This is a genomic window from Streptomyces sp. NPDC051576, assembly GCF_040681835.1.
Lineage (GTDB): Bacteria > Actinomycetota > Actinomycetes > Streptomycetales > Streptomycetaceae > Streptomyces.
In genome coordinates, this window is record NZ_JBFAZO010000018.1 from 56,149 (window position 1) to 111,461 (window position 55,313).

Genomic DNA, 55,313 nt, shown 5'->3' on the forward strand with positions numbered 1-55,313 from the left:
AGGTAGCCGCCGCCGTGCGCGGCCACCAGCTTCAGGCGGGGGAAGCGGTCGAGGACGCCGGTGAAGACGAGATGCGAGAGCGCGACCGCCGTCTCCACCGGCTGACCGACCGTGTTGCCCAGGTAGTTGGTCGCCAGCCGCTCGCCGAGGGAGCAGCCCCAGGGGTGCACGAAGACGACCGCGCCCAACTCCTCCGCCCGCTGCCACACAGTGTCGTGCGCGGGATCGGCCAGTTCGCGGCCGTCGACCGTCGTGGAGACGCTGATGCCGTACAGGCCATGGTCGTTGACCGCCTGGTCCAGCAACGCGACCGCGAGGTCCGGGTGTTGGAGCGGGACCGTGCCGAGGCCGTACAACCGGTCGGGTGCCACGGCGCAGTGGGCGGCCACAGCCGCGTTGACGGTACGGGCGAGTCGGATCGCGAGGTCCGGGTCCGCCCAGTAATGGTGCATCGGCATCGGGCCGACCACCTGGATGTCGACGCCCATCGCGTCGAGGTCCGCGAGGCGGATGGTGACGTCCGTCAACTTGGGTGCCAGGCGCTGAAGTTGGTCGCGGTTGACAGCAAGGGACGCGGGGGAGTGGGCGCGTTGCTCGGCCGCGAGTTCGGCGGCGAGCCCCGCGGTGCCCGCGACCAGGGCGTCGGCGGCGGGGACGGCGAGGTGGCCGTGGAAGTCGACCACGGGTGAGCCGGTCATGCGGCGGCCGTCAGGTTGTCCAGCGTCTCCGACATGATCCGGGCCGGGTCGGCGCCGGGCGTCCCGGGATGGATCTCCCAGTCGGCGAGCTGGAGGGAGTTCTCCAGGACCATCCGCACCCGGGGCAACCGGCGGGCCATGAACACGTCCAGCGCCTTCTCGGTCGGCTCGTCCCCCGTCACCAGCTCCGCCAGCAGCACCGCGTCCTCCATGCACATCGCCGCGCCCTGCGCGATCAGCGGCGGACAGGCGTGCGCGGCGTCGCCGATGACCATCGCGCGGCCCCGGTGCCAGGGTTCTTCGACGAGGATCGCCTCGATCCAGCGGTAGTCGACCGCCGTGTCGTCGGGCAGCGAGGCGAGGATCTTCCCCCAGGTGCCGCCGTACCCGGCGCCGCGCTCGCGCAGCAGGTCGAGCGGGGCACGGGGGCCGATCAGGGAGGTGTCGAGGTTCTCGTCGAGGAGGTAGGCGTAGCACTGGTCAGCGGAGATGGGGCTGTAGCCGGCCTTGAAGCGGGGGCCGCCGTAGTACACCTCGGCGCAGTCCATCTCCGCCGGGCGGTCCGCGACGACCCGGAAGATCGACATGCCGACCGGGCGGGGCCCGGCATCGATGCCGATCAGCGCGCGCATCGCCGAGTTGATGCCGTCGGCGCCCACGACCAGGTCGTAGCGGCCGGTCGAGCCGTCCGTGAAGGCGACGTCCACGTGGTCGGGCGACTGGTCGAGCCGGTCCACGCTCAGCCCGAGGCGGACCCGCACCCCCTGCGCGTGCACCGCGTCGCACAGCGCGTCCTGCAGATCCGAGCGCAACGCGCCCGCTGTGGACGGCAGTTCGGGCCCGCCGGTGTGCGGGGTGTTCAACTCGGTGATCAGCCCGCCGTCGGCGTGGCGCAGCCGCATGATGTCGAAGGGCACCGCCCGGGCCAGCACCCGGTCCAGAACGCCCACGGAGCGCAGCGCCTTGAGCGCGTTGCCCTGGACGGTGATGCCATGGCCCACACCGAACCACCGCGGAGAGATCTCGACGAGCTCCACCTCGGCGCCCCGCTGGGCGAGCGCGAGACACAGCACGCTTCCGGTGATGCCGCCGCCGACGACGAGCACCTTTTGTACGGGCATGGGCGATCCTTGCGAACGTAGAAGAAAGGTATGGGGGGCACCCGTCACCCTGAGAAGCGCGGTCCGAGCTCATGGAAGTGCTCGACGACCGGCGGTTCGGCGAAGAACGGTCCGACCAGGGCCCGCCAGCGCGTGAAGGCCTCGGACTCCCGGAAGCCGACCATGTGGGCCTCGACCGAGTCCCAGCCGACCAGCAGCAGGAAGGCCGCCGGCCGCTCCGCACCGCGCAGCAGCTCGGCCCAGCGGAACCCGTCGGCCTCTGCCAGCACCTCACGGGCCTTGCCGAACACCTCCGCGAACTCCCGCTCACGACCCGCCTCGACGGTCAGCTCGGCATGCTCGACTATCACGTTCTTCTCCTCGGGAAAGTGGGTGCTCCGAGCCTGCGTGGGCGGTCGATCCACGGTCAACGGATCGAGGCATCGGCAAGGGGGACGGCATGCATCCCGTACGGCGATGGAGCCGCCACGCGGCGGAGCCGCACACCGCTGCGGTGAGGGCCCGCGCGGCCGGTGATGGCAGGCATCGCGGATCGCCATTTCCGCCGGGTCCCCGGGCTCCCTAGCGTCGAGGGCGAGCCCCCACCCGTACGAGGAGAGCGCCGTGCCCGATCCACTGCCCACCCACGCCGGACCCTTCGCACTCGGCACGTTCGCCTCCGGTGCTTCCGGGGAGGCGGTCTTCCCGGGACTGGTCACCGGCGCCCGCGTGCGTGACCTCTCCGATCTCGTGCCGTCCGTCCGGGCACTCGTCGAGGACTGGGACGGCTGGCTGCCCCGGCTCGGTGACCTCGCCCGGTCCTCCGACGGCACCTGGCACGACCTGGCCGCGCTGCGCGTCCTGACGCCCGTCGAGCCCGGCCAGATCCTGCAGAGCGGCGCCAACTACCGCAAGCACGTGGTCGATCTGGTCGCCGCCGAGAAGGAGAGCGTGCACGGCGCCACTCCCGAAGAGGCCCGCGCCGACGCCGAGTTGATGATGGACGAACGCGCCCGCAACGGAGTGCCGTACGTCTTCCTCGGCTCCCCGCGCGCGATGAGCGGTCCCTTCGACGACATCGTGCTCCCCGCGCTCGGCGAACAGCACGACTGGGAACTCGAACTCGCCCTCGTCATAGGGAAGTCGGGCAAGAACATCCCGGCCGAGAAGGCGATGGAGCACGTCGCCGGATACACGATCTCGAACGACCTCACCACCCGCGACCGCCTCTACCGGCCCGACCTGAAGGCGATCGGGACCGACTGGTTCACGGCCAAGAACGCCGACACCTTCCTGCCCACCGGCCCCTTCCTCGTACCGGCGGCCTTCGTCGGTGACCCCGGCGACCTGCGGATCACCTTGCGCCACAACGGAGTTGTGCGGCAGGACGAGTCGACGAAGGACATGATCTTCGACATCCCGACGCTCATCGCCTACGTCTCCACGACCACCACCCTGCGCCCCGGCGACCTGCTGCTCACCGGCTCCCCGGCCGGCAACGGCGCGCACTGGGGCGTCTTCCTGAAGCCCGGTGACGTCGTCGAGTCGGAGATCACCGGCCTCGGCCACCAGCGAAACACCGTCAGGAGCGGACAGTGACCTTTCAGCCCATCACCCACTTGCGCCATGTCGACCTGGCCGTACCGGACTTCGCCCGGCAGCGCGCCTTCTACGGCACCACCTGGGGTCTGACCGAGGTCGCGAACGACAGCGGGGTCGCCTTCTTCGCCGCCGAGGGCAGCCCCGAGCAGTACGTCGTCCGCATCCGCGAGGACGAGCGGAAGCGGATGGACCTGATCGCCTTCGGGGCCGTGTCGCCGACCGCCGTGGACGAGCTGCATGTACGGCTCGGTCGCGCGGGCATCCAACTCCTGGGCGAGCCCGGCACGTTGGACACCCCGGGCGGAGGCTACGGTTTCCGTTTCTTCGATCCCGACGGGCGGGTCGTCGAGGTCTCCGCGGAGGTCGCCACCCGCATCCACCGCAGGATCGAGGAGCGGGAGGCGATCCCGGTCAGGCTCTCGCACTGTGTGGTCAACTCCCAGGACCCGGAAGGACTTCGGGACTTCTACGTCGAGCACCTCGGGTTCCGGCTCACCGACACCCTGTACTCGACGCACATGGGCGACCTCATGTACTTCCTGCGGTGCAGCCCGCTGCACCACTCCTTCGCCATCGCCCGCGGACCCCATGTCTCCCTGCACCACGCCTCGTTCGAGATGCGGGGCGTCGAGGAGTACATGCGCGGCACCGGGCGGGCGCTGCGCGCCGGGACGCGGCTGACGTGGGGCCCCGGCCGGCATCTCGCGGGCGACAACACCTTCTCGTACTTCCACGACCCGCACGGCAACACCGTCGAGTACACGACCGAACTCGCCGTCCTCGAAGAGGACGTGTGGCATCCGGGGCGCCATGACGTCGACGACCCGATCACCCAGGACCAGTGGGGCACCGCGGACCCGATGAGCGAGTCGGTCGCCAAGGAGCAGTTCAACGACCCCGACGTGCTGTTCGTGGCGCCACCTGTCTGATCGCCCCCCTCCTGATCAACCACCCGCAGAAAGGCCGCAGTTGTGGCAACGATCCTGAAGCATGCCGTGCCCGGGGCGGAGGTCGCCGCCTCCCTCGACCGGGTGCGCGAGACCGTGACCGGTGTCATCGCGGACATCCGTGAGCGCGGTGACGCCGCCGTGCGCGCCTACTCCGAGAAGTTCGACAGGTGGAGCCCCGACTCCTTCCGGCTGACCGACGAGGAGGTCGAGAAGATCGTCGCGTCGGTACCGCAGCAGGTCATCGACGACATCCGCTTCGTCCAGGACCAGGTGCGCGGCTTCGCCCGCCATCAGCTGGACTCCCTGCGGGAGTTCGAGGTGGAGACGCTTCCGGGTGTGCGCCTCGGTCAGAAGCACATCCCCGTGCAGGCGGCGGGCGCGTACATCCCGGGCGGGCGCTACCCGCTCACCGCCTCCGCCCACATGACCATCGTCACCGCCAAGGTCGCCGGCGTACCGCGCGTGGTCGCCTGTACGCCGCCCATCCACGGCGAGATCCCGGCCGCCACCGTCGCCGCCATGCATCTCGCGGGCGCTGACGAGATCTGGCTGCTCGGCGGAGTGCAGGCGGTGGCCGCCATGTCCGTCGGCACCGACTCGATGCGGCCCGTCAACCTGATCGCCGGGCCCGGCAACGCCTATGTCGCGGAGGCCAAACGGCAGCTCTTCGGCGAGGTCGGCATCGACCTGTTCGCCGGGCCGACCGAGATCCTCGTCCTCGCCGACGAGCAGGCCGACCCGTTCGTGTGCGCCGTCGACCTGCTCTCCCAGGCCGAGCACGGTCCCGACTCCCCGGCCGTCCTCATCACCACCTCCCGCGAGGTCGCCGAGAAGACCATCGCCGAGGTGGAACGCCTGCTGCCCACCATGCCCACCCGGGACTTCGCCGAGCCCGCCTGGCGCGACCACGGCCAGGTCCACGTCGTCGACACCCTCGACGAGCTGTACGCCCTCGCCGACGAGTTCGCCTTCGAACACGTCGAGGTGCTGACCGCCGAACCCCGCCTCGCGCTGGAGCGCATGACCCAGTACGGCGCCCTGTTCCTCGGCGAGGGCACCTGTGTGTCGTTCGGCGACAAGGTCATCGGCACAAACCATGTGCTGCCCACACGTGGTGCCGCGCGCTACACCGGCGGCCTGTGGGTGGGGAAGTACCTCAAGACGGTGACCTATCAGGAGGTGACCGACACCGACTCCCAGGCGCTGCTCGGTCGGCTGTGCGGGCGGGCGGCCCGAGTCGAGCTGTTCGAGGGGCATGCGCGCTCCGGTGACGTACGGGCGGCGAAGGCCGCGGGCGACGAGCTGCCCTGGAACACCCCATGACCCTGGACGGCCGCACGGCGATCGTCACGGGCGGCGGCGGACCACTGGGGCGCGCCTTCGCGCTGGCCCTCGCGGACGCCGGCGCCCGGGTGATCCTGGTCGGGCGCAACGAGGCGGCGCTCGCGGACGCGGCCGCATGTGTCGCCAAGGGCGGCGGGCAGGCCCGTACGGCCTCCTGTGACGTCTGCGACCCTGCGGCCGTCGGCGCCCTGGCCGCCGAACTCGCGGACGAGGAGGTGTCGTTGCTCGTCAACAACGCTGGAGTCGCGGGGCCTGTCCGCCCCCTCGTCGACATCGAGCCCGACGAGTGGGACGACGTGTTCGCCGCCAACGTCCGGGGCGTCTATCTGATGTGCCGGGCGTTCCTGCCGCCGATGATCGCGGCCGGACGGGGCGACATCGTCAACGTGGCCTCCGTCAGCGGCAAGCGTCCGCTGCTCAACCGCACCCCGTACACCGCCTCCAAGATGGCGCTGCTCGGCCTGACCCGGACCCTTGCCGGGGAGGTCGGACCACATGGGATCGCGGTCAACTCCCTTTCCCCGGGCCCGGTTCGGGGCCCGCGCATGGACCGCAACTTCCGGCTCACCGCCGAACTGACCGGCTGCACCGTCGCCGAGGCCGAACGCGACTTCGCGTCCCGGGCCGCCCTCGGCCGGCTCGTCGAGGACCACGAGGTCGCGCGGGCCCTGGTGGCGATGCTCGCGATGCCCGGCCTGTGCGGGGCCGACATCGACCTGTCGGCGGGGATGATCGCCCCGGCGTAGCGGACAAGTCGGGTACGAGAACGGTGAGGTGGACGGCCGACCGGCCGCCCGCCTCACCGTCGTGTCCGAGCCCGGCCACCCGCTATGGCGACTCTGTGTGACCGCCATGAAATGGTCGGCGTGATCCGAGGCATCGGACTCCCATATGTGTGTGCCACCCGCCTATTGCCTTGTTCGCATGGCTGCTTCACTCCCTCGTGCGCACCTTCGGTGCCTCCGCCGGGCCGTCCGCATCCCGCGTTCGACGGCCGGCCGGTCACACTGCGCGACGGCGCATCGATCCCTGGGAAGGCAAGCAATGACGCTGATCACCCGACGCTCGGTCCTGATCGCCGGTACCGCCACGGCCGGAGCCGTACTGGTGCCGGCGGCCTCCGCCACCGCCGCGCCTACGGCCGAGAAGGCTTCGGGCACGCGGATCTCGGTCGGATCCGGTGAGACGTACGAGGTCTCCGCGACGACCCGCGTGAGCGAGCTGTCCATCGCTTCCGGCGGGAAGATGGTCGTCCCGGACGGCTTCAGCCTTTCCCTGACCGTGGACGGCGTGGAGACCGGCCAACTGCTCACCGCCACCGGCGCCACGGCCACCCTGATCCAGGCCGGCACCTACCGGGGCGATGTCGTCCTGACCGTCGCGGCGGCCAACGAGGTGACGTACGAGACGCTCACCTTCCCCTTCCGGCAGGCGGTGTACGTGGACGGCGACGGCGTGGTCAAGGACAAGTCCGTCCTCGCGGCCGTCCTCGGCGGCAAGCTGACGGATGCTTACGCCCGGAACGTGTCGGTCACCTCGACCGGCGAGTGCTTCGACGGCGTGTACGTCCAGGACGCCACCTACACACTCGACCGGCCCGCCATCTCCCTTACCGGCAACGGCCGTTGCGACTTCGCGGGTTACGGCGCCGCGGTCGTCGGCGACGGCTCGGCCACCACGCTCGTCGTGGACGGCGCCCGGATCGACACCAAGGGAGTCGTCCGCACCGCCGTCATCTCCGACGACGGCGCCAACGTCATCGTCAAGGACTCCGTCCTGCGCACCCGCAACGGCGTACTGCCCGCCGACTACCAGGCCACCGTCGAGACGCCGTACATGGAGTCCGTGCCCTGGATGCTCGGCCTCGACGGCAACGTCCGCGCCACCAACCTGATCGGCAAGAACAGCAAGGCCACCTACCTCAACTCGACCATCTTCTCCGAGACTTGGGGTGCCCTGTCGGTGGAGGGCGGCAGCGGACTCAAACTGACCGCGATCAACAGCCACTTCGGGAACACGGGGGAGTACGGCTACGGCACCTACGCCATCGGCGACGCGACCGTGCGCGTGCTCGGCTCCCGGCTCGACGTCGGCAGCTACGCCACCATCATCGCGGGCCCGGCCGCGGTCGTGCACTACGGCGACAGCACCGGGGCAGCCGTCTCCGCGCTCAACACCGAGCTGGAACTCGGCCTGTCCGAGGCCGAATTGGTGTCGATCCCGGTGCGTGAGACCGTCGTGAACTCCGGCCACTTCGGCTACATGTTCTTCGGTACCGGCCAACTCACTCTCGACGGCGGCACGCAGATCAACTCCGAGCGGGCGACATTCCTCAACAAGGGCCAGCAGACCACGATCAGCGTCGACGGCTCCCAGGGCGCACGGCTCAACCCGCGCGACGGGATCATCCTCCAGATGATCGAGCTGGACGACCCGGGCCCGGTCAATGTGAACGGCAAGATGATGAACATCGGCGTCTACACCGAGCCCACCGGCGACCCGGCCAAGGACGCCACCTTCGACCCGACCGCCGTCCACACCACCGACGGAGCCGCCACCTTCAACTCCATCGCTCTCGAAGGCGACTTCTACAACGGCATGCGCACCGGCAAGAACATGGTCCTCACCTTCGAGAACTCCCACGTCGAGGGCGTCATCTCCGCGTCGAAGGCCGAGCACCGGGTGTCCAGCATCGACGCGTCGACCTTCTACGAGCTGGGCATCGTCACCAACACCGCGCGGGCCGCCGTCAACAACGGCGCGATCGTGCGGCTCGACAGCGGTTCGACGTGGACGGTCACCGGCACCTCGTACCTGACCCGGCTCGCCCTGGCCGCCGACGCGACCGTCAAGGCGCCCCGCGGCAAGAAGGTCACGCTGACGGTCGACGGGACGGTCACGGCCATCACGTCCGGCCAGACCTACACGGGAGCTCTGGTCCTGACCGTCGCATGAGGGTGGGGGCGGAGGCGGGGGGGGCTCACCTTCGGGCTTCACACGAGCCGCGCCTCCGCCTCCTTGGCGATCTGCTCGAACTGCGCCGCCATGGCCTCCTGGAGAGCCTGGGCGCCGGACAGGGGGCGGACCATGACCATCAGGTCGTCGATCAGGCCCTCCTCGTTGACGTGGATGAAGTCGCAGCCGGTCAGCTCACGGTCGCCGACCCGCGCGCTGAACACCAGCGCGTGGTCGGCGCCGTCGGGGTCGCCGATCTCCCGCAGGTACCGGAAGTCCTCGAAGACCCGCGCTACGGCGTGCAGGATCGCCGCGGTGATCGCCTTGCCGGGGTACGGCTTGAACACGACCGGGCTGGTGAAGACCACGTCCTCGGCCAGCAGCGCCTCGACGGCGTGCATGTCCTGCGCCTCGACCGCCTCACGGAACGCGCGCATCGGCTCACCTCATAGTCAATTAGTTGAGTAGGTGTGGATAAGACTAATTAACGGCTGTTAGCGTGTCCACATGTCCCTCAAGTACGCGGTCCTCGCGGCCCTCCTGGAAGGGGAGGCCTCCGGCTACGAGCTGGCCAAGGTGTTCGACGTGTCACTGGCGAACTTCTGGCCGGCGACACCGCAGCAGCTCTACCGCGAGCTGGAGCGCCTGGCGCAGGACGGGCTGATCGAGGCACGGGTCGTCCAGCAGGAACGCAGGCCGAACAAAAGGATGTTCACGCTCACCGAGGCCGGCCGCCGCGACCTCGACACCTTCGCCGCCGAGCCGCCGCGACGCCCCACCGCCATCCGGGACGAACTCCTCATCAAGATCCAGGCCATGGACGGGACGGACCCCGCCGCGACCCGCGAGCTGATCGAGGAGCGCCGGTCGTGGGCGCGCGGCAAGCTCGACCGCTACGAGCGGGTGCGCGACCGGCTCCTCGACGGCCGTGCCGAGGACGAGTACCTCCGGGACGCCGACCGGATCGGGCCGTACCTCACCCTGATGGCCGGGATCGCCTTCGAGGAGGATAACCTGCGCTGGTGCGACCGCGTTCTCGCGATCCTGAAGCAGCGGGTTGCCCTAGGCTGACCCGGATGTTCAGCCCCGAAGGTCCCAGTCTGCGCGAACTCGCCGTCCAGGCACTGTCGTCCGTCGAGCACGGCTACGACCTCCTCGCGCCCAAGTTCGACCACACTCCCTTCCGGACGCCTGCTCCGCTGCTCGACGCGGTCGCCGCCACGCTGCGCCGCATCGGCCCCTTCGACGACGGACTCGATCTGTGCTGCGGTACGGGCGCGGGCGCCGAGGTGCTGACGAAGGTGTGTCGGGAGAGTGTCACCGGCGTCGACTTCAGCGCGGGCATGCTCGCGGTCGCGCAGGGGCGGGTGAACAGTGCCGAACCGCGTGTCGCGTGGGTGCGCGGTGACGCCCGGGCCCTGCCGTTCGCGGCCGCCTTCGACCTGGTGGTCAGCTTCGGGGCGTTCGGCCACTTCCTGCCCGGCGAACTGCCGGGCCTGTTCGGCCAGGTCCACTCCGTGCTGCGGCCCGGCGGCAGCTTCGCGTTCCCTCTCATCGCACCGCCGCGCCCCACCACCCCCGCGTACTGGATGCTGTCCGGCTTCGACGCGGTGATGAAGATCCGCAACGCCGTCTGGCGACCGCCCTTCGTGATGTACTACCGGGACTTCCAACTCGGTTTCGTGCGACGAGAGTTGGAGAAGGCCGGCTTCGACGTCGATCTCTACGCCCTGCCCGAGTTCGGGGAGCGCGGCGACGGCAGCCCCCGGGTCCGGATGGTCGCGGCGCGACGGCGGCCGTAGTGGTGCCGTTGTCGCGGCATGGGTGATCTCCTACGCTGAGCGGCGTGTGGTCAAGCACGCTGTCCGGGAACGGAGTTGTGCATGCTCAGCAAGGGTGAAGCCGCCGAGGCCGTCCGGCAGGCCAAGGTGAAGACCGGTGTCACATGGGCCCAGTTGGCGGAGGCGGTGGGCCGCCCGCTTGCCTGGACCACCGCGGCCCTGTTGGGTCAGCACCCGATGGACAAGGGCGAGGCGGCTACGGCCGCCGCCCTCCTCGAACTCGGTGAGGCCGCCGCCCTCGCCTTCCAACTCCAGCCGACCCGCGGCGCCTTGGACGCGGCGGTCCCAGTGGACCCCACGATCTACCGGCTCTACGAAGTCGTCCAGGTCTACGGCCCCACCATCAAGGAACTCATCCACGAGCAGTGCGGCGACGGCATCATGAGCGCCATCAACTTCCGCCTCGACGTCCGTCGCGTGCCCGACCCCGCCGGTGACCGCGTGGTCATCACCCTCGACGGCAAGTACCTCCCGTATCAGTGGGAGTGACGGAGAATTGCGAGGGTGCGGGTCAACGTGCCTGAGTCCGGCGGGAGTTGAGCCGGGCCGCCTGGCGGGTCAGATGGTCGCGTTCGGCGAGGTTCGGGGCCTTGTGCGCCGCCTCGGCGTACAGCCGTGCCGCTGTCGTCAGGTCGCCGTCGCGCTCATGCAGATAGGCCGCCACCGCCGTGTGGCGGGGCAGTGAGTCGTCCAGCGCGGCCAGTGCCGCCAGACCGGCGCGCGGTCCGTCGGCCTCGCCGACCGCCACCGCGCGGTTGAGGCGTACCACCGGGTTGTCGGTCAGACCGACGAGTTCGTCGTACCACTCGACGATCTGCACCCAGTCCGTCTCCTCGGCAGTGGGCGCGTCCGCGTGCAGCGCCGCGATGGCGGCCTGGGCCTGGAACTCGCCCAACCGGTCGCGGGCGAGGGCGACTTGGAGGATCGTGACGCCCTCGGCGATCAACGTGGTGTCCCACTGGCCGCGGTCCTGTTCGGCGAGCGGCACCAGGGTGCCGTCGGGTGTGGTCCGGGCGGCGCGCCGGGCGTGGTGGAGCAGCATGAGCGCGAGCAGCCCCGCGACCTCGGGGTGGTCGATCGCGCCCGCGACCTGCCGGGTGAGCCGGATGGCCTCGGCGGCGAGGTCGACGTCACCGGAGTAGCCCTCGTTGAAGACCAGATAGAGGACGCGCAGCACAGTGGCCACATCGCCGGGCTGGTCGAAGCGCACGCCGGAGACCGTGCGCTTGGCCCTGCTGATGCGCTGCGCCATGGTCGCCTCGGGCACCAGATAGGCCTGGGCGATCTGCCGGGTGGTGAGCCCGCCGACGGCGCGCAGCGTGAGCGCGACCGCCGACGACGGGGTCAACGAGGGGTGGGCGCACAGGAAATAGAGCTGGAGCGTGTCGTCCGTCGCGGACGCGGGCCCGGGAACCGGCTCCTCGTCGACCAGATCCTCCCGCCTGCGGCGTGCGGTGTCCGCTCGCGTCGCGTCGAGGAAGCGCCTCCAGGCCACCGTGACCAGCCAGCCCTTCGGGTCGCGCGGCGGATCCGCCGGCCAGACCCGGACCGCCTCCACCAACGCGTCCTGTACGGCGTCCTCGGCCGCCGCGAAGTCCGCTCCGCGACGGACGAGGATGCCGAGCACGCTCGGCGTGAGGCTTCTCAGCAGGACCTCGTTCACTTCAGGGTGCACTCCGTGACGGTGGGGTGCGCGCCGAGGAACGGGCGCAGCTCCAGCCACTCGTGGATCGGCCTGCCACCCGCTCCGGGAGCGGCCGACAGCTCACCGGCAAGCTCCACGGCGCGCTCGTAGCTGTCGACGTCGATCACCATCCAGCCGGCGATGACGTCCTTGGTCTCGGCGAACGGGCCGTCGGTGATCGGCGGGCGGCCCTCGCCGTCGTAGCGGACGAACGTCCCCTCGGGGGAGAGGGCCTTGCTGTCGACGAACTCGCCGGTCTTCTCCAGCCGGGCCGCGAAGTCGTTCATGTACTGCACGTGGGCCGTGATCTCCTCGGGGGTCCACTGCTCCATGGGGACGTCGTTCACGGCGGCGGGGGCGCCGCGGTAGTACTTCAGCAGCAGGTACTTGGCCATGGTCGTTCTCCTCGGTGCTGGTGCGACCCATTGTGGACGCGTTCACCTCGGGGACGGAGCCGGGCACGGGATCTCGACATCGTCGGTGGGTTTTTCCCGGCGAGTTTCGCGAGACCCGCGGGGAGGGCGGAAAGGGAGGAGTGCTCACTCCTCTTCCCTTCTTAACGTATAGCGCACCGGGGGGCTTGCGGCAAGGCCCCCGTCGTGCCGCAGAATGTCCGGCCTGAGGGCATGACCTGCGGAAACGGGAGTCGCGGAATGCGTGTGTTGTTGTCGACGTGGGGTTCGCGCGGGGATGTCGAACCGCTCGCGGGCCTCGCGGCGCGCCTGCTGGAACTCGGCGCGGAGGTACGGGTCTGCGCGCCGCCCGACGAGGAGTTCATCGAGCTGCTGGCCCGGATCGGGGTGCCGCTGGTGCCGCTCGGTCCGTCGGTGCGGTCGGTGGTCAATGCCGCGCGGCCGCCGAAGCCGGGGGCCGCGTTCCAGCTCGCGCCCGAGCTGGTCGCCGCCCGCTACAAGACGTTGATGGCCGCGGCCGAGGACTGTGACGTGCTGCTGGCGACCGGCCTGATGCCGGCCGGCGCCCGCTCGGTGGCCGAGAAACTGGGCATCCGCTACGTCTTCGCGTGCTTCCACACGGTCGGCCTGCCGTCGCGGCACCGCCGTCCACCGGCGCGGCCGGGCACGCCGTCCCCGCCGGAGGAGACCGACAACAAGGTGCTGTGGGCGCAGGACGCCGAGCGCGTGAACGCCCTGTACGGCGAGGCGGAGAACAGGCATCGGGCGGCGATCGGCCTGCCGCCGGTGGACAACGTCCGGGACCACGTCTTCACCGACCGGCCGTGGCTCGCGGCGGAACCGGCCCTCGTCCCGTGGCAGGACCTGACGGACCTCGACGTCGTGACGACCGGGCCGTGGATCCTGCCCGACGAGCGCCCGCTCCCGGACGACCTGGAGGCGTTCCTGAAGGCCGGCGAGCCGCCGGTGCACGTCGGCTTCGGGAGCATGGCCCTGAGCACCTCGCCGGACTTCGCCCGCACCGCCATCGAGGCGATCCGCGCGCAGGGCCGCCGAGTCCTCCTCGCCCGGGGCTGGGCGGACCTGGCCCCGATCGACGACCGGGACGACTGTTTCGTCGTGGGAGAGGTCAACCATCAGGCGCTCTTCGGGCGCGTCGCCGCCGTCGTGCACCACGGCGGCGCGGGCACCACGCAGACCGCCTCCCTGGCCGGCGTGCCGCAGGTGGTCGTACCGCAGATCGTGGACCAGCCATACTGGGCCGCAGGGGTGGCCGAACTGGGCATCGGCGTGGCACACGACGGGCCGACACCGACCTACGACTCCCTGTCGGCCGCACTCACCACCGTCCTGGTGCCTGAAATGGGGGCCCGGGCGAAGGCCGTGGCCGCCACGCTCCACACCGACGGGACGACGGCGGCCGCGAAGATGCTCCTCGACCCGGCCGGCGGAGAGCGGCCGTCCGTGCCGTCCGTGCCCGCGTGAACGAGCAGGAACACGAGAACCCGTACGCACCGGTCCACACGCCCTGCCGCCCGCACGGCCGGGAGCGGACCCCAGATCGGAATTGATGCCGTGAACCCCCTGACCACCAGCGCCTTCGACCTCCCCGACCGGCTCTCCGCCAAAGCCGACCCGACGCTGATCGCCGCCGACGAGCAGCACTTCGCGGCCATCGCGGAATGCCTCGACCAGTCGATCGCGGACCTGACCGAGCAGCTCGACGCCGAGCGCAGGGCGCCCGGAGGCATCGGCCGGGCGGCGATGGACCGGGACACGGAGATCCACCGGCTGACCACACGGCTGCGCACCCTACGGCGCTTCGGCCTGGACCTGTGTCTGGGCCACATGGTCGGCACCGACACATCCGAACCCGTGTACATCGGGCGGCTCGGTCTCACCGACAGCACGGGCCGCCGGCTGCTGCTCGACTGGCGCTCGCCAGCCGCCGAGCCGTTCTTCGGGGCCACCCACGCCAACCCGATGGGTCTGGCGAGCCGTCGCAGGTACCGATGGACCCGCGGGCGGATCAGTGACTACTGGGACGAGGTGTTCACGGCGGACGGGTTCGTCGGCCATGCCGCCCTCGACGACCAGTCCGCCTTCATCGCCAGCCTCGGCGGCGACCGGTCGGGCCGCATGCGCGATGTCCTCGGCACCATCCAGGCAGACCAGGACGCGATCATCCGCGCGGGATCACGCGGCGCCCTCGTCGTCGACGGCGGCCCGGGCACCGGCAAGACCGTCGTCGCCCTGCACCGCTCCGCCTACCTCCTCTACTCCGACCCGCGTCTCGGGCACCGCAGGGGCGGCGTGCTGTTCGTCGGTCCGCACCGGCCCTACCTGGACTACGTCGCCGACGTCCTGCCCAGCCTCGGCGAGGAGGGTGTGCAGACCTGCATCCTGCGGGACCTCGTCACCGAGGGAGCCGCCGCGGCCGTGGAGGCCGACCCCGAGGTGGCCCGTCTCAAATCGTCCGTGGAGCTGGTGCGGGCGATCGAGCCGGCCGTGCGGTTCTACGAGGAGCCGCCCACCAAGGGCATGAACGTCACCACGCACTGGTCCGACATCCGGCTGAGCGCCGAGGACTGGGCCGTGGCGTTCGAGGCGGCCGAACCGGGCACCCCGCACAACGAGGGACGCGAGCAGGTCTGGCAGGAACTGCTCACCATCCTCGTCGACAAGCACGAGGACACCACCAACGCCCAGGACGGCGCGGTCACACCCGCCCTGCTCCGCAAGTCGCTGCGCCAGAACCGCGAACTGCTCACCGCCTTCAACCGCGCGTGGCCGCTGCTCGAAGCGGCCGACCTCGTCGGAGACCTGTGGACGGTACCGGCCTATCTGCGCAAGTGCGCCCCCTCGCTGAGCCGCGACGAGGTCCAGCGCTTGCAGCGGGCGGACGCCCAGGCCTGGACGGTGTCCGACCTGCCGCTGCTCGACGCGGCGCGCCAGCGACTCGGCGATCCGGAAGCGGCACGGCGCAAACGCCGGCAGGAGGCCGCCGTCGCCGCCGAACACGCCCGCAGGACCGATGTCATCGACAGTCTGCTCCAGAACGTCGAGATCGACGAGAGCGAGGGCGCGATGGGCATGCTGCACGGGCAGGACCTGCGCGACGCCCTCATCGACGAAGCCGCCCAGCCCGGCATCGAACCCGACCTGCTCGCCGGTCCGTTCGCGCACATCGTGGTGGACGAGGCCCAGGAACTGACCGACGCGGAATGGCAGATGCTGCTCCAACGCTGCCCGTCCCGCAGCTTCACCATCGTCGGTGACCGCGCCCAGGCCCGGCACGGGTTCACCGAGTCGTGGCAGGAACGGCTGAAGCGGATCGGGCTCGACCGCATCAACCTGGCCTCCCTGACCGTGAATTACCGCACCCCGGAAGAGATCATGACGGAGGCCGAACCGGTCATCCGTGCCATGCTTCCGGACGCCAACGTGCCGACGTCCATCCGGAGCAGCGGTATCCCTGTCGTCCACGGAGCCGCTTCGGACCTGGAATCGGTGCTCGACACCTGGCTCGCCGCGCACGCCGACGGGATCGCCTGTGTCATCGGTGATCCGACGTTCCGGGCGACGCCCCGTGTCCGGTCGCTGACTCCCGAGCTGTCCAAGGGACTTGAGTTCGACCTGGTCGTCCTCGTCGACCCCGAGTCGTTCGGAGAGGGCATCGAAGGAGCGGTCGACCACTATGTGGCGATGACCCGGGCGACGCAGCAGCTCGTCGTTCTCACGAGCGCGTAACGCCGGTCGGCGCGCGGCGGGTTCGGCATCGAGGCCGCCGCGCGCCACCGCCAGGGCCGGGTTCAGCCCGCCGAGGGCACTGTGAACTCGTAGATCAGGGCGTCCTGTTGGGCCTCCACGACCAGATCGGTGATCTCCAGCGGGCGGGCGTACTGGTCGTGCACGCGACGGGTCACCCGCACCGAGGGAGCGTTCGCGACCTGGGTGATGGCGTCCCGGTGGTGCAGCGTCAGGCCTGCTCGGCGCATCCAGTCGTAGGTGCGCCGGAGTTGGGCGGAGGCGGAGCCGTCGGCCCGGTCGCGGTAGCGGGCGAGTTCCTCCACCTCGGCCAGCGCCACCGCCGAGAAGGACGTGACGGCCGTACGCAGTCCGCTGCCGTCCGCCGCCGCGGACGCGTACCGGTGCACCAGCGTCGGGCGGTCCGGCGCGATGCCCAGGGCCTCGGCGTGCTCGGGCGGGGGAGCCTCCCAGGCCACGGAGGTCCGGTCGAAGCCGGTCGGGTCCGTGCTCCGGGCGCCGACCGGGAAGGTGAGGGACGAGGGTGTCTCCACCGGCAGGCCGGTCAGCGTGGCGTGGCTGCCGCGCCGGTCGGTGGCGACCAGGCCGTCCCTGCGCAGCACCTCCAGCGCCTGCCTTACGGTCTCCCGGCTGACCCGGAAGTGTTCGGCCAACTGCCGTTCGCCGGGCAGGCGTTCACCGGGCGGGATGGTGCCGTCGTGGAGTTCGGCGAGGAGTCGGGTGGCGATCTTCCCGTAGAGGGGCTGGTCGTCGGCGGTCGGGTGGTCGTGGGGGGTGGTGCGGGCCATGCCGCGCCTCCTGTTGGTGACAAGACTGAGGGCAGAACGGTGACGAAACGTAGCCGTGCGGGCTCGTTGCGCGACCAGATCTAGCATTGGTCTAAACCACCAGGGAAGAGCGGCAGGGCAGTTAGGCCGAAACCGGCCCGCGCCGATCACTCCTCACAGGGCGCCGTACAGGGCGTCGATCAACGCCATCTTCCGTGGGTCGTTGGCGATATGAGGCCCCATCCGGTTCATCACATAGCCCAGTGACACACCCGCGTCCGGGTCGGCCAGACCGCAGGAGCCGCCGAAGCCGTCGTGTCCGAAAGCCCTCGGGTCGGGACCGTACGAGCCGTTCGGGCCACTGAGCCACAGGCCCAGCGCGACCTCCGTCTCGTGCGCGAGGCCCGGCCCGAGTACCAGGTCGCGGCAGCTTCCCTGGCCTTCGCGCACCCGCTCGGCCGCCTTGGGGGAGAGGACACGGTGGCCGTCGTACGCACCCCGTCCGGCGAACACGCCGTAGAGCGCGGCGATCGCGCGTGCCGTGCCGTGGCCGTTCGCGGCCGGGATCTCCGCGGCGCGCCACCCGGCGCTGTTGGCCTCGGCCGCGCCCGCGAGCGGGTTGGTCAGCGCGGCGATGGCGGCGGGCGCCAACTGGCTGAAGATCGCGGCCTGTTCACTGCTCGACACGGCAGGCGGATGCACCAGCTCGGCCGCCCGGTCGGCGTCCTTCTCCGGCAGCCCGACGGTGAAGTCGATCCCGAGCGGGCCGGTGACCTCCCGCTCCAGGAAGGCTCCCGGCAGCAACCCCGAGACGCGGCGCACCACTTCGCCGACGAGGAAACCGTAAGTGAGCGCGTGGTACCCGGACCGCGTCCCGGGCTCCCACCAGGGCTCCATGGCCGCGAGTCGCTGAGTCGTCAACTCCCAGTCGTAGAGCTGCGCGAGGGAGTGCGGCTCGCGCAGACCGGCCAGTCCGGCGCGGTGCGACAGCAGGTGTCGTACGAGCACGTTCTCCTTGCCGGCGGCGGCGAACTCCGGCCAGTACGCGGCCACCGGGGCGTCGAGGTCGAGCAGGCCGCGGTCGGCGAGAATGTGGGCGCACAGGGCTACCGGGCCTTTGGTGGTGGACCACACGTTGACCAGTGTGTCCCGCTCCCAGGGGCGGGTCCGTGCCGCGTCGGCCCAGCCGCCCCACAGGTCGACCACGGTCTCGCCGTCCACCGTGACGGTCACTGCGGCGCCCAGTTCGTCCCGGTCCCGGAAGTTCTCCTCGAACGCCGTGCGGACCGCCGTGAAGCGCGGGTCGCAGTGGCCGTCGATGGCTGGCTGGTGCTCGGACATGGTGCCTCCGTGGTCCGCCGTGGGCCCGGGCCGCGACGCTGCGACCCCGGACCCACTGAACATACCGACTGGTCGGACTGGGTGGAAGGTGTCGTACGTTCAGTCGAGGAACAGCGTGCCCGAGGGCTCCCGGTGACCCGGTTCCGTGTGCCAGTAGTCGCGGGTCTCCACGGCCAGCCCCGCCTCGTCGAAGCGCACGAAGACACAGCCGGCGAGCGTGGACGGCTCACCGCCCTCCTCGGCCAGCACCCTGAACTCCACTACCGCCACCCGGTGTTGGCCGACGACCGGCGCCGAGAACCGGACGTCGACAACTCGCTCCGCCGCGAACGACCAGCGCAGATAAGCGGCCAACTCGGCCCGCCCACGGTGCGGTTCACGGAACGGCATCGAGCGGTGGACGCAGTCCTCGGCGTACAGCTCCAGCAGCGCCTCCACGTCGTGCGCCGCCCAGCCCCGCGCCCACACCCGCACGAACCGCTCGGCGGCCTCACCCGTGTCCATACGACACCCCTCAGACGTACGACCGCAGCCAGTCCAGCTTGGTCGCCTCCTGGTAAGGGCCGCCGCCCTCATGGTCGTTGAAGTCGTAGACCTCGATCTTCTTGTCGTCGTGCGCCCAGGCGTTGAACACGGCGAACACTGTGGAGGGCGGGCAGGTCTGATCCTCCAGGGCCGTCGAGAAGAGGGCGGGCGCGCGGCCCCGGGACGCGAAGTGGACGGCGTCGAAGTACGAGAGCGTCCGCAGGACGTCCTCGGCGCGCCCGCGATGGGTCTTGAGATAGCTGCCGATCTCGCGGTACGGGTGGCGGTCCGTGAGGGTCGCGGCGCGCGGGTAGTCGCACAGGAACGGCACGTCCGGCGCGATCCCGGCCAGGTCGCCGAGCAGCCCGCCCACGGCGATCGTGATGCCGCCGCCCTGGCTCGCGCCGACCGCCACCGTGCGCGCCGGATCCACCAGCGGGTGCGAACGGGCCGCCTCGACGGCGCGCACCCCGTCCGTGAACACCCGGCGGTAGTAGTAGTTCTCGGGGGCGTCGATGCCCCGGGTCATGAAGCCGGGGTACGCGGGCGCGCCGCCCACCGGGTCCGGGGTGCCGCCGCCACCGCCCCACGCGCTGCCCTGCCCGCGCGTGTCCATGACGAAGTGGGCGCGGCCCGTCGACGCCCACAGCAGGTTTTCGTGCGGGAGACCCCGCCCGCCGCCGTAGCCGACGAACTCCACTACCAGCGGCAGCGGTTGCTCGGCACCGGCCGGCAACCGCAGCCAGCCCTTCACCGGGTGGCCGCCGAACCCGGCGAATGTCACGTCGTACACCTCGACCGTGGACAGTCCCGTGTCGACCGGTTCGAAGCGGGCGTCCAGATCGTGCTCGCGCGTCTCCTGGAGGGTCTTGGACCAGAAGGCGTCGAAGTCCTCGGGCTCGACGGACTCGCTGCGGTACGCGCGGAGTTCGTCGAGCGGAAGGTCGAACAGGGCCATTGATGACCGCCTTTGTGAAGTGTGAGTGCGGATGATCACACCGTACGTGTGACATCGGAGGACTCGCCAGGCCTTTGCGGCGCCCCGCGCCTACGATGGCCGCATGCCGTCTGCCGTGGATCTGCTGGTCAAGGACGCCGAACTGCTCGTCGTGGACGGTGAGCGGGAGATCCCGGGCGGCTGGGTCGCCGTCACGGGTGGTCGGGTCACCGCCGTCGGCGCGGGAGGGACCGAACCCGAGGCCACCACGACCGTCTCCGCGGCCGGCCGGCTCGTCACCCCAGGCCTGATCAACACGCACCACCACATCTACCAGAACCTCACCCGCTCCTACGCGCCCGCCGTCAACGGCACCCTCTTCGACTGGCTGACCACGCTCTACCCGCTGTGGGCCAGGCTCGACGAGGAGGCCGCCTATGTGTCGGCGTACGTCGGTATGGCGGAACTCCTCATGGGCGGCTGCACCACATCCTCCGACCACCTCTATGTGCACCCGCGCCCCAACCTCGTCGACGCGGAGATCCGCGCCGCCCGCGACATCGGCTTCCGCTTCCACGCGACGCGCGGTTCGATGACCCGCTCCGTCGAGGACGGGGGATTGCCGCCGAGGAGCGTCACCCAGACCACCGACGAGGTGCTCGCCGACAGCGAGCGGCTGATCAAGGCCCACCACGACCCGGAGCCGGGTGCCCTGATCCGCGTCGCGCTCGCACCCTGCTCACCGTTCTCGGTCACCAAGGACGTCATGACGGCGACCGCGGAACTCGCCGAACGCCACGACGTACGGCTGCACACCCACCTCGCCGAGGATCGCGACGAGGACACCTACTGCCTGGAGACCTACGGCTGCCGGCCCGTCGAGTACTTCGAGGACACCGGGTGGATGAGCGACCGCACCTGGGTCGCGCACTGCATCTATCCGAACGACGACGAGCTGCACCGGCTCGCGGGGGCCGGCGTGGGTGTGGCGCACTGCCCCAGCTCCAACATGCTGATCGGCGGCGGCACGGCCCGGGTCAAGGAGATGCGTGAACTCGGCCTGCCCGTCGGCATCGGCTGCGACGGCTCCGCCTCCACCGACCACGCCTCGTTGTGGATGGAGACCCGTGGTGCCCTGCTGCTCGGCCGCTACCGGGGAGGGCCCGGTGCGATGACGGCACGCGACGCCCTCGACATCGCGACCCGAGGCTCAGCACGCTGCCTGGGCCGCGCCGACGAACTGGGACACCTGCGGCCGGGCGCGTGTGCCGACTTGGTGGTGTGGGACCTGCACGAGGTCGCGCTGGCGGGGGCGCTCAGCGATCCTGTCGAGTCGTGGCTGCGGTGTGGGCCCGCGCGGGCGTGGGTGACGGTTGTCGGCGGGCGGATCCTCGTCGATCGGGGCGAGCCGGTGCTGTCTGCGTTGGGGGATGTGTTGCGGGACCATGGGCGGGTTGCTCGGGGGATGCAGCGGGGGGTGTGACGGGGGTCGGTCACACGGTGTTCGGGGTGGGGCGTGAGGGGGTCGGATTGGTGAGGGAGTGTTCGGGGCGGGGTGTGTGGCGGGCGCGGATGGGCGTGGGGATGTTCCGGGTGGCGGCGTGAGCGGCGCGGATCGGTGAGATGGCGTTCGCGGCGGGCTCGTGGCAGGCCCGGATCGGTGACGCGGCGCTCGCGGCGGCGGATGCGCGGCCGGGGTGCCATGGGCCGAGGTGTGTGAGCGGCGCGGATCGGCGTCGCGGTGTTCCGGGTGGGGGCGTGACCGCCGCGGATCGGCGTGGCGACGTTCGCGGCGAGCGCGTGAGGGGCCCGGATTCGTGACGCGGGGTTCGCGGTTGCGGTTGTGGCGCCGAGGTGCCATGGGCCGGGGGGTTCCCGAGCGCGGCTCGTTCAAGCCCCCTGCGGTGGCGGGGTGTCGAGGCGGTCACGTCCCCCGCTGCGTCCACTCCGGTTCCGTGAGTGCCCAGTCCCGTTCCCACTCTGCCAACCGGTGCCGCAGCGCGACCCGTCGGGTCACCGCGGACGCGAGCAGGGCCACGGCGACCACACCACCCGCCGTCCACACGCCGATCGTCAACGTGTGCTGCCAGACGGCCACTTCACCCGCGGGCGGAGCGACACCGTGCCCCTTGGCGTCGATCCATACGTCCACCATGGCACCGCGCACCGTGCCCAGCGGGACCTCGGCCGTGGCCGTGCGCGGCCCCTTGCCCGGGTCGGTCCAGCGCACCTCGACCGGGAAGGTCTGCGCGCGGGTGCCTTCCACCGACGTCAGTTGGGAGGGCGGGTTTCCGATCACCTGCGCGGGCACGCGATGGCGGTCGGCCCGCTGGGTCGCGGCGATCGTCCGGGCCTGGTCGTGGGCCCAGAGGCCCGCGGCGGCACCGGCCACGGGCGCGACGACGAACAGCAGGACCGTGACGACCAGCGCCGTCCACGCTTCCACGACGTCCGACCGGCGCCGCAGCGGATTGTTCCGTCGGCCTCCACCCCGTACCTGAGTCCGCATGTCGGTCTCCTCGCCGTCACCGGAGCCGAGGAACCGGTGGACCGGAAGCCCCGTGAGGCCGGTCCGCCGCTACCCCGACACCGCGCACGCATGCGAGCGTCCATACAGTAGTCGTACCCCGTCCGAGGCGTTTCCCTCAACCGGAGCGAGCCTCAGTCGGGAGCGCCTCCCACCCGGTTCACGTCTCAGCCGAAGCGTTCGATGCGGATGCGATCCACGGGCTGGCCCGCCCCGACCAGCAGCCGCGAGGCATGTTCGGCGAACCCGTTGGAGCCGCACACATAGGCCTCCCACCCACCAGCAGGCTGCTCGGCCAGGAGCGGCGCCACATGTGCGGCGGCCATACGTCCCACCGGCACCCCCTCCGGTGCACTGCGCGTGAACACGGCCGTGGTCTCGGCGCCGTACTCCCGCGCGTAGATCAACTCCTCGGGACCTCGTGCCGACACCACCAGCCGCAGCGGCACCGACAGGTTCCGCGCCCGGTGCTGCCGGAGCATCGACATCAGCGGTACGACCCCGGAACCGGCGCCCAGCAGCAGCGCGGGCCGGTCGCCGGGCCAGGCGAAGAAGCCGCTCAGCGGACCGCGCACCTCGACCTCGTCACCGGGCTCGGCCACCGTGTGGAACCAGCCGGACACCTCGCCGCCCTCGACATGGTCCAGGGTCAGCTCCACATACCCGGCATCGTCCGGGGGAGAGGCGATCGAGTAGTGGCGCTGCGCCACATAGCCGTCCTCGGCCCGCAGCCGCAGCATCAGATGCTGGCCCGGGAGATGGCCCGCCCAGCCGGGCACCGCGAACCGGAACGTCGAGGCGCGCGGGGTCTCCCGGCGGATCTCGGTGAGCGTGGCGGTCTGCCACATGGCGGCGGCCCGGTCGTTCACGGCGATCCGCCCCGGTACCGCGAACCGGGTGGCGGGCGCGAAGGTCTCAGTCACCGGAGTACCGCTGTTCCTCCCAGGGGTTGCCCCGGGCGTGATAGCCGTTCTGCTCCCAGAAGCCCGCCTCGTCGTGGTCGAGGAGCCGCAGGCCCGCGATCCACTTGGCGCTCTTCCAGAAGTACAGGTGCGGCACCAGCAGCCGGGCGGGGCCACCGTGCTCGGCGGGCAGCGGCCTGCCGTCGTACTCCCACGCGATCCAGGCCCGCCCGCCGGTCACATCGGAGAGCGGGAGGTTCGTGGTGTACCCGGTGTGCGAGTACGCGACCACATGTGTGGCGGACACATGGGGCCGGACCACAGTGAAGAACGCGTCCAGCGATACGCCCCCGAACCGCACCCCGAACTTCGACCAGCTCGTCACACAGTGGATGTCACCCTCGTAGGCGGACGTCGGCAGCTCGTGTGCCTGCGACCAGTTCCAGGTGCGTGGCTCGGCCACCAGTCCGTCGACGCGGAAGGTCCAGTCGGCCGGTGCCAGGTCGGGGGTGACCTCGGCGGACAGGACGGGCCAGTCGTCGCCCGCGTCGTACTGTCCGGGCGGCAGGCCGGCGTCGGGGACGCGGGGGCGTCCGGTGAAGCCTCGGGTGACGTGCATACGGGTGGAGCCTCCAGGCCGTTGCGGCGCGGGTCCGCTGGGCGGGCGTGATCAGTGGGTTCTCGTTTCAACGGTACGAGTCCACGAGATATGCCCAGGTCCGAGGGGCACCGACGATCATTGCGGCCGTATGAACTCTCCCCGCTCCGGGGAATAGCCGTCCACTGATCGACCTTGGTCTTCAGTGCGGCCTGAGTGGTGACGGCGAAGGAGAGTGAGGAAGCGGATGCCGAAGGCGTATGTCTTCACGCGTTACGGGGGACCCGAGACCGAGGCGCTCGTCGAGGTGGACCGGCCCCGTCCCGGTCCCGGTGAGCTCCTCCTCGCGGTACGCGCGGCCGGGGTGAACCCCGTCGACTGGAAGTTGCGCAACGGCTTCCGACGGCCCGGCGAGACGGACGCACCCGCCTTCCCCTTGGTCTTCGGCAACGAGGCCGCCGGGGTCGTGGCGGAACTCGGCGCCGGAGTCGACGGGTTCGCCGTCGGCGACGAGGTGTTCGGCAACACAGTGGCGGGCGGCTACGCCGAGTACGCCCTGCTGCCCGCGACGGTCACCGCGCACAAGCCCGCCGAGCTGTCCTTCCGGGACGCGGCCACGCTGCCGGTCGCCGCGGCGACCGCGTACGACGGCGTCCGCCAGCTCGACCTGCCGGCCGGCGCGACCGTGCTGGTCACCGGCGCGGGCGGCGGGGTCGGCTCCGCGGCGGTCCAGATCGCCCGCGCCTTCGGACTGCACGCCGTGGGCGTGGCGAGCGAGGGCAAGAAGGACTTCGTGGAATCGCTGGGCGCGGTCCACATCCCCTCCGGACCGGACCTGGCCGCACGGGTACGGGCGGTCGCCTCGGACGGCATCGACGGTGTCTACGACCTCGTCGGCGGCGAAGTACTCGCCGAGGCCGCGACCCTCCTCACCGACCGCACGAAGCTGGTCACCGCCGGCGCCCCCGCCCCCGTGGTCGAGAAGCTCGGCGGCAACCGCGTCGAGCGCGCCCGCGACGCCACCGTCCTCGACGCCGTCGCCCAACTCGTGGTGAGCGGCCGACTGGACCCCCATGTGACACAGACCTTCCCACTCGACCGGGCAGGCGAGGCTTTGCGCAGGGTCGAGGACGGCCACGCCCGCGGCAAGATCGTGATCGAGGTGGCCGCATGAGCCCCGTCGACGAGCACGTCCTCGACCACCCCGCCCGGGCCGCCCTCACCGGCCCGCACGCGCACTTCGCCGAGCGGCGCGGGCGGGTCCTGCGCTACCCGGTCGACGTGACCCCATGGGTGGCGTTGCCCGACGAGCCCGACGCCGACGACTGGGCGGACGTGGCCGCCCTCTCCGGGCCCGGCACCGATATCCCGCTGCTCGGCTTCCGGGGCCGGGTTCCGGACGACTGGGAGGTCACCTTCCACCTCGACGGCGTGCAGATGGTCGACGAGGGGATGTCCGCCGCACCGGACCCGGAGGCGGTCCGTCTCGGTCCGGCCGACGTGCCCGAGATGCTCGACCTGGTGGAACGGACCAAGCCGGGCCCCTTCCTGCCCCGCACCGTCGAACTCGGCACCTACCTGGGCATCCGTCGGAACGGTGCCCTCGTCGCCATGGCCGGTGAACGACTCCGTCCGCCCGGCTGGACCGAGGTCAGCGCCGTCTGCACCGATCCCTCCGCCCGTGGTGAGGGTCTCGCCGGCCGCCTGATCCGTGCCGTGGCCCACGGCATCCGTGAGCGCGGCGAGACGCCGTTCCTGCACACCGGCGCGACCAACACCAACGCGATACGGCTGTACGAGTCCCTCGGCTTCCGCCTCCGCCTCCGTACCGCGTTCCTCGCGGCACGGGCGCCGGAGCACCTGACCCAGACACAGGCCGTCGGGGTCTCGTAGGACCGGACCTCTCCCTCAGCCCTCCTCGGCGGGGCCCTCGCCGGACCACGCGTTGTAGCGCTCCAGATAGCCGGCGAACCGCGCCAGGTCCTCCTCCGGCCAGCCCGCCAGCCGCTCCCGGAAGGCGGCCTGGCGGTTCTCGGTGACCTGGGCGAGGATCCGCCGGCCGGCGTCGGTCAGATGCAGCACCTGGACGCGGTGGTCCTCGGGATCGAGGCGGCGCTCGACGAGACCGGCGCGCAGCAGGGCGGCGACCTGACGGCTGACCGTGGACTTGTCCAGGGCGTAGTGCGCGGCGAGGTCCGTGGCCCGGCAGCCGTCGCGCTCCTCCAGATGTCCGAGCAGGGTGTATGACACCAGGGACAGCTCGGGGTGCAGGCGCCCCGCCGACGCGCGGGCGCGGCGGGCGAAGATCGTCATCTCGCGCTGGATGGTCTCCACGGCCTGGTCCGCTCGCACCGGAACCTCCCTAGTTCTCCTGGTTGCATAGTACAACTCGATGGAGGGGGGGGCGGCCTCTCGCGGCCCGGGGTTCGGGTACTGTTTCCCATCGGTCGCGGACGGTCCCGGCCCCGCACACCTGGGAGGTGAGACCCATTACCGCTGTGTCAGGCCGGGTGCTCTCACCTCAGGACAGCTCGGATCACCGGTAGCAGGTGACCGCGAGAGCACCCTTCGGCAAGCTCCCGAAAGGCTCTCGGCTTTCATGCCCCCTCTTGACCCCGCCTCCGTCGTCGCCGCGCTCCGTGCCGCGGGCTGTGTCTTCGCCGAGGACGAGGCGCGACTGATCCTCTCCGCCGCCCGCACCCCGGACGAACTCGCCGCCATGGTGGACCGCCGGGTGGACGGACTGCCCCTCGAACTCGTCGTCGGCTGGGCCGAGTTCCGCGGACTGCGCATCGCCGTGGAACCCGGCGTGTTCGTGCCCCGCCGCCGTACCGAGTTCCTCGTCGAACAGGCCCTCGCGCACGCCCCGGACGCCTCCGTCGTCGTGGACCTGTGCTGCGGTTCCGGCGCGCTCGGCGCGGCCCTGGCCGCCGCTCTCGGCCGGGTCGAACTGCACGCCGCCGACATAGACCCCGCCGCCACGCACTGCGCCCGCCGCAATGTCGCCGCCTTCGGCGGGCGCGTCCACACGGGCGACCTGTTCGCCGCGCTGCCGGGCGAGTTGCGTGGCCGCGTCGACATCCTCGCGGCCAACGTGCCGTACGTCCCCACCGACGAGGTCCCGCTGCTGCCCGCCGAGGCCCGCGAGCACGAACCGCTGGTCGCCCTCGACGGGGGCACGGACGGCCTCGACATACTCCGGAGGGTCGCCGAGGGTGCGCCCGACTGGCTGGCTCCCGGTGGCTGTCTGCTCGTCGAGACGAGCGAGCGTCAACTTCCCTCAGCCGTCGAGGCGTTCACCGGCGCAGGGCTCCGGACACGGCTGGCCGAGGACGAGGAGTCGTACGCGAACGTCGTGATCGGTGTCAGGGAGGGCGGGCCGGTCAGGTCGTAGCGCCGCTGCCGGACGGGCTGGGTGAGGCGCTGGGGCCGCCGCGGTCGCCGCGGTCCCAGGGGCCGTGGCCGCCGCCCGGGACTCCGCTCGGCCGGTCGCCCGGGCCCCTTGTGGTCGAAGGTGCCCGTGAAGGCCCGGTCGGCGGTCCGGGTGCCGCTGTCGGAGCGCGTGCCGATCAGGGAGGCGGTGTCGCCCTTCTTGAGAGTGGCGGAGTTCTGGGCGGTGGCGCCCGAGCCCACGGTCCAGGTCCACGAGGTGCCGTCGTCGCTCTTGACGGTGACCTGGTCGCCGTCCACCTTCGTGACCGTGCCGCGCTGCCAGATCCGTACCACCCACTTGCCGGTGGTGTTGTCCTTCACCGTGGCCTCGCCGTGCACGGCCTTGCCACCGACACCGAACCCGAACCACATACCGCCCCCGTGCCGGCCGTCGGGACCACCGGGTGAGGGTGACCCGGACGGGGACGCGGCGGCAGCGGGCACGGCGTCGCCGCCCGAACTTCCCGAGGTGGCCGCATAGGCGACGGTCCCGCCGAGCGCCAACACCCCCACGGTGGCCGCGGCGATCACCGCCCGGGAGCGCCTGGACCGCTGTCGCCACAGCCGGTCGAGACCGTGGTCGCGCTCCGCGCCGCCGGGGCCCGTGAGCACCTCCATCTCGGGTGCGTGGTCGGGCATCGGCGGTATCGCGGAGTTGTCGCCTGCTTCGTGTTCAGGATCGTGCGTCACGGCTCGCTCCCTGGGCTCCGCGCCCGGCATCCCACCGGCACGCCTGTCTGTGATTCTCCGGGGCCGGCGATAAAGAACAGGTAATGGCTCCCTGTGAATCCCGAGCCCGCGGGCCCGCCCCCGATTGTGCAACTAGTTGCATAAACCTGGTCCCGTCCTCTACAACAGAGGCACGACACCGCGCACGGAGGGCCCGATGAGCCGTTACCCGCACCTGTTGAACCCGCTCGACCTGGGCTTCACCACGCTGCCCAACCGCGTCCTCATGGGCTCCATGCACGTAGGCCTGGAAGAGGCCGAGCGCGGTTTCGAGCGCATGGCGGAGTTCTACGCCGCACGCGCGCGTGGCGGTGTCGGTCTGATCGTCACCGGAGGCATCGCGCCGAACGAGGCCGGCCGGCCCTACGAGGGCGGAGCCAAGCTGACCACCGACGCCGAGGCCGCGCAGCACACCGCCATCACCGCCGCCGTGCACCGCGAGGGCGGCCGGATCGCGATGCAGATCCTGCACTTCGGGCGGTACGCCTACCACCAGGACCTGGTCGCGCCGAGTCCCGTCCAGGCGCCCATCAGCCCCTTCCCGCCGCGCGCGCTCACCGACGCCGAGGTCGAGCAGACCATCGAGGACTACGCCCGCGCGGCCCGCCTCGCCCGGCAGGCCGGGTACGACGGGGTCGAGATCATGGGCTCCGAGGGCTACCTCATCAACGAGTTCATCGCCGTGCAGACCAACCACCGCGACGACCGCTGGGGCGGTTCCTACGAGAACCGGATGCGCTTCCCCGTCGAGATCGTGCGCCGGGTGCGCGAGGCGGTCGGCGAGGACTTCATCATCGTCTACCGGCTGTCGATGCTCGACCTCGTGCCGGGCGGCTCCACCCTGGACGAAGTCATCAGGCTGGCCAAGGCGGTTGAGGCCGCCGGGGCGACCATCATCAACACCGGCATCGGCTGGCACGAGGCCCGTATCCCGACCATCGCGACCTCGGTGCCGCGCGGGGCGTACACCTGGGTCACCAAGAAGCTGATGGGCGCGGTCTCGGTCCCGCTCGTCACCACGAACCGCATCAACACCCCTGAACTGGCCGAGCAGTTGCTCGCCGACGGGCACGCCGACATGGTGTCGATGGCCCGCCCGATGCTCGCCGACCCCGACTTCGTCGCCAAGGCCGCGGCGGGCCGTTCCGACGCCATCAACACCTGCATCGGCTGCAACCAGGCCTGCCTCGACCACACCTTCAGCGGGAAGATCACCTCCTGCCTGGTCAACCCGCGTGCCTGCCACGAGACCGAACTCGTCCTCGCGCCTACGAGGTTGCGTAAACGCGTCGCGGTCGTCGGCGCGGGTCCGGCCGGACTCGCCTGTGCGGTGAGCGCGGCCGAACGCGGCCACCAGGTCACGCTGTACGACGCCGCCGCCGAGATCGGCGGACAACTCAACGTCGCCCGACAGGTCCCGGGCAAGCAGGAGTTCGACGAGACGCTGCGCTACTTCCGCACCCGGCTCGCCGAGCACGAGGTGGACGTACGCCTCAACACCCCCGTGACAGCAGCCGACTTGGACGACTACGACGAGGTCGTCGTCGCCACCGGCGTCACCCCGCGCACCCCCGACATCCCCGGCGTCGACCACCCCAGCGTCGTCGGCTACCTCGACGTCCTGCGCGACCGCGTGCCCGTCGGCGACCGCGTCGCGATCCTCGGCGCGGGCGGCATCGGCTTCGACGTCGCCGAGTTCCTCACCGACGGCGGCGACAAGGCGAGCGAGGACCCGGCGGCGTACTTCCGCGCCTGGGGCGTCGACATGGACTACGCGGCCCCCGGCGGCCTCGCCGCACCCGAGCGGCCCGCCCCGCCGCGCAGCGTCCACCTCCTCCAGCGCAAGGCGACCAAGGTCGGCGCAGGCCTCGGCAAGACCACCGGCTGGATCCACCGCACCGAACTCAAGCACCGGGGCGTCACCATGGTCCCCGGCGTCCAGTACGACCTGATCGACGACGCCGGACTGCACGTCACCGTCGACGGCACGAGCACCGTCCTGGAGGTCGACACGGTGGTCCTGTGCACCGGCCAGGACCCGCGTCGCGACCTCTACGACGAACTGGTCGCCGCCGGACGCGGCGTGCACCTGATCGGCGGCGCCGACGTGGCCGCCGAACTGGACGCCAAACGGGCCATCAAGCAGGGCACCGAGGTCGCGGCCGCCCTCTGACGGCGTCCCTAGGATGACCCCATGTCACTCCCGCACGCGATCCTCACCGCTCTTCTGGAGAAGCCGTCCTCGGGTCTGGAACTGACCCGGCGCTTCGACCGGTCGATCGGTTACTTCTGGTCGGCGACGCACCAGCAGATCTATCGCGAGCTGGGAAAACTGGAGGCCGAGGGCCAGATCCGGGCCCTCGCCTCCGACCAGCCGGCCCGCGGCCAGAAGAAGAGCTACGAGGTCCTTCCGGCCGGCCGCGCCGAACTGGCCCGCTGGACCGCCTCCGCCCAGGACCCGAAGCCGCTGCGCGACACGATGCTGCTGCGGCTGCGCGCGGCGGCGGTGGTCGGCACGGACGGCGTCGAGGCCGACCTGCGACGTCATCTCGACCTGCATCAACGGCAGTTGGCCGAGTACGAGGAGATCGAGAAGCGCGACTTCCCGCCCGACCGGGACAGCCCCCAGGACCGGCTCCGGCATCTCGTACTGCGCGCGGGCATCGACCTGGAGACCTTCTGGACGCAGTGGCTCACGCATGCGATCGAGGAGTTCGCCGAGCTGCCGTAGGACATGCGTGAGGGGCCGCCCGATCACGGGCGGCCCCTCGGCGGTGGGCACGGTCAGAGGCGGTACGGCTTGGCACGGCGGCGCAGGAACCAGGCCGCCGCGATGACACCGGCGCCCACCAGACCCCCGCCGACCCCCAGGGTGAGCGGGCCGAAGTCCTTGGTGGCTCCGCCGAGTCCGCCCATGACGCCGCGCGAGGGCGAGGCCGTGGCGGTGGCGGTGGCTCTGGGGGTCGCGGTGGCGGAGACGATCACGGTCTGGGTGCCCGCGGGCGTGGTGGAGTTCTGGCACATGACGATGACGGTGTAGGTGCCCGGAGTGACGCTGGTCCAGGCGGTGGACTGGCTGACGGTCGTCCCCGCCAGGGTGGCCTTCCGGCCCTCGGCGAAGCTCGCCTGACTGCTGGTGAGCAGCGAGCCGGTGCCCCAGACGCCGGTGGTGCGGTTCTGGGCGCACGCACTGGTCGTGACCGAGACCGTGGTCCCCGTGGTGCTCACGGAGATCCCCGAGGCCGCGCCGGCGGGGACGGCGGTCAGAGCGAGCGGAAGAGCGGCGGCGGCTGTCACGGTCAGGCCGGAGCGGAGGAGTAGCTGACAAGTGCGCATGGGACTGCCCTCCGGCGGCACGGTTGGCGGAACATCCTTGCGCCGCCGGGGTCGGGGAACGGCCGTGCTGCCTCCAAGGAAGCCAACGCGGCGTCGGCCCGTCCCGCATGCGGACGGCGACCGGGCAGGTGACGGATTCCTTCGTCCGGCTCAGGACGACGCACTGCCGGGGTCGCGGTCCGGATTCACCAGGTGGGTGCCGTCCGCAGCAGCCGCTCCCGTACGAGCGTGACGTGCGGGTTGTCCGGCGCGCCGGGACGGCGGGTGAGATACGTGGTGTTGATCGGCGGGTCCTCGGGCACCAGCAGCGGCACCAGCGCGCCGGACGCCAGCTCGTCCAGGCACAGATAGCGGGGGAGCACGGTGATCCCGGCACCGGCCACGACCGCCGCCAGCACCCCGCGCAGATCGGGCACCGTGATCGCGGCCTGCCCGCCGAGCCGGGTGCCGAAGACGTGCCGCCAGTAGCGCCGGGCGATCGGGAGATCCTCCGCGTACGACACCAGGGGCACCCCGTGCAGGGCGGCGGGCCCCTCGGCCGCGACCCGCCGGGTCCCGATGCGCTCCGCCCACGCGGGCGAGGCGACCAGCACGAACTCCTCGTCCGCGAGCGGCTCCCAGGTCAGCGTCCGTCCGCGCGGCCGGGCGGTGGCGATCACCAGGTCGAAGCGGCCGCCGCGCAGTCCGTCGAGGAGGTCGTCCGTCAGCCCCGGGCTGACCCGCAGCCGTACGCCCTCCTCGGTCAACGGTGCCAGCGCGGGCAGCACCCGGGTGCACAGCAGCTCGGCCGGGCCCGCAACGTGCACCGGCTCCGGGGACCGGACGGCGCCGAGGGCACCGCGGTCGGCCACCGCGGCCAGCGCGTCCAAGGGGGCCGCGACCTGCGCGGCCAACTGGTCCGCCACCGAGGTCGGCACGACACCGCGCGACCGCCGCTCGAACAGCTCCCGCCCCAACTGCTCCTCCAACGAACGGATTTGAGTCGTCACCGTCGGCTGCGACAACCCGAGCAGCCGCCCCGCCGCGGTGAACGAACCGGCCCGGTGCACGCCGAGAAACGTGCGGAGGAGAGAGAGATCGAGCGGCGCGCCGCCATTGGAATCCCGATGGATCATGCCGCTCATCCTAGGTATCGCCTATGGCGCCCGCGTAGCGGTCCTGCCCGTCGTCACGGTCCGCTCCGCCGAGAACCCGCCCCAGGTGCCGTCCGGCAGCCGGGCCCTGAGCCGTACCCGATGGCTGACCCCGGCCTTCCCGCCCGCGTAGAAGCTGTACGTCGCCCGGTCGCGCGGCGCGGTCCCGCCCCAGACCAGTGAGGTGGCCGGCTGGCCGTCGAGGTGGATCTGGTACTCGGTGACCACCCCGTCCGTGCGCGGCGGCACCCAGGACAGGTCGATGTAGTACGCCCCGTCGTCGCCCCGGTGAGTGGCCGCGCGGAAGTCCGTGGGCGCGGTGCCCTGTCCGTCGTCACTGCCCGGCGCGGTGGTCAGCGGGACCGCCTTGCTCGCCGGCGAGAGGTTGTCGGCGGCGTCCCGCGCCCGCACGGTGAACGAGTAGTGCGTACTGGGTCGCAGCCCCATGACCACCGTCGCGGTCTGTGCGCCGCCCACACTGTGGATCTTCGTCCCGCCCTGATAGATGTCGTACGACACCACGCTCCGGTCGTCCGTCGAGGCGCCCCAGGACAACTGGACCGCCCGGCTGCCGATGGCCCGGCCCTCCGCTGCGCGCGGGCGGGTGGGCGCCGAGTGGTCCGCCGCGACGGCGACGGGTGTCCGGGCCCGGACCTCACGACTGCGCGGCCCCAGGCGACCGTCGGTGTCCCGGGCCCGCACGGTGAAGGCATACATGGTGGCGGGCCGGAGCCTGGTGACATCCACCATGTGCTCGGAACCCGGTACTTCCTTCACCTTCGTGGTGCCCCGATATATCTCGTACGAGCCCACGCGTGGGTCCGCCGTCACCGCGTCCCACATGACGTGCACGCTGGTCGCGCTTCCCGCCGCCGCCGTGACCCCGGCCGGGGCGCCGGGCGCACGGCCGTCTCCCTCGTCGCCGTTGCCGCACGAGGCGAGCAGCAAGAGGACGGCGCAGACCAGGACGGTGCGAGCGGGAGCGAGGGCGCCGACGCGTCGCACGATTCTGCCTCCCCGGCATTGCACGGCATCACACGACGGAAAAGGTCCGGACCAATATGGCGCGAGTGGGGCGACCGTATCAAGAGGGGCGTCGGTGCTGTCCGCTCGCGCGGGTTACGTATGCTGAAGTCCTCACGGCTGAACTCACCCCCGAGAGTGGGTAGTTCATGCCGGTGGCGCGGACCGCTGTCGTCGCTGAGCCCGCGCCGGCGAGGACGGCCGGGCGACCGGAGCCGACACGGGCTCGGGCGCCCGGCCCCCGTCGGGAGTGACGCGGGCTCAGGGTTCGGCTTCCGTCCGAAGTGATGCCGGCTCAGGGATTCGGCCTCCGTCGGGAGTTCCGGGTGTCCACTGTCGTTCCGGGTGAGTGTGCACCGTCCGGCCCCTCAGCGGTGGCCGCGTGAGCGGAGCGGTACCAGGGTGGGCTGAGTGTCCGTCAGATCCCCCAGGAGAGGGTCCCTATCGTGCGTGTCCAGTCGCTGACGCTGGCCGCGGCCGGCGCCGCCCTGATCGCCCCGACCATGCTTCCCTCCGCACCCGTCGCGTTCGTACGATCCCAGGCGGGGCCGGTGGCGCTGCGCGAGGGCGATGTCGCGGCGGCCGACCTGCTGGCCAGGGTGCGTGACTGCGCCCCTGTCTCGCGCGGCCGGTACCGCAGCGACGAGGGGGAGCCCGCGACGATCCCGGTCTGCGGCACCAAGGAAGCCGTCTACTGGAAGGCCGACCTGGACATCGACTGCGACGGACAGGCCGGCGCCCGCTGCAACGCGCGCACCGACCCGCTCTTCTCGTCCATGACGGCCTACCAGCAGTCCGACGGCCGCTATCTGAACGCCGAGCGGCTCCCCTACATCGTGGTCCCCGCCGCGAGCGCCCTCTGGAACCACCGGGACCACCGCGTCGGCGGCGGCTCGGTCGCCGCCGTCGTCTACCGGGGCCGGGTGCAGTACGCCGTCGTAGGAGACGTCGGTCCGCACGACATCATCGGCGAGGCGTCGTACGCGACGGCGAAGGGCCTCGGTATCCGCGCCGATCCGCGCGGCGGCGGCACGGACACCGGAGTCACCTACATCGTGTTCAAGGACGCCCGGGTCAAGCCCATCGAGGACCATGCCGCCGCCGTGGAGACGGGGCAGCGGCTGGCGCGGCTGTTCGTGCGGGGCGCGGCCGAGCGGCCGGTGCCGTAGGGCCGCGCCCGCCGAGCCCTCCGGGCGCGGGCGTCAGACCGCCGACCAGCCGTCGTCGACCGGCAGGATCACGCCGTTGATGTTGCTCGCCGCGTCCGAGGCGAGGAACACGATCGCGGCGGCCTGCTCCTCGGGCTGCGCCACGCGGCCCAGGTTCACGAAGTGCGGGCCGAGCGCCGCCGGGCCGAGGGCGGCCGGGTCGGCCTCCACGACGATGCCGGTCAGCGTGCCGCCCGGGGCGATGGCGTTCGCGCGGATGCCCTGCTTGCGGTACATCACGGCGAGGGACTTGGTCAGGCCCACCACCCCGTGCTTGGAGGCCGTGTAGGCGGCACCCGCCGCGCTGCCGCGGAAGCCTGCCTCGGAGGCGGTGTTCACGATCGCGCCCCGGCCCGCCGCCAGCATGTGCGGCAGCACGGCCCGGGCGAGCAGGAAGGGCGCGGTCAGATTGACCCGGATGACCCGCTCCCACTCGGCGTCGTCCACGTCCGCCAGCGCCGACATGCGGTCCATGATCCCGGCGTTGTTCACCAGCACGTCCACCCCGCCGAAGCGCTCCACGGCGGTCGCGGTCACCTCGTCGACGACCGCCTGCTCGCTCAGGTCACCCGTGACCGCGACGGCGGTGCCGCCCGCCTGCTCGATCTCCTTGACGACCGTGTGGGCACCGTCGGCATTGAGGTCGGCCACCACGACCTTGGCACCTTCCGCGGCGAAGGCCACGGCGGCGGCGCGCCCGATGCCCGAACCCGCTCCGGTGACGATGACGCTGCGTCCGTCGAGTCCACTGGCCATGAGGTGCTCCTGTTCGTCGTACAAGTTCATTGTGCGAGTTCGTCGTGCGAGGGCTCCGCGCCCACTGTGCCCTCACCCTACGACTTAATGTCTGCGAGTGACATAAATTGATGGGCGGGCCATGGTGGAGAATCCCGGGAGGTCACGACGGCAGCCGGAGGGCAACTGATGACCGCACCCAGCGGACGCACGGGACGACCACCCCTCACCGAGGCGCGCAAGGCCGAGATCCGACTGGAGATCGCCCGCGCCGCGGTGGAACTGTTCGTCTCCCAGGGCGTGGCGGCGACCACCGGCGAGCAGATCGGCCAGGCGGTCGGCGTCTCCGCGCGCACCGTGTGGCGATACTTCCCGAGCAAGGAGAGCTGCGTACGACCGCTGTTCTCGGCCGGAATCGACGTCATCGCCGCCCGACTGCGGGAGTGGCAGCCCGGCCGCCCCCTGGAGGAACTCTTCGACCCCCGCCTCGCGACCGGCCTCCTCACCGCCACCGGCCCCGACGGCACCACCGGCGCCGCCCTCGTACGCCTCACCCGCACGGAACCGGGCCTGCGCGCGATCTGGCTCCAGACCTACGACGAGGCGGAACCGGCGTTCGCCCGAGCCCTGGCCGCCCGAGCCGGCCTGCCCGCCGACGACCTGCGCCCCATGATCCAGGCGGCGATGCTGAACGCTGCGCTGCGTGCGGCGGTGGAACGGTTCGCTTGGCGTTCGGGCGGGGATGCGGTGACGGGGGAGGCCGAGGTGGCGGAGACGATGCGGTCGGCGCTGGCGATTGCGGCGGAGGGGATTTCGTAGGGGGTGCGTGGAGGGGGCGGGGTGGGGTCCATCCGGGCGACCCATCGGGCGGGCCGTACGGGGTGTTGGGGCGAGCGCGTTTCGACCGGGCGTGTTCTGCCGGAGGCGCCTGGGCGACGAGTCTCGCTGTGCGGGGTCTGCGCGAGGCCGCTGAGTTGCAGCTTCCGCCGTAGGCGATGTGCCGGAGGCGGCCACAGGTTGTGGTGTCTGCCGTGAGTGTTCTGTCGGAGGCGATCGGCGATGAGGTTCGCCGTGCGGGGTCTGCCCGAGTCGGCTGGGGTGCGGCTCCTGCCGTGTGCGTTTCTGTTGGCGGCGGCTGGGCTGTGGTTGCCGTCGCACGGGCTGTGCCGGAACGCGCGGGCTACGGCTTCCGCCATATGTGCTCTGCCGGATGCGACCAGGCGCGGGCTCCTGCCGTACGCGCTCTGTTGGCGACAGCCGGGATGCGGCCCCGCAGTACGCGCACTGTTGGCGGCGGCCGGCCCGTGGCCCTCGTCGCGCGGGCTTGCCGAAGGCGCGCGGGCTGCGGCTTCCGCCGTGTGCGCTCCAGGGGTGGCTGGGCTGCGGTCTCGGGCCGTATGTGCTCTGCCGGATGCGGATCGGGCGCGGGCTCCTGCCGTACGCGTTCTGTTGGAGGCGGTCGGGATGCGGGCCCGCAGTACGCGTTCTGTTGGAGGCGGCCGTGCCGGCGTCCCCGGCGCACGCGTTGTGCAGGAGGCGCCAGGCCGCAGCTCCCGGTGTACGCCGTACGGCTTTCGCTGCGACCAGGCCTCCCGCCCGCCCGGCAGGGGCGTTCGTCACGCCCCCCGTGTGCGTGTCTCACACCTTCCGGTAGGTGTACGCCTCCGCTGCCGCCGCCTCAACTGCGTCCAGGTCGGCACCCGTTGATGCCGTGACGACCGCGGCCACCGCGCCCTCGACGAACGGGGCGTCCAACAGGCGGGTGCCGGCCGGGAGTTCGTCGCCTTCCGCGAGGAGGGCTTTCACGGTGAGTACGGCGCTGCCCAGGTCGGTGAGGACGGCGACTCCGGCGCCGCGGTCGACGGACGCGGCCGCCGCGGCGATGAGTTCGGAACTGGTGCCGAGCCCGCCGCCCTCGGTGCCGCCGGCCGGAGCGAGCGGCACCGCAGCGCCGCCGCCCGCGAGGCCCCGCGCCAACTCGGCGACCGAGGCGGCGACTTGAGCGCTGTGCGACACCAGCACGATCCCCACGAGCTTCTCGTCACTCACCGTCGGCCTCCGCAGTTTCCAGGAGCGCGGCGATCAGCAACGAGGAGGACGTGGCACCCGGATCCTGGTGCCCGATGCTCCGTTCCCCGAGATAGCTCGCCCGTCCCTTGCGGGCCTGCAAGGGCGTGGTGGCCACGGCGCCCTCCTCGGCGGCGGCCCGCGCCGCGGCGAAACCGTCCGGGAGCGCGTCCACCGCCGGGACGAGAGCGTCGATCATGGTCTTGTCGCCGGGTGCGGCACCGCCGAGGGTCATGACCGCGTCGACTCCCACGCGGAGCGCTTCCGCGAACTCCGCCTCACTCACCTCGGCTGCGTCCCCAAGTGCCTTGCCGGTACGGCGCAGCAGCGTGCCGTAGAGCGGCCCCGACGCACCGCCGACCGTGGAGATGAGCTGTCGTCCGGCGAGGGTGAGGACGGCGCCGGGGGTGTCCGGCGCCTCCTTCTCCAGGGTGGCCGCCACGGCGGTGAATCCGCGTTGCAGGTTCGCGCCGTGGTCGGCGTCGCCGATGGGTGAGTCGAGGTCGGTGAGCCGTTCCGCCTCGCGGGCGACGGAGGCGGCGGTCGCCGTCATCCAACGGCGGAAGAAGTCGGCGTCGAGCACTGGATCTCCTTGCGTGGTGGGTGAGTTGACCGATCGCGCCGGCGTGTCACACGCCCCAGCGCAGTCCCGGCGTCTTCACCGGCGCGTCCCACAGCCGTAGCAACTCCTCGTCGATCTGGCAGAGGGTGACCGAGGCACCGGCCATGTCGAGGGACGTGACGTAGTTGCCGACCAGTGTGCGGGCGACGGCGACCCCGCGCTCGGCGAGCACACGCTGCACCTCGGCGTTGAAGCCGTACAGCTCAAGGAGGGGGGTCGCGCCCATGCCGTTCACCAGGACCAGGACCGGGTTGCGCGGCGGCATGTCCTCCAGGATCGCGTGGACGGCGAAGTCGGCGATCTCGCCGGAGGTCATCATCGGCCGCCGCTCCCGGCCCGGCTCGCCGTGGATACCTACGCCCAACTCCAGCTCGCCCGACGGCAGATCGAAGGTCGGGCTGCCCTTGGCGGGCGTGGTGCAGGCGCTGGTCGCGACGCCGAAGCTGCGCGAGTTCTCGTTGACCTGCCGGGCGACGGCCGCCACCCGGTCCAACGGCTGCCCCTCGGCCGCGGCGGCACCGGCGATCTTCTCGACGAACAGCGTGGCGCCCGTCCCGCGCCGCCCCGCGGTGTAGAGGCTGTCGGTGACGGCCACATCATCATTGACCAGCACCTTGGCCGTCTGGATACCCTCGTCCTCGGCCAGCTCGGCCGCCATGTCGAAGTTGAGCACGTCGCCGGTGTAGTTCTTCACGATGAACAGCACTCCGGCCCCGCTGTCCACGGCCGCCGCCGCCCGCACCATCTGATCGGGCACCGGCGACGTGAACACCTCCCCAGGACAGGCCGCAGACAACATCCCCGGCCCGACAAACCCACCGTGCAACGGCTCATGCCCCGACCCCCCACCGGAAACCAGCGCCACCTGCCCGGCCACGGGGGCGTCCCGCCGTACGATCACCCGGTTCTCGACGTCCACGGTCAACTCGGGGTGGGCGGCCGCCATACCTCGCAGTGCGTCCGCGACCACGGTCTCCGCGACGTTGATCAACATCTTCATGGGTACCTCCGGCAAGGCTAGTAGACATGTCTCTGACCTGGTTCCTTGCTGGTCAGAGCAGGTTTCGTCAGATATGGATCTCGGCGGTTCACGGCGGTCGGAAGCGGGTTCTGGCGGGGCTGGAGCTGAGTCGATGCTGACTTCGGTGACGGGGTGTCAGGTCTCTGGAGTTGGTCGGTCGAGAGTCGGTGGGAATGCCTCTGTGGAAAGTATCGACCTTGCGGGAGTGAAGGTCACGGGCTCGGACGTTCGTGGGTGGAGGGTGCCCGAGTGGTTCCCGCTGTGAACCTGGCCTCCGGCAACCGCTGCCGGTGAGACGCCGTACCGTCATGAGATCTCAACTCGCGCTCATGCTCGCCGCGTTCGGCTGGTCGGCTGTCCGGCCAGGGCGGGGGCCGAAGCCGAGGACCTTCAGTGACGTGATGCCGGAGAAGACGATTGCGCCCATGCTGATCGCGACGACGAGCGCCGACGCGGTGACCAGACGGCCGGTGTGGGCGACGCCGAAGACGCCGGCCGCGCGGTTGTCGCCGTGCGCCGTGTGGTGCTCCTTCACCCGCGACAGCAGCAGGAGTTCGTAGTCGACGGAGAGCCCGAAGGCGATGCAGAACAGCAGCGGAGGCATGCTCGTCTCCAGGGCGCCGGTCGGAGTCAGTCGCCCACCAGCCAGGCTCAGCAGTCCGACCAGGATCGCCCTGACGGGGAGCAGCAGCGACCTTCCTGGGACAGCGGCTGACGCAGTCATCGTTGGCCGGCCTTCTGCCTGATCGGTGCATGAGCCCAGCGACCGTTGGGTGAAGCGGCCTGCGCGTACTCGCTGCTGATGATCACCAGTGGGATGTCGCGACCTGCATTGCGTGCGCGAGGCGCCTGGTCGACCGTAACGGTCTTCCTGTTGTCGATCTCAGCGTCGGCACCGCCTAGGGTGATGCACTATGGCGAGACCACCAGGACACGGGCCGGACTACGAGACCAGGCGTCAGGACATCATCGACAGGGCCGCCGCCCTGTTCGCCCGGAAGGGCTACGCCGCGACCGGCATCGCCGAGGTGGGTACCGCCGTCGGATTGGCCAAGGGCGCGCTGTACTACTACATCGGCTCGAAAGGGAATCTGCTCGTCGAGATCCAGGACCGGGTGATGGGGCCACTGCTGGCCAGCGCCCTCCGGATTACGGCCGTGGACGAGGATCCCGTGCTGCGCCTTCGTATGGTGTCGCAGACGCTGGTGGAGAACATCATGGCCCGCCTCGACCACGTCTGGGTGTACGAGCACGACTACCGGAGCCTGGACGGGGAGAACCTGCGCCGGTTGCTGCGTCAGCGGCGGGAGTTCGAGGACATCGTCGAGGGGCTGCTCCTCCAGGCGATGGAGGACGGTTCGTTCCGCAGGATCGAGCCGAGACTGGCCACCTTGCAGTTCCTCAACCTGCACAACCACACCTACCAGTGGGTGAAGCTCGACGGCGAGTGGAATGCGGACTTCCTCGCTCAGCAGTATTGCGAAACCCTTTTCCGGGGCTTCGCTGCTCCCGGTCGTCAGTTCGACGACATCGAGGACCGCATGCGCGCTTACCTCGCCAAGAGGGAGACTGCCTCTCCGGCACCGCTCACCTGACCGGGGAAGCCGAAGCAGTGCTCGGGTAACAGGCGCGGGAGGAGCACATGCCACGGCGATTGTCCGGGACTAACGTTGACGTCAGTGAAGCTGATGGAGACCACGTTGCCTGGACCGCAGAGGCTGCTCCTGACCCTGAAGTCGGTGAGGGCTGGGCTCGATGGCGTCGCAGGGCTGGTGCACGACCGCGTTCCCGGTGCCGGACGGCTGCGCCTGGTCGTGGCCGAAGGGCTCACATCGGAGACCGTCGAAGCGTGGCGGGACCTTGCGGAGGACGGGGACACGGCACCGGCCCGTGCGGTACGTGAAGGCCGATTCGTATGGGTGGGCGCGGAGAGCACGCCGGGCCAGGCCTCCGGCTCCGCGTCGATGCCCTTGATGGGTGTCGATGGACCGATCGGCGCACTCACCCTACTTACGGCAATCCCGCCCAGCGCAGAGCAGCGGTCGTTTCTCGCCGGCACGGCGACGTGGCTCACCGGATTCCTCGAAGGAGCCGACGCGGAAGGGTCGAATGCGGCGCCGGAGACGGCCCACGACACGCTGCGTACTCTGCGCGAGCCGTTCCTGACCGTGGACGACGGCTGGCGGATCACCTACCTCAACGAGGAAGCCGAGCGGTTGTTGGGCCTCGGCCGGGAATGGCTCGGCAGTGTGCTGTGGGACTCACCCGCGGGTGGCGTGCCCGGTTTGGAGGACCGGTGCCGCCGGGCGTTCACCGAAGGCACGCCGGCCGCCTTCACCGGGCACTGGTCGGCCGATCGCCCTCTCCTGCTGGTGCGGTGCGTGCCCTCCCGGGCCGGTGGGTCGGCCCTCTCCTTCACCGATGTGATCGACCTGGAGGAGAGGGGCCCCGAGACCGGCGCCGACGAGCGGCCGGTGGCGATGTGGACCGCCCGGATGGACCGGCTGACCGCAGCGCTGTCCGAGGCCGTCACGTCGAAGGACATCGTGCGAACCGTCGCGGACCACCTCCTTCCCGCGTTCCACGCCGACGGGATGGGGATCGAAGTGCTTGAGGGCGGCCGACTCCAGGTGGTCGGCGAGGTCGGATACCCGGAGGACTATCTGCGGCGTGTCTCATCGGTACAGGCACAGGACCTGGGCGAGATCGCTCAAGCGCTCCGTACGGGCACTCCTCGTTTCATCGAGTCCGGTGCCGGGTTCACCGACCTGAGCCCGGAGTACCAGGCCTTCCTGGACATGTCGCCCATGAAGGCCTGGGCGTTCCTGCCCCTCGCCACCTCCGGGCGGGTCATCGGCATCTGCATCATCACCTATCGCCGGCCACACGTCTTCGACGACGACGAGCGCGCTCTGATGGCCGCCAGCAGCGGAGTGGTCGCCCAGGCGCTGGAGCGGGCACGGCTGTACGACGTGGAGCACGCCCGAGCGCAGGGGCTCCAGCGTGCGCTGCTGCCCAAGTCGCTGCCTGATCTGCCCGCCGTACAGGCGGCCGCCCGCTATCTGCCGGTGGGCGTGGACGAAGAGGTCGGCGGCGACTGGTACGACGTGATCCCGCTGTCCGCCGACCGGGTCGCGATGGTCGTCGGTGACGTGATGGGGCACGGCATCGAAGAAGCCGCCACCATGGGGCGGTTGCGCACGGCCGTCCGTACCCTCGCGGAACTGGAGATGCCCGCGGCGGAGCTCTTCGGCCGTCTCAATGAGCTGGTCGTCGACCTGGGCGAGGACTTCTTCGTCACCTGCCTGTACGCCGTCTTCGACCCGGTCGCCCAGACCTGCACCATCTGCTCGGCCGGTCACCCCGCGCCTGTCGTCGTACGTCCCGACGGCACGGTCGACCAGCCTCCCCTCGACCCCGATCCACCACTGGGCGTGGCAGTGCCACCGTTCACCACCTACGAACTGGGCCTGCCGGGCGAGCATGTACTGGTGTTCTTCACCGACGGCCTCGTCGAAGCGGCCGCCCGTGACATGGAGCAGGGGCAGACCGTGCTCCAGCGCACGCTCGGTGAGGAAATGGCCAGGCACGGCCTCGGGCTTCCCGGGCACGGGTCCGAAGCCGCCGGCTTTCTCGACGGCCTCTGCGACAGCGTCGTCTCCGCTCTGGTGCCCGACGGCGAGCGCACCACCGACGACGCGGCGCTGCTCGTCGCCCTCACCCGCTGCACCGCTCCCGACGAGGTCGTCTCGTTCGATCTGCCGGAGGCTCCTCAGGCGGCCGGCCAGGCCCGGCGGCATGTGCGCGACCAACTGGCCGGCTGGGGACTGGAGGAGCTGACCATGTCCACCGAGCTTCTGGTCAGCGAACTCGTCGGCAACGTCGTCCGGCACGCGAAGGGGCCCATACGCCTCCGCCTGCTCCGCAGCCGGTCACTGATCTGCGAGGTCTACGACGGCAGCCTCAGCACTCCGCGCATCCAGCGTGCGGAGTACACCGACGAAGACGGCCGGGGCCTGTACCTGGTGTCCGAACTCTGTCGGCGCTGGGGCGCCCGCTATCTCGCCGAGGGCAAGTGCATCTGGGCCGAGCAGGACATCCCGCCCGCCTGAGGAAGGGAACCAGGGCCCGATCGCTGTGGCATCCGGTGCGAACCGGCGCGTTCACTCCTCGCGCAGTGCCGCGAACGCCGCGTCCAGCATTTCGTCGAGGTCCGCGCGGCCGTCCGACCTGGTCCATTGGGAGACCGCGATGTTCATGCACTCGACCGCGGCGGCGGCGCGGACCAGAGCGTGCAGCGGGGGTGCCTCGGACGCGGAGCCACCCGCCCGTTCGGCCAGGGCCCGGGCCAGTGCGTCGCGCCAGGCGACCTGCTTCTCGCGGCGGCCGGCGGACAGCGCGGGGGTGCTCTCGACCAGGCGGGCCAGGGGAAGAAACTCCTGCTGGGCGCGGCGGAAGGGGTCGAGGGTGGTGGACATCGCGTGCCGCAGGGCGGTCCAGTCGTCCTGGTCGACGGGGCAGTCCAGCAGGGCCTGGGAGGCCAGCGCGTCCTGCTTGTCGAAGGCGCTGAGGATCGCCTCCTCCTTGGTGGCGAAGTAGCGCAGGAAGGTACTGCGCGAGACTCCGGCCGCCGCGGACACCTCGTTGACGGTGACCCGGTCGAAGCCCTCGCGCCGGAACAGTTCGAACGCCACCTCGGCGAGCCGGGCCCGTACGGCGGCCCGCGCGATGTCCCGCGTGCTGGTCAACCCCGTGATCGCCGTGTTCTCACTCATCCGGCAATCGTACCCACACCCATACCCAGAAGCGAACCACGCGTGCACTTGCGAAGCGATGCCTCATGGATGAGACTCAGTTCCATCAATGTGTACGTGCTTCATGAGAAGGAGTGGGTCATGAGGGGACTGCAGGGCAAGCGCATCGTCGTCGCGGGTGGAGCCACCGGCATCGGGGCGGCCGGCGTGGAGCGGCTGGTCGAGGAGGGCGCCTCGGTCGTCGTCGGTGACATCAACATCGCGGGCGCGGAGGCCACCGCCAAGCGGGCGACGGAGAAGGGCGGCGTGGCGGTCCCGGTCGCCTTCGACCTCTCCGACGAGGGGTCCATCCAAGCGCTGATAGACCGGGCGGCGTCCGAACTCGGCGGTATCGACGGCCTGTTCAACGTCGGCGCCGATGTCTCCGACGCCAACCTCGGCCGCGACCTCGACCTGCTGGAGATGGACCTGGGGGTGTGGGAGCGCACGCTGGGCGTGAACCTGATCGGTTACGCCCTCGCCGCCAAGGCGGCGATCCCGCACATGCTGGAGGCGGGCGGCGGCGCGGTCGTCAACACCTCCTCGGGCGCGGGCTGGAGCGGTGCGCGGGTGCGGCCCGCCTACTCGGCGTCCAAGGCCGGGGTGAACGCGCTGACCCGGCACATCGCCACCCGCTGGGGCAAGGAGGGCATCCGCTGCAACGGACTCGCCCCCGGCCTGGTCATGGGCGAGACCCAGATCCGGCAGGCCGACAAGGAGATGCAGGCCCAGGCCATCGCCGCCGCCCTCAGCCCGCGCCTGGGCAAGACCTCCGACGTCGCCGGCATCGCGGCCTTCCTCTTCTCCGACGACGGCGAGTGGATCAACGGCCAGGTCTGGTCGATCTGCGGCGGCATGCACCTACGCGGCTGAACCGTTCAGAGAAAGAGGATCCCCATGAAATCCCTGCTCTCCTGGACGGTCCTGACCGTTCTGTTCCTGGCCGGGCTCTCCGCCACACTGGCACCCGGCGCCGTGCTCGGCGACCTCGAAGGCACGCAGAGGACCGCGGCCACCATCGGCGCGGGCGTTCTCTCCCTCGTGGCGGGAGTCACCCTCTTCCGGCGCGAACCCCTCAAGTCGTTCCTCGGCTCGCGCCCGGTGCTGTGGTTCCTGTTCTTGTTCAACCTCACCGTGGCCGCGATCGCCCCCTTCGCCATCGGCGGGGGCGCGGGGATCGGCATGGCGATCGGCATGGGGCTGGTCTCGCTGGGCGCGGGCACCGGTCTGCTCCAGGGGAGCGGGAAACGGCGCACCAGGCGGGCCTGACGGCCACGCAGAGTTCGACCGCGGGGCCGGAGCGGTCCGGCCCCGCATCCCTCTGCTCCGTCAGACCCACGGCGTGGTGACGACGAAGGAACGACTGGCCCGGTACGCGGCCGTGTTCTCGGCGGGGTCGAGCCAGAGTTGACGGTTGTCGCGGTGGCGTAGATAGCGGCCGGGGTAGTTGTACGACTCCAGGGCGACCGACCCCGCGGTGGAGCCGGGGCGGGCGCAGAAGGTCGCGTCCTTCTGGAAGATGGCCGATCCGTCGTTCGCGGCCAGCCGGATACGGAAGGCGTAGTGCCGTACGTACCTGCCCTCGGCGTCGCGGAGCGAGTAGCAGTCGGGGTCGGCGAGACCGCGCACGAACGTCAGCGTGGCCGTCTCCCTGGTGGTCGCGGTGCTGTTGGCACCGACCGGAGTGAGCACGCCCAGGCCGCCGGACAGGGCCACGTAGTCACCGGGGTCGTCGACGGACCGTAGCGCGTGTCGGCCTGAAAGCCTCGCGGAGGCGGTCGGGGACGGCGTCGCGGTCGGGCTCGATGACGGGGAAGCGCTCGGAGTCGGCGAGTGGGAAGAGACCGCGGGCGCGGGCGCGGCCCCGGCGGCAGGGTGCCGTGTCGGCTGGTGCGGCGACGAGGTGGCGTACCAGGCCACTCCCGCGGCCGTGAGGGCCACGGCGCCGGCGGTCGTCGTCGCCACCACCGGCTTCGCGGCCAACCTGCCGAACAGCCGCGCCACGCGCCCAGCACCGCCCGTCGTATGGACACCCGTACTCGCGGCCGCCGTTCCTCCCGCCGTCGAGCCCCCGGCGAAGACCTTGCCCAGCACCAGTCCGGCCAGCCCGATCGGCAAGGGGACCAGCGCGAGACCGGCCAACAGGCCCTCCGCAGGCACCAGATCGGACGCGCTGAACAGGCACTGCGGACAGTCACGGACATGGCGGGCCAGCCGCTTGCGCCACAGTGCGGACGGCCGCCCGTCCCAGGAGGTGAGCGCGGTGGTCAGTTCCGCGCAGCGCGGGGAGGCGGTCACGGCCCGTACGACGGAGCGCGCGGTCTCCAGCCGTTCCTTGACCCGTTGGACCCGCACCGCGGCATGCTGCGGGGTGAGGTCGCAGGCCGCCGCCAGCTCGCCGCGGGTCAGTTCACCGGCGGCCTCCATCCACCACAGCGCGAGCACCTCGCGCTCCTCGCTCTCCAGCCAGCGGGTCGCCTCCACCGCCTCGCGCCGCTGCCCCGACAGCGCCAGCCGCAGGATCGCCAGATCCGCGAAGTCGGCCTGAGGATCGGCCTCTTGGGGAGAGTCCTCCAGTGGATCCGCGATCGGCCGGGTCCGACCGCTGCGCCACCGGTCACGGATCTGGCGCACGGTGATGGCGATCAGCCAGGACCGGAAACGGTCCGGTCGCTCCAGCCCGTGCAGACCGTCCAGCACCCGCAGCATCGTCTCCTGGACCACGTCGTCGACATCGCTGTGCCCGTCCAGTGCGCGACCGACGATGTTGTAGACCAGCGGGAGACACTCCCGTACGAGCCGCTCCGAAGCCTGCGGGTCTCCGGCCCGCGCCGCCACGACGACGGTGACGTCCGGCCGTTCCTGCACGTCCTGCGTGCGCACCCGTCCCACCCTTGTTCCGTCGATGTGTCGAGAGTGGACAGTGTGCCAGGAGTGGCAGCGCGTGTAGAAAACGGTTCCATTCCCTGGGGCGTTTTTTGTTATGCGCGGTCCGCTCGCACGTCTCCCTCTCCGTACGACCGGAATCGACAGGAGCCAGGAGCCACCCGTGCGAGTGCGAGTGCCAGTGAGCCAGGACGACAGCCGACCGACGATGAGCAGGCGCGGCGTGCTGAGGATGGGGGCCGCCGCCGCGGTGGCCGGTACCGCGACGGCCGCCATGGGGGCCGCCCCCGCCGAAGCGAGCGGCGGCTTCGCGCATCCCGGAATGCTGCACAACCAGGCCGACTTCGAGCGGATGGCGGCCGCGGTGAAGGCGGGCAGGGCGCCGTACAAGGCGGGTTACGCGGTGCTGGCGGCCAACTCCCACGCGCAGAGCACCTGGAAGGCCAACCCGCTGGCGAAGGTGGTGCGCGGCGGCGACGGCACGAACGTCGGCACGCTGTACCACGACGTCCACGCCGCCTACCAGAACGCCCTGCGCTGGAAGGTCACCGGCGACAGCGCCCACGCGGATGCCGCCCGCGACATCCTCAACGCCTGGTCCGCCGTGCTCACTTCGGTCGACGGCAACGCCGACCGGTTCATCGCGGCCGGCCTGCACGGCTACCAGTTCGCCAACGCCGCCGAGATCATGCGCGGTTACCCGGGCTTCGAACTCGCCCGTTTCCAGAAGATGTTGGTCGACGTCTTCTGCAAGGAGAGCAGCGACTTCCTCGCCCATCACAACGGCGCCTTCATCACCAACTACTGGGGCAGCTGGGACCTGTTGAGCATCGCGTGCGTCCTCGCCACCGGCATCCTCTGCGACGACCAGGACAAGGTCGACGAGGCCGTCACCTACTTCAAGACCGGCAAGGGCAACGGCTCCATCAAGAACCTCATCACGCACATCCACCCGGGCGGCCTCGGACAGTGGGTGGAGGTCGGCCGCGACCAGGGACACGCCACCCTGGGCGTCGGACTGGCCGGCGCCATCGCCGAGATGGCCTGGAACCAGGGCATCGACCTGTACGGCTACGACGACAACCGTCTGCTGAAGGGCTTCGAGTACGTCGCCAAGTGGAACCTGGGCCAGGACGTGCCCTACACCTCCTGGACCTGGAAGTACGGCGCGCCGGGCATCTGGGGCGGCTCGCAGACCCTGACCGCCCCGTCGACGGCCTCCCGCGGAGACCTCCGCCCGATCTGGGAGTCGATCTACAACCACTACGTCAACCGCCGTGGCCTCGACGCCCCGTACGTCACCGCGTTCGCCGAGAAGGTGCGCCCCGAGGGCGGCGGCGGCAACTACGGCGAAGGCGGCGGCTACGACCAACTCGGCTTCGGCACCCTGGCGTTCACCCGGCCGAAGGTGATCGTCTCCGCCGCCGCGCCGGCCCCCGCGCAGAGCACGGCGACCGGTGCTGGAGGTAAGACGACGGCCACCCGGGAAGCCACCCCGGCGGGCGCCGAGGACACCCGGGCACAGGGCGGCAGCGGACAGGACCTGGCCGCCTCGGGCGCGGGCGGGGTCGCGGCCGTGGCCGCCACCGGTGTCCTGGCCATCGCGGGCGGCCTCATCGCCCTGCGCCGCAGAAACGCGCGCGACAACGGCTGACCCGGGCCCGGCTGCCATGGGGTGGGACGGAAGGCGCGCCCCAGGTGGGGAAAGCCCCGCCGTCCGGTGCCGGAGGTGACGGAGGTCGCCTCCGAGACCGGCGTGCCGCTCAGCGAGTCTCCTGGCCGCCGGTGCGGCCGAGGGCGGCGGCGATCAATAGTGCGGTCAGGGAGGTCAGGGCGGTGCCCTGCCAGCCGAGGGCGTTGAGCAGCGGTGCGGCGAGGGCCGTGCCGACGGCGCCGATCGCGAAGTAGCACACGAGATAGACGCTGCTGAGGCTGCCTGAGCGGTGCGGGTCGAGGGCGATGACGCGGCTCTGGTTCGCCGCCTGGGCGGCGAAGCAGCCGGCGTCGAAGAGGGCGAGTCCGAGGGCGGTGACCGGCGGGGTGTTCAGGCCGGCGCCGAGCAGGGCGGCGCCGGACGCCGCGGTCAGCATGGCGGCGGTGATCACGGCGCGGGAGCCGTACCGGTCGGTGAGACGGCCGGTGAGGGGGAGTACGGCGAAGCCGAGGAGTCCGGCAAGGCTGTACAGGCCGATGGCGGCCGGGGCGAGGGAGTGGGGCGGTCGGGCCAGGGCGAGGACGAGGGCTACCCAGGTGAGGTTGAAGGCGAAGTACCACAGCCCGCCGGTGGCCACCGCGCGGCGCAGGCGCGGGTGGTGGCGCAGCAGCGGGGGCAGTGCGGCGAGGGTGGCGCGGTAGCCGCGGCCGGAGTGCGGGCGCTGCCGGGGCAGGAACGCGGCGGCGGCGAGCGCGCCGAGCAGGGCGAGGGCGGCGAAGACGAGGAGCATCCGCCGCCAGCCGAGGAGTTCGGTGAGCGCGCCGCCCGCCAGCCGGCTGAGCAGGATACCGGCCGACAGACCGGCGGCCACGGTGGCGACTCCCCGTCCGCCGCGCCCCGGTGCGGCATGACGGCCGGCGATGCTGCCGGCCTGGGCCGCGACACTGGCGGCGGCACCTATGACCAGGTAGGCGGCCAGAAGCACGCCCGCGTCGGGCGCGGCTGCGGCGAGGGCGAGACCGGCGGCCAGAGCGGTCAGTTGGGCCGTGACCAGACGGTTCGGGGCGAGGTGGTCGGCGAGCGGGAGCAGCAGGGCGAAGCCGGTCATGCAGCCGGTGAGCGCGGCGGTCGGCACGAGGTCGATCAGCGGGAGCGGTGCGTGCAGGTCGGCCGCGACGGCGGCGAGCGCGGGCTGGACGGCGTAGTTGTTCGCTATCGCGGTTCCGGCTATGGCGGCCAGGAGCACTGTGCCGCCTCGGGGGAGGGGACGGGTCACGGCTGTGCGGCGCGGGTGAGGATGACGGCGTAACGGCAGTCCGCGCCGGTGGTGTTGGCGAAGACGCGTGGGCTGGGATCGCCGAGTTCGACGGTGTCGCCCGCGTCGAGTTCATGGACCGTGTCGCCGTCGTGGAAGGTCAGATGGCCGTCGAGGACCCAGACGGCCTGTCGTACGAAGGCGAACGCCGCTGCCGGATAAGGCACTTGGGCTCCAGCCGGCAAGTGGATCTCGGCGATCTCCACGGGGAACCGGGCGCCGGTGATCTGGCGGCGCCGGTAGCCGGTGTCTGGGTCGCGCCACTCGACCGCGTCGGCCAGGCGGCGCACGCCCGCGAAGGCGCCCGCGTCGTCCTGCGCTCCTTCGGCCGTTCCGTCGGTCGCTCCTTCTGCGAGGGCGAGCAGGGAGGAGACGCTGAGCTGGAAGGCGGCGGACAGTTTGCCCAGGACGACGGCGGTGGGGCTGCTCTCGCCACGCTCGATCCTGCTGATCATGGCCGGGGAGACACCGGAGGCGTCCGCGAGCTGGGCCAGCGTCCACCGACGGCGTTCCCGCTCGGCGCGGACACGGTCGGCGATCTGCCGCACCACGGGATCTACTATGTTGGACATGAATCCACTATACGAGAGAGGCGGGGCGGTGACGGTACGCCCGGCGCACCCCGGAGACGCGGAGGCTGTGCGCGCCATCCGCAACCACGCGATAGAACACTCGACGGCCCTCTGGACGCGGACTCCGCAGTCCCAGCGGGAGGGAGTCGCTTGGCTTCGCGCCCACGTGGAGCGCGGTTCGGCGTTTGTGGTCGAGGTGGAAGGTGCGGAGGTGGCCGGGTTCGCGGTCTATGCGCCATGGCGGGATCTGGACGGCTTCCGGCACACGGTGGAGGACTCCGTGTACGTCCGCGAGGGCCGGCACGGTCTCGGCATCGGCTCCGCGCTGTTGGCCGCCCTCATCGACTCGGCGCGAGGCGCGGGCCACCATGCCGTGATCGCCGACATCGAAGCGGGCAACACCGGATCCATCCGGCTGCACGAACGGTTCGGGTTCCACCATGTCGGCACGGTGCCGGAGGCGGGCACCAAGTTCGGCCGTTGGCTCGACCTTACGATCATGCGGTTGCCGTTGACCTGAGTCGCGCGGGCGTCGGGCGCGAGGCCGTCCCGCCCTCCTCTGCCGACTTCGACACCGGTCAAGGGGGCGACGGGGAGCGGGTCTTTCGAGGTGGAGTCAAGGCGGTTCAGGTGCTCTGTGTGCGTTGACCTCGCCCGAAGTCCGATATCGACGCGGGAAGCGTCACCTGTCAATATGGGTACGTGGCTGAGTTCGTCTTTGTGAGTGGTCGTCTGTGCCTCGACCTTGCGGGCACCCAGTTGTGGCGGCGCACCCTCCGCACCGAACTGCTCGACTCTCCGGAGGACCTGCGGCTCTGGGTCCGCGAGGCAGACCTCGTGGACGACCCCGGTCCGCAGGACGCCCGAGGGCTGGAGCGGGTCCGCCGGTTGCGTGAGGCCGTCTACACCCTCGTCGGCGCCTGGCCGCCGGCCGACGCTCCGGATGCCGGCGCCCGGGAGGCACTTGCCGAGGTGAACGAGGCGGCCCGGCTTCCGCTGCCCAGGCATCAGCTCGACGAGACGGGCCGGCTGACCCGGACCGGCGGTACTGACGAGGTCCTCGGGGCGATTGCCCGTGACGCGGTCGACTTGCTGAGTTCGGACCAGTTCCCGCGGATGAGCGAGTGCGCGAACGCCGATTGCACGCGGCTCTTCGTGGACCTGTCCCGCTCAGGAGCGAGGCGGTGGTGCGGGATGGCGGAGTGCGGGAACAGGAACAAGGCCGCCAGCTATCGGAAGCGCAAGAAACAGCAGGCCGTGGCCGAACCCGGAGCGTGAGAGCCGCCCCCTTCCCCTCTACCGCTCACCGCGCATCCGGTCCGGGCAACAGCAGCGCCGCCATGAGGTCGACGGAGTGGCTGAAGCAGGTGTCGTCGTAGTCGCGCAGAAGCCCGCTGGTTTCGAGGGTGATGGCGCCGACGAGTTGGGCCCATCCGGTGAGCATGCGCGGTACACCGTCCCCGTCACCCTGCCCTACGAGGATGTCGGCCAGGAGCAGTGGGATCCGTGACGAGCCGGGGGCGGGTGTGTCGGGCCTCGGCGCGGGGGCGTGGAGTAGCGCGAACTCATGGGGGTGGGCGTGCGCCCAGGCCCGTAGCGCGTGGCAGGCCGTGCGCCATCGGACGGCCGCGGTGGCGGGGCCACAGTCGGCGATCCGCTGCTCGACGACGTCCGCCGCGTCGTGGTGGGCGTCGTCGACCAGGGCGTTCAGGAGGGCTTCGCGGCCGGGGAAGTAGCGGTAGAGAGCCGACGAGGTGACGCCGATCTCCCGGGCCACGGCGCGCAGGGAGAGTGCCTGGAGTCCGTGCTGGGCGAGCCGGCGGCGCGCGGTGTCGCGGATCTCGCGTACGAAGTCGTCGTGGACGCGCTGCCGGATGGTCCGCGCGGTGGTCATGGCTGCCTGCTCTCTCCGTGCTGTTCAGGTGGTCGCTGGGGGGAGGAGCCCCGCCCGCAGGGAGCGCGGGCGGGGCTCGGCGCGTTTCCCGAAGGGGGATTCGGGCCGCGCGGTCCCCACCCCGGAGCGGGGTCTCCGGGCGGGGTGGCCGGTGATCGTCACGGGACGGGAGGACTGTCCGGTGTGGTGGGCAGTGCTTGGTGTTGTACGGCGGTCAGGTGCGCGGCGAGCGCGCCGACCGCGTATCCCGCGAGGAGGAGGGCCAGCGCGTGGATCAGGCCGGGTTTGACGACCATGTCGGTGAGGACGGCGGCGGCCACGCCGGTGCGGGTGAGCACGGAGGACCAGAGGCGGGGGCGGTGGATCCTGGCGGCCAGCTCGGGCGTGAGGTCGGCACTGGCCTTGCGGGCCGCCTTGGCCATCTTGCGGAGGTCCTTGCCGGTCAGCGGTTCGCAGAGGGCGACGAGCGTGGTCCAACCGACCAGGCCGGCGATGGTCCAGCCCGGCCAGTGCCCGGCGTCGAAGGCCAGCCACAGCCCGCTCGCCAGCACGGTGAGGCGGCCCCAGACACCGACGGCGGCCGACAGTTCGAGGACGACGATGCCTTTGCGGGCGTGGACGAGGGTCTTGGAGCGGCGCAGGCGCAGCACGCCGATCCAGTCGGGTTGGTCGCCGGTTCAGGAACCCGGGTCGGTGACTTGGTGGGTGGTCCGGGCCGGGAGTGCGAAGCCCCCGGCCCGGCGACGGCGTTTCAGCTGTCGGACCCGTCGGCGTCGGGGATCCAGGAGCCGTGGATACCGCCGGTGACGCGACGCGGGAGGTGGACGGTGGCGACGCGGTCGAGGCCGGAGGCGTCCAGGACCAGAAGCTGGGAGGCGTTCTGCTTGAGGTCGGAGACGACGGTGAGCAGGTAGCCGTCGTCCTCGCGGGTGGCGCCGGCGGCCGGCACGAACACGGCCTCGCTGGGCAGGCGGGCGTCGCCGGCCTCGTGGATGTGGCGGGTGCCGGTGCTGCGGTCGTACTTGACGATGCCGTAGCCGCCGTAGCCCTCCTGGTCGGGGAAGGAGACCGCGTACTGGTACCGGTTCTCGGTGCCGAGGAACTCCTCGTTGAGGGTGGGGAATTCGACGGCGAGGTCGTCGATGATCTGCTCGTCGACGCGGCCCGCGGTCAGGTCGATCACCCAACGGCTGTTGTACGAGCGGGTGTTGGGCTCGCTGCCGCGGCCGGGGGCGCCGACCCACCAGTTCCAGGAGAGCTGGAAGCCGTCGCGGTCGACGGTCGGACCCTCCAGGACGATACGGCCCTGGGCGTCCTCGTAGGCGTTGCCGGCGTGCAGCATGTTGCCGGGCTCGATGGGGAACCAGCGGATCTTGTCGGCGCCTTGGGGACCTCGGGGCATGACGCCGATCCGGGCGGGCTGGGCGTCGTTCCAGCCGTAGGGGATGCCGGAGTGCTCGTTCGGGTCGAAGGTGACCGTGCCCTCGACGAAGACCACGTGGTTGCGGGTGAGGGCGAAGTCGTGCTTGAGGGAGGCGGTCGCCCCCGGGATCTCGGCGGTGTGGGTGATGTGGCCCTTGGCGTCGGCCACGTAGTACATCAGGTACGGCGGGAACGGGGACGAGCCGAAGAAGTGCAACTCCCCGGTGACCGGGTCGGACTTCGGGTGCGCGGTCATCGCGCTGCGCAGCTTGCCGTCGAAGTCGTAGGCGCCGACCGTGTCGAGTTCGGGGGTGAGCTCGAAGGGGAAGTTGGCCTCGCACAGGGCGAGGAGACGGCCGGCGTGTTCGATGACGTGGGTGCCGGCGGTGCTGGCGGTGAGGTCGACGCCCTTGTCGGTGATGTACGGCGCTCCCTCCAGGGCGGGGGTGTGGACCCAGCGATTGCGGTACCACTCGGCGCGGCCCTCGCGCAGCCTGATGCCGTGGACCATGCCGCTGCCCTTGAACCAGTGGGTCGGGGTGACCCCGGGCTTGGGGTTGTGGCCGTTTCGGAGCAGACGGCCGGTCAGCTCCGGGGGCAGGTTGCCCTCGACGGTCAGGTCGGTGGCGGTGATCTCGTCCACGGCGGGGGTGTAGTGGCCGATCAGGAAGGGCTTGTCGGCGGGAATGGTGGGCGTGGTGGGGGTCGTGCTCGTCATGACGGAACCTCGTGTCTTGGAAGGGGAGTTGGCGGCCGTGCTGGTCAAGCGGACTGTTCGGCCCGGGACTTGAGGGCGGCGAGCCAGTTGGTCAGGGAGGCGTTCAGGGCCTGGCCGAGTTCGTCGGTGGCGGCCTCGACGGGGGCGCCGCTCCAGGACTCCTCGGTGTGGACGGTGACTTGGTCGCCGGTCGGCTCGAAGGTCCACACATGGACGCCCTCGATGCCGTTCGCGGGCCCGCCCCAGACCAGACGCTCACCGGGGACGATCTCGCGGACGGTGGAGGTGATGTCCAGGCCGTGGGTCTTCCAGCGGAAGGAGGTGCCGGGCAGCAACGGGCCGTCGAGCTTGGCCTCGTCGACGTCCGCGTTCCAGTCGGCCCAGGCGTCGATGTCGGTGTGCAGGGCCCAGACCCGCTCCAGTGGGGCGTCGATCACGGTGGACAGTCGGACGATGACGGGGGCGGACTCGTCGATGGTGAACACGGTCGGTCTTCCTCTCGGTTGATGTGCGGTCGGTGCGGCCGCAGTGCTGTCTGTGCGGGCGGCTCAGGCTCAGGTGGTCGTGAGCGGGTGTCTCACGCCGAGGGCTGTGCGACGGTGGGCCGGGGCTCGGTACCGGTCGGCCGGGCTGTGCGGTGGCGGGTGAGCAGCAGGGCGAGGACCGCGGCGGCCACCAGGACGGCGGCGGAGATGGCGAACGCGGTGCGGTAGCCGGCGGTGAGGGCTTCCAGGTGCGGCTGGTCGGCGGCCGCATGGGCGGTGGCGGTGCCCGCGAGGGTGGCCAGGACGGCGAGTCCGA

At 71.2% G+C, this 55,313-nt stretch carries 56 protein-coding genes (2 of these 56 only partly in view); 25 read left to right on the forward strand and 31 right to left on the reverse strand.

What is annotated here, in order from left to right:
* The 3 genes in view from AB0M63_RS42105 to AB0M63_RS42115 are tightly spaced (at most 44 nt apart) and all read right to left on the reverse strand, a layout consistent with a single transcriptional unit that may run on beyond the window.
* A protein-coding gene (locus AB0M63_RS42105) for an amidohydrolase family protein (RefSeq protein ID WP_366023119.1) crosses the window boundary here: on the reverse strand, nt 1-698 show its 5' portion. Its footprint begins 310 nt before the window's first position; the window shows 698 of its 1,008 coding nt (coding positions 1-698); the start codon lies at nt 696-698; its stop codon lies beyond the left edge, outside the window.
* Nucleotides 695-1,819 carry an FAD-dependent monooxygenase gene (locus AB0M63_RS42110; protein ID WP_366023120.1) on the reverse strand — a complete coding sequence of 375 codons (1,125 nt, stop codon included), beginning with the start codon at nt 1,817-1,819 and terminating at the stop codon, nt 695-697. Before AB0M63_RS42110 ends, AB0M63_RS42105 begins: the two co-directional genes overlap by 4 nt.
* Nucleotides 1,820-1,863: 44 nt before the next feature.
* Nucleotides 1,864-2,169: an antibiotic biosynthesis monooxygenase gene (locus AB0M63_RS42115; RefSeq protein WP_366023121.1), complete on the reverse strand. Its 306-nt coding sequence runs from the start codon at nt 2,167-2,169 to the stop codon at nt 1,864-1,866.
* Between the two features lie 253 nt (nt 2,170-2,422).
* Here AB0M63_RS42115 and AB0M63_RS42120 point away from each other — a divergent pair, with 253 nt between their 5' ends.
* The 5 genes from AB0M63_RS42120 to AB0M63_RS42140 all read left to right on the forward strand — a co-directional run bounded on the left by AB0M63_RS42120 (nt 2,423) and on the right by AB0M63_RS42140 (nt 8,649).
* On the forward strand, nt 2,423-3,397 hold the full coding sequence (locus AB0M63_RS42120) for a fumarylacetoacetate hydrolase family protein (RefSeq protein WP_366023122.1): 975 nt from the start codon (nt 2,423-2,425) through the stop codon (nt 3,395-3,397).
* Nucleotides 3,394-4,329, forward strand: coding sequence for a VOC family protein (locus AB0M63_RS42125; protein ID WP_366023123.1), 936 nt, complete (start codon nt 3,394-3,396; stop codon nt 4,327-4,329). The genes AB0M63_RS42120 and AB0M63_RS42125 overlap by 4 nt, the downstream gene beginning before the upstream one ends.
* A gap of 42 nt (nt 4,330-4,371) precedes the next feature.
* Nucleotides 4,372-5,673, forward strand: a complete 1,302-nt coding sequence (hisD, locus tag AB0M63_RS42130) for a histidinol dehydrogenase (protein ID WP_366023124.1) — start codon at nt 4,372-4,374, stop codon at nt 5,671-5,673.
* Complete coding sequence (locus tag AB0M63_RS42135; RefSeq protein WP_366023125.1) at nt 5,670-6,440, forward strand: SDR family NAD(P)-dependent oxidoreductase; 771 nt, start codon at nt 5,670-5,672, stop codon at nt 6,438-6,440. The genes hisD and AB0M63_RS42135 overlap by 4 nt, the downstream gene beginning before the upstream one ends.
* 298 nt (nt 6,441-6,738) lie before the next feature.
* Nucleotides 6,739-8,649, forward strand: a complete 1,911-nt coding sequence (locus AB0M63_RS42140; RefSeq protein ID WP_366023126.1) for a hypothetical protein — start codon at nt 6,739-6,741, stop codon at nt 8,647-8,649.
* Between the two features lie 38 nt (nt 8,650-8,687).
* On the opposite strand, the gene AB0M63_RS42145 is transcribed toward AB0M63_RS42140, so the two are convergent.
* Nucleotides 8,688-9,086, reverse strand: coding sequence for a nuclear transport factor 2 family protein (locus AB0M63_RS42145; protein WP_355902814.1), 399 nt, complete (start codon nt 9,084-9,086; stop codon nt 8,688-8,690).
* Nucleotides 9,087-9,156: 70 nt separating this feature from the next.
* Between AB0M63_RS42145 and AB0M63_RS42150 the strand changes: the two genes are divergently transcribed.
* The 3 genes from AB0M63_RS42150 (at nt 9,157) to cynS (ending at nt 10,979) form a co-directional block, all read left to right on the forward strand.
* Nucleotides 9,157-9,720, forward strand: a complete 564-nt coding sequence (locus AB0M63_RS42150) for a PadR family transcriptional regulator (protein ID WP_366023127.1) — start codon at nt 9,157-9,159, stop codon at nt 9,718-9,720.
* A 5-nt stretch (nt 9,721-9,725) separates the two neighbouring features.
* Nucleotides 9,726-10,451, forward strand: coding sequence for a class I SAM-dependent methyltransferase (locus AB0M63_RS42155; RefSeq protein ID WP_366023128.1), 726 nt, complete (start codon nt 9,726-9,728; stop codon nt 10,449-10,451).
* Between the two features lie 81 nt (nt 10,452-10,532).
* A complete protein-coding gene (cynS, locus tag AB0M63_RS42160) occupies nt 10,533-10,979 on the forward strand; it encodes a cyanase (RefSeq protein WP_366023129.1) in 447 nt (148 codons plus the stop codon).
* Nucleotides 10,980-11,001: 22 nt separating this feature from the next.
* Here cynS and AB0M63_RS42165 read toward each other — a convergent pair whose 3' ends face one another.
* Nucleotides 11,002-12,153, reverse strand: coding sequence for a DUF6596 domain-containing protein (locus tag AB0M63_RS42165; RefSeq protein WP_366023187.1), 1,152 nt, complete (start codon nt 12,151-12,153; stop codon nt 11,002-11,004).
* A complete protein-coding gene (locus tag AB0M63_RS42170; RefSeq protein WP_366023130.1) occupies nt 12,150-12,569 on the reverse strand; it encodes a YciI family protein in 420 nt (139 codons plus the stop codon). The genes AB0M63_RS42165 and AB0M63_RS42170 overlap by 4 nt, the downstream gene beginning before the upstream one ends.
* 258 nt (nt 12,570-12,827) lie before the next feature.
* On the opposite strand from AB0M63_RS42170, the gene AB0M63_RS42175 reads away from it, so the two are divergent.
* Entirely contained in the window at nt 12,828-14,072 is a 1,245-nt protein-coding gene (locus AB0M63_RS42175; protein ID WP_366023131.1) for a glycosyltransferase, read from the forward strand.
* A gap of 90 nt (nt 14,073-14,162) precedes the next feature.
* On the forward strand, nt 14,163-16,337 hold the full coding sequence (gene helR, locus AB0M63_RS42180) for an RNA polymerase recycling motor ATPase HelR (protein ID WP_366023132.1): 2,175 nt from the start codon (nt 14,163-14,165) through the stop codon (nt 16,335-16,337).
* Nucleotides 16,338-16,399: 62 nt separating this feature from the next.
* Here helR and AB0M63_RS42185 read toward each other — a convergent pair whose 3' ends face one another.
* From AB0M63_RS42185 to AB0M63_RS42200, 4 genes are all read right to left on the reverse strand, one after another.
* A complete protein-coding gene (locus AB0M63_RS42185; RefSeq protein ID WP_355902801.1) occupies nt 16,400-17,143 on the reverse strand; it encodes a GntR family transcriptional regulator in 744 nt (247 codons plus the stop codon).
* Nucleotides 17,144-17,296: 153 nt separating this feature from the next.
* On the reverse strand, nt 17,297-18,463 hold the full coding sequence (locus AB0M63_RS42190; protein ID WP_366023133.1) for a serine hydrolase domain-containing protein: 1,167 nt from the start codon (nt 18,461-18,463) through the stop codon (nt 17,297-17,299).
* A 99-nt stretch (nt 18,464-18,562) separates the two neighbouring features.
* The gene (locus AB0M63_RS42195) at nt 18,563-18,967 is read right to left on the reverse strand and encodes a nuclear transport factor 2 family protein (protein WP_355902797.1); all 405 of its coding nucleotides are present in this window, start codon (nt 18,965-18,967) and stop codon (nt 18,563-18,565) included.
* 10 nt (nt 18,968-18,977) lie between these two features.
* Nucleotides 18,978-19,946, reverse strand: a complete 969-nt coding sequence (locus AB0M63_RS42200; protein ID WP_366023134.1) for an acetylxylan esterase — start codon at nt 19,944-19,946, stop codon at nt 18,978-18,980.
* 103 nt (nt 19,947-20,049) lie between these two features.
* Between AB0M63_RS42200 and AB0M63_RS42205 the strand changes: the two genes are divergently transcribed.
* Complete coding sequence (locus AB0M63_RS42205) at nt 20,050-21,408, forward strand: 8-oxoguanine deaminase (RefSeq protein WP_366023135.1); 1,359 nt, start codon at nt 20,050-20,052, stop codon at nt 21,406-21,408.
* A 441-nt stretch (nt 21,409-21,849) separates the two neighbouring features.
* Here AB0M63_RS42205 and AB0M63_RS42210 read toward each other — a convergent pair whose 3' ends face one another.
* The 3 genes from AB0M63_RS42210 to AB0M63_RS42220 all read right to left on the reverse strand — a co-directional run bounded on the left by AB0M63_RS42210 (nt 21,850) and on the right by AB0M63_RS42220 (nt 23,973).
* Nucleotides 21,850-22,434, reverse strand: coding sequence for a hypothetical protein (locus AB0M63_RS42210; RefSeq protein WP_366023136.1), 585 nt, complete (start codon nt 22,432-22,434; stop codon nt 21,850-21,852).
* A 185-nt stretch (nt 22,435-22,619) separates the two neighbouring features.
* A complete protein-coding gene (locus AB0M63_RS42215) occupies nt 22,620-23,375 on the reverse strand; it encodes a ferredoxin reductase (protein ID WP_355902789.1) in 756 nt (251 codons plus the stop codon).
* Entirely contained in the window at nt 23,368-23,973 is a 606-nt protein-coding gene (locus AB0M63_RS42220; RefSeq protein ID WP_366023137.1) for a sulfite oxidase-like oxidoreductase, read from the reverse strand. Before AB0M63_RS42220 ends, AB0M63_RS42215 begins: the two co-directional genes overlap by 8 nt.
* Nucleotides 23,974-24,199: 226 nt before the next feature.
* Here AB0M63_RS42220 and AB0M63_RS42225 point away from each other — a divergent pair, with 226 nt between their 5' ends.
* Both AB0M63_RS42225 and AB0M63_RS42230 read left to right on the forward strand, forming a co-directional pair.
* Nucleotides 24,200-25,126 (forward strand): NADP-dependent oxidoreductase, encoded by a 927-nt coding sequence (locus tag AB0M63_RS42225; RefSeq protein ID WP_366023138.1) that lies wholly within the window; start codon nt 24,200-24,202, stop codon nt 25,124-25,126.
* Entirely contained in the window at nt 25,123-25,845 is a 723-nt protein-coding gene (locus AB0M63_RS42230; RefSeq protein ID WP_366023139.1) for a GNAT family N-acetyltransferase, read from the forward strand. The genes AB0M63_RS42225 and AB0M63_RS42230 overlap by 4 nt, the downstream gene beginning before the upstream one ends.
* Before the next feature lie 15 nt (nt 25,846-25,860).
* On the opposite strand, the gene AB0M63_RS42235 is transcribed toward AB0M63_RS42230, so the two are convergent.
* On the reverse strand, nt 25,861-26,265 hold the full coding sequence (locus AB0M63_RS42235; RefSeq protein WP_366023188.1) for a MarR family winged helix-turn-helix transcriptional regulator: 405 nt from the start codon (nt 26,263-26,265) through the stop codon (nt 25,861-25,863).
* A gap of 286 nt (nt 26,266-26,551) precedes the next feature.
* On the opposite strand from AB0M63_RS42235, the gene AB0M63_RS42240 reads away from it, so the two are divergent.
* The 3 genes from AB0M63_RS42240 to AB0M63_RS42250 all read left to right on the forward strand — a co-directional run bounded on the left by AB0M63_RS42240 (nt 26,552) and on the right by AB0M63_RS42250 (nt 30,844).
* The gene (locus tag AB0M63_RS42240; RefSeq protein WP_366023140.1) at nt 26,552-27,346 is read left to right on the forward strand and encodes a putative protein N(5)-glutamine methyltransferase; all 795 of its coding nucleotides are present in this window, start codon (nt 26,552-26,554) and stop codon (nt 27,344-27,346) included.
* A gap of 924 nt (nt 27,347-28,270) precedes the next feature.
* The gene (locus AB0M63_RS42245) at nt 28,271-30,286 is read left to right on the forward strand and encodes an NADPH-dependent 2,4-dienoyl-CoA reductase (protein WP_366023141.1); all 2,016 of its coding nucleotides are present in this window, start codon (nt 28,271-28,273) and stop codon (nt 30,284-30,286) included.
* Nucleotides 30,287-30,307: 21 nt separating this feature from the next.
* Nucleotides 30,308-30,844: a PadR family transcriptional regulator gene (locus tag AB0M63_RS42250; RefSeq protein WP_366023142.1), complete on the forward strand. Its 537-nt coding sequence runs from the start codon at nt 30,308-30,310 to the stop codon at nt 30,842-30,844.
* A 53-nt stretch (nt 30,845-30,897) separates the two neighbouring features.
* On the opposite strand, the gene AB0M63_RS42255 is transcribed toward AB0M63_RS42250, so the two are convergent.
* The 3 genes from AB0M63_RS42255 to AB0M63_RS42265 form a co-directional block, all read right to left on the reverse strand.
* Nucleotides 30,898-31,449, reverse strand: coding sequence for a hypothetical protein (locus AB0M63_RS42255; protein WP_355902772.1), 552 nt, complete (start codon nt 31,447-31,449; stop codon nt 30,898-30,900).
* A 185-nt stretch (nt 31,450-31,634) separates the two neighbouring features.
* Nucleotides 31,635-32,573, reverse strand: a complete 939-nt coding sequence (locus tag AB0M63_RS42260) for a LysR family transcriptional regulator (RefSeq protein ID WP_366023143.1) — start codon at nt 32,571-32,573, stop codon at nt 31,635-31,637.
* A 12-nt stretch (nt 32,574-32,585) separates the two neighbouring features.
* Nucleotides 32,586-33,587, reverse strand: coding sequence for a fibronectin type III domain-containing protein (locus AB0M63_RS42265; protein WP_366023144.1), 1,002 nt, complete (start codon nt 33,585-33,587; stop codon nt 32,586-32,588).
* Nucleotides 33,588-34,051: 464 nt separating this feature from the next.
* On the opposite strand from AB0M63_RS42265, the gene AB0M63_RS42270 reads away from it, so the two are divergent.
* On the forward strand, nt 34,052-34,774 hold the full coding sequence (locus AB0M63_RS42270) for a glycoside hydrolase family 75 protein (RefSeq protein WP_355902766.1): 723 nt from the start codon (nt 34,052-34,054) through the stop codon (nt 34,772-34,774).
* A gap of 33 nt (nt 34,775-34,807) precedes the next feature.
* Here AB0M63_RS42270 and AB0M63_RS42275 read toward each other — a convergent pair whose 3' ends face one another.
* A complete protein-coding gene (locus tag AB0M63_RS42275; RefSeq protein WP_355902764.1) occupies nt 34,808-35,569 on the reverse strand; it encodes a glucose 1-dehydrogenase in 762 nt (253 codons plus the stop codon).
* 168 nt (nt 35,570-35,737) lie between these two features.
* Here AB0M63_RS42275 and AB0M63_RS42280 point away from each other — a divergent pair, with 168 nt between their 5' ends.
* Nucleotides 35,738-36,367, forward strand: coding sequence for a helix-turn-helix domain-containing protein (locus tag AB0M63_RS42280; protein WP_366023145.1), 630 nt, complete (start codon nt 35,738-35,740; stop codon nt 36,365-36,367).
* Nucleotides 36,368-37,186: 819 nt separating this feature from the next.
* Here the strand turns inward: AB0M63_RS42280 and AB0M63_RS42285 are convergent.
* The 4 genes from AB0M63_RS42285 to AB0M63_RS42300 form a co-directional block, all read right to left on the reverse strand.
* Entirely contained in the window at nt 37,187-37,597 is a 411-nt protein-coding gene (locus tag AB0M63_RS42285; protein ID WP_366023146.1) for a PTS fructose transporter subunit IIA, read from the reverse strand.
* Nucleotides 37,590-38,198 carry a dihydroxyacetone kinase subunit DhaL gene (gene dhaL / locus AB0M63_RS42290; RefSeq protein WP_366023147.1) on the reverse strand — a complete coding sequence of 203 codons (609 nt, stop codon included), beginning with the start codon at nt 38,196-38,198 and terminating at the stop codon, nt 37,590-37,592. The genes AB0M63_RS42285 and dhaL overlap by 8 nt, the downstream gene beginning before the upstream one ends.
* 46 nt (nt 38,199-38,244) lie before the next feature.
* A complete protein-coding gene (gene dhaK, locus AB0M63_RS42295; protein ID WP_355902756.1) occupies nt 38,245-39,237 on the reverse strand; it encodes a dihydroxyacetone kinase subunit DhaK in 993 nt (330 codons plus the stop codon).
* A gap of 337 nt (nt 39,238-39,574) precedes the next feature.
* Nucleotides 39,575-39,982 (reverse strand): MMPL family transporter, encoded by a 408-nt coding sequence (locus AB0M63_RS42300; RefSeq protein WP_366023148.1) that lies wholly within the window; start codon nt 39,980-39,982, stop codon nt 39,575-39,577.
* A 190-nt stretch (nt 39,983-40,172) separates the two neighbouring features.
* Here AB0M63_RS42300 and AB0M63_RS42305 point away from each other — a divergent pair, with 190 nt between their 5' ends.
* Together AB0M63_RS42305 and AB0M63_RS42310 are read left to right on the forward strand one after the other, a co-directional pair.
* Complete coding sequence (locus AB0M63_RS42305; RefSeq protein ID WP_355902752.1) at nt 40,173-40,853, forward strand: TetR/AcrR family transcriptional regulator; 681 nt, start codon at nt 40,173-40,175, stop codon at nt 40,851-40,853.
* Nucleotides 40,854-40,958: 105 nt separating this feature from the next.
* Nucleotides 40,959-43,370: a SpoIIE family protein phosphatase gene (locus tag AB0M63_RS42310; RefSeq protein WP_366023149.1), complete on the forward strand. Its 2,412-nt coding sequence runs from the start codon at nt 40,959-40,961 to the stop codon at nt 43,368-43,370.
* 51 nt (nt 43,371-43,421) lie between these two features.
* Here the strand turns inward: AB0M63_RS42310 and AB0M63_RS42315 are convergent, their stop codons facing one another.
* Nucleotides 43,422-44,033 (reverse strand): TetR family transcriptional regulator, encoded by a 612-nt coding sequence (locus AB0M63_RS42315; RefSeq protein ID WP_355902749.1) that lies wholly within the window; start codon nt 44,031-44,033, stop codon nt 43,422-43,424.
* Nucleotides 44,034-44,153: 120 nt separating this feature from the next.
* Between AB0M63_RS42315 and AB0M63_RS42320 the strand changes: the two genes are divergently transcribed.
* Nucleotides 44,154-44,924, forward strand: a complete 771-nt coding sequence (locus AB0M63_RS42320) for an SDR family oxidoreductase (protein ID WP_366023150.1) — start codon at nt 44,154-44,156, stop codon at nt 44,922-44,924.
* 24 nt (nt 44,925-44,948) lie between these two features.
* On the forward strand, nt 44,949-45,320 hold the full coding sequence (locus AB0M63_RS42325) for a hypothetical protein (protein WP_355902745.1): 372 nt from the start codon (nt 44,949-44,951) through the stop codon (nt 45,318-45,320).
* Nucleotides 45,321-45,380: 60 nt separating this feature from the next.
* Here AB0M63_RS42325 and AB0M63_RS42330 read toward each other — a convergent pair whose 3' ends face one another.
* Nucleotides 45,381-46,934 carry a sigma-70 family RNA polymerase sigma factor gene (locus AB0M63_RS42330; RefSeq protein ID WP_366023151.1) on the reverse strand — a complete coding sequence of 518 codons (1,554 nt, stop codon included), beginning with the start codon at nt 46,932-46,934 and terminating at the stop codon, nt 45,381-45,383.
* Between the two features lie 166 nt (nt 46,935-47,100).
* Between AB0M63_RS42330 and AB0M63_RS42335 the strand changes: the two genes are divergently transcribed.
* Entirely contained in the window at nt 47,101-48,591 is a 1,491-nt protein-coding gene (locus AB0M63_RS42335; RefSeq protein ID WP_366023152.1) for an alginate lyase family protein, read from the forward strand.
* A 109-nt stretch (nt 48,592-48,700) separates the two neighbouring features.
* On the opposite strand, the gene AB0M63_RS42340 is transcribed toward AB0M63_RS42335, so the two are convergent.
* Nucleotides 48,701-49,837 carry an MFS transporter gene (locus tag AB0M63_RS42340; protein ID WP_366023153.1) on the reverse strand — a complete coding sequence of 379 codons (1,137 nt, stop codon included), beginning with the start codon at nt 49,835-49,837 and terminating at the stop codon, nt 48,701-48,703.
* A 26-nt stretch (nt 49,838-49,863) separates the two neighbouring features.
* On the reverse strand, nt 49,864-50,478 hold the full coding sequence (locus AB0M63_RS42345) for an XRE family transcriptional regulator (RefSeq protein ID WP_366023154.1): 615 nt from the start codon (nt 50,476-50,478) through the stop codon (nt 49,864-49,866).
* Here AB0M63_RS42345 and AB0M63_RS42350 point away from each other — a divergent pair.
* Nucleotides 50,477-50,998: an N-acetyltransferase family protein gene (locus AB0M63_RS42350; protein ID WP_366023155.1), complete on the forward strand. Its 522-nt coding sequence runs from the start codon at nt 50,477-50,479 to the stop codon at nt 50,996-50,998. The genes AB0M63_RS42345 and AB0M63_RS42350 overlap by 2 nt on opposite strands.
* A gap of 182 nt (nt 50,999-51,180) precedes the next feature.
* Nucleotides 51,181-51,756, forward strand: coding sequence for an ABATE domain-containing protein (locus tag AB0M63_RS42355; RefSeq protein ID WP_366023156.1), 576 nt, complete (start codon nt 51,181-51,183; stop codon nt 51,754-51,756).
* 25 nt (nt 51,757-51,781) lie between these two features.
* Here the strand turns inward: AB0M63_RS42355 and AB0M63_RS42360 are convergent, their stop codons facing one another.
* From AB0M63_RS42360 to AB0M63_RS42380, 5 genes are all read right to left on the reverse strand, one after another.
* Nucleotides 51,782-52,372, reverse strand: a complete 591-nt coding sequence (locus AB0M63_RS42360) for a TetR/AcrR family transcriptional regulator (protein WP_366023157.1) — start codon at nt 52,370-52,372, stop codon at nt 51,782-51,784.
* Between the two features lie 158 nt (nt 52,373-52,530).
* Complete coding sequence (locus AB0M63_RS42365) at nt 52,531-53,022, reverse strand: hypothetical protein (RefSeq protein ID WP_366023158.1); 492 nt, start codon at nt 53,020-53,022, stop codon at nt 52,531-52,533.
* A 101-nt stretch (nt 53,023-53,123) separates the two neighbouring features.
* Nucleotides 53,124-54,512: a carotenoid oxygenase family protein gene (locus tag AB0M63_RS42370; RefSeq protein ID WP_366023159.1), complete on the reverse strand. Its 1,389-nt coding sequence runs from the start codon at nt 54,510-54,512 to the stop codon at nt 53,124-53,126.
* 44 nt (nt 54,513-54,556) lie between these two features.
* On the reverse strand, nt 54,557-54,997 hold the full coding sequence (locus tag AB0M63_RS42375; RefSeq protein WP_366023160.1) for an SRPBCC family protein: 441 nt from the start codon (nt 54,995-54,997) through the stop codon (nt 54,557-54,559).
* A gap of 92 nt (nt 54,998-55,089) precedes the next feature.
* Nucleotides 55,090-55,313: the 3' portion of a DHA2 family efflux MFS transporter permease subunit gene (locus AB0M63_RS42380; protein WP_355902724.1), read on the reverse strand. It continues 1,237 nt past the right edge of the window; only the last 224 of its 1,461 coding nucleotides appear in the window; its start codon lies off the right edge, out of view; its stop codon occupies nt 55,090-55,092.

Coding starts and splice junctions, on each gene's coding strand:
- AB0M63_RS42110 (WP_366023120.1), bottom strand. CDS start 1,819: ATGCCCGTACAAAAGGTGCTCGTCGTCGGCGGCGGCATCACCGGAAGC.
- AB0M63_RS42135 (WP_366023125.1), top strand. CDS start 5,670: ATGACCCTGGACGGCCGCACGGCGATCGTCACGGGCGGCGGCGGACCA.
- AB0M63_RS42140 (WP_366023126.1), top strand. CDS start 6,739: ATGACGCTGATCACCCGACGCTCGGTCCTGATCGCCGGTACCGCCACG.
- AB0M63_RS42145 (WP_355902814.1), bottom strand. CDS start 9,086: ATGCGCGCGTTCCGTGAGGCGGTCGAGGCGCAGGACATGCACGCCGTC.
- AB0M63_RS42150 (WP_366023127.1), top strand. CDS start 9,157: ATGTCCCTCAAGTACGCGGTCCTCGCGGCCCTCCTGGAAGGGGAGGCC.
- AB0M63_RS42155 (WP_366023128.1), top strand. CDS start 9,726: ATGTTCAGCCCCGAAGGTCCCAGTCTGCGCGAACTCGCCGTCCAGGCA.
- cynS (WP_366023129.1), top strand. CDS start 10,533: ATGCTCAGCAAGGGTGAAGCCGCCGAGGCCGTCCGGCAGGCCAAGGTG.
- AB0M63_RS42170 (WP_366023130.1), bottom strand. CDS start 12,569: ATGGCCAAGTACCTGCTGCTGAAGTACTACCGCGGCGCCCCCGCCGCC.
- AB0M63_RS42175 (WP_366023131.1), top strand. CDS start 12,828: ATGCGTGTGTTGTTGTCGACGTGGGGTTCGCGCGGGGATGTCGAACCG.
- AB0M63_RS42185 (WP_355902801.1), bottom strand. CDS start 17,143: ATGGCCCGCACCACCCCCCACGACCACCCGACCGCCGACGACCAGCCC.
- AB0M63_RS42190 (WP_366023133.1), bottom strand. CDS start 18,463: ATGTCCGAGCACCAGCCAGCCATCGACGGCCACTGCGACCCGCGCTTC.
- AB0M63_RS42195 (WP_355902797.1), bottom strand. CDS start 18,967: ATGGACACGGGTGAGGCCGCCGAGCGGTTCGTGCGGGTGTGGGCGCGG.
- AB0M63_RS42200 (WP_366023134.1), bottom strand. CDS start 19,946: ATGGCCCTGTTCGACCTTCCGCTCGACGAACTCCGCGCGTACCGCAGC.
- AB0M63_RS42205 (WP_366023135.1), top strand. CDS start 20,050: ATGCCGTCTGCCGTGGATCTGCTGGTCAAGGACGCCGAACTGCTCGTC.
- AB0M63_RS42210 (WP_366023136.1), bottom strand. CDS start 22,434: ATGCGGACTCAGGTACGGGGTGGAGGCCGACGGAACAATCCGCTGCGG.
- AB0M63_RS42220 (WP_366023137.1), bottom strand. CDS start 23,973: ATGCACGTCACCCGAGGCTTCACCGGACGCCCCCGCGTCCCCGACGCC.
- AB0M63_RS42225 (WP_366023138.1), top strand. CDS start 24,200: ATGCCGAAGGCGTATGTCTTCACGCGTTACGGGGGACCCGAGACCGAG.
- AB0M63_RS42230 (WP_366023139.1), top strand. CDS start 25,123: ATGAGCCCCGTCGACGAGCACGTCCTCGACCACCCCGCCCGGGCCGCC.
- AB0M63_RS42235 (WP_366023188.1), bottom strand. CDS start 26,265: ATGACGATCTTCGCCCGCCGCGCCCGCGCGTCGGCGGGGCGCCTGCAC.
- AB0M63_RS42240 (WP_366023140.1), top strand. CDS start 26,552: ATGCCCCCTCTTGACCCCGCCTCCGTCGTCGCCGCGCTCCGTGCCGCG.
- AB0M63_RS42245 (WP_366023141.1), top strand. CDS start 28,271: ATGAGCCGTTACCCGCACCTGTTGAACCCGCTCGACCTGGGCTTCACC.
- AB0M63_RS42250 (WP_366023142.1), top strand. CDS start 30,308: ATGTCACTCCCGCACGCGATCCTCACCGCTCTTCTGGAGAAGCCGTCC.
- AB0M63_RS42255 (WP_355902772.1), bottom strand. CDS start 31,449: ATGCGCACTTGTCAGCTACTCCTCCGCTCCGGCCTGACCGTGACAGCC.
- AB0M63_RS42260 (WP_366023143.1), bottom strand. CDS start 32,573: ATGAGCGGCATGATCCATCGGGATTCCAATGGCGGCGCGCCGCTCGAT.
- AB0M63_RS42275 (WP_355902764.1), bottom strand. CDS start 35,569: ATGGCCAGTGGACTCGACGGACGCAGCGTCATCGTCACCGGAGCGGGT.
- AB0M63_RS42280 (WP_366023145.1), top strand. CDS start 35,738: ATGACCGCACCCAGCGGACGCACGGGACGACCACCCCTCACCGAGGCG.
- dhaK (WP_355902756.1), bottom strand. CDS start 39,237: ATGAAGATGTTGATCAACGTCGCGGAGACCGTGGTCGCGGACGCACTG.
- AB0M63_RS42300 (WP_366023148.1), bottom strand. CDS start 39,982: ATGACTGCGTCAGCCGCTGTCCCAGGAAGGTCGCTGCTGCTCCCCGTC.
- AB0M63_RS42305 (WP_355902752.1), top strand. CDS start 40,173: ATGGCGAGACCACCAGGACACGGGCCGGACTACGAGACCAGGCGTCAG.
- AB0M63_RS42315 (WP_355902749.1), bottom strand. CDS start 44,033: ATGAGTGAGAACACGGCGATCACGGGGTTGACCAGCACGCGGGACATC.
- AB0M63_RS42320 (WP_366023150.1), top strand. CDS start 44,154: ATGAGGGGACTGCAGGGCAAGCGCATCGTCGTCGCGGGTGGAGCCACC.
- AB0M63_RS42325 (WP_355902745.1), top strand. CDS start 44,949: ATGAAATCCCTGCTCTCCTGGACGGTCCTGACCGTTCTGTTCCTGGCC.
- AB0M63_RS42350 (WP_366023155.1), top strand. CDS start 50,477: ATGAATCCACTATACGAGAGAGGCGGGGCGGTGACGGTACGCCCGGCG.
- AB0M63_RS42345 (WP_366023154.1), bottom strand. CDS start 50,478: ATGTCCAACATAGTAGATCCCGTGGTGCGGCAGATCGCCGACCGTGTC.
- AB0M63_RS42360 (WP_366023157.1), bottom strand. CDS start 52,372: ATGACCACCGCGCGGACCATCCGGCAGCGCGTCCACGACGACTTCGTA.
- AB0M63_RS42370 (WP_366023159.1), bottom strand. CDS start 54,512: ATGACGAGCACGACCCCCACCACGCCCACCATTCCCGCCGACAAGCCC.